The following is a 56,361-nucleotide window of genomic DNA, read 5'->3' on the forward strand; positions in this document are numbered from 1 at the left end:
ATTGAACGTCAGATTGCCGCTTAGGGGCGTTTGCAGCGTCGCGCCGTTACGCGGTTTGGTAAAACCGCGTAACCCTACAGTTCAGTCACGACAACGCTGTTGTAGATCTCGTCCCAGCGGTCCATGACCAGGTGGCCAGTCTTGGGATCCATGGCGTTGAGCTTGCCGCAGGTATTGGCGGTCTTGAGCACCGTGATGTCGTCGGCACCAGCAGCAATGGCATGCGCAAAGCCGGCGATGGTCGAGTCGCCGGAACCCGTCGCGTTCACTGCCGCAATCGCGGGCGTCTTGGCGCGGAACGCGCGACCCTCATGGAAGCCCACCGAGCCGGCAGTGCCCATCGAAACGACAACCCAAGGGATACCGGCAAAGCGGCCATCGGCGGCAAGCGCCTCACGCAAGGCATCGATATCATCGGTCGTAAAGGACGTACCTAGCAGGCCATTAATCTCGGTCAGGTTGGGCTTTACGAGCTCAGGCTTAGCGTCGGACTCCAGCGCGGCCTCCAGCGATGCACCCGAGGTGTCGAGCAGCACCTTAGCGCCCGCCTCCTCGGCGATCTTGACGAGCTCGGCATAGTAGCCGGCATCGACGCCACGCGGCAGCGAGCCCGAAAGCGTCACAACGTCCGCCTTCGCTGCAAGCTCGGCGAACTTGGCCGTAAAGGCCTCGAGCTCGGCCGGGGCGATCTGCGGGCCGCTCTCCAGCAGCTCGGTCTGATTACCCTCGTGCAGAATATTCAGGCAAATGCGCGTCTCACCGGCGATGGGCACAAAGTCATTCTTGACGCCATCGGCATCCATGAGCTCGGCCATATAGGCACCCATGTGGCCGCCAAGCAGGCCGGTCGCGAGCACGTCGTCACCCAGCTGCAACAGCACACGGCTCACGTTGAGGCCCTTGCCACCAGCGGTCTTTTCGGGCATCACGCGGTTAACATCGTCGATGATCAGCTTGTCGAGCTGATAGCGCGTATCAATCGACGGGTTCATGGTAACGGTCAGAATCATGTTGGACTCCTGTTTAGAAAACCGGCCCGCGCCCCTCACAGAAACGCGAGCCGTCAATTAAAAAGCTGCAGAATGCCGGGTACCGCCAAAACGACGCACACGAGCTCAGCAAGCAAAAGTTTTATCAGAGTAGCTCGCCCGCCAGATGGCTTCGCAGCGTCGACTGGTCTGGCGTTCGGTAGAACGCCGGAACCTCCTTAGTCGTGGTATTCGCCGCGGTCCCACTTCTCCAGGAACTCGTCAAAGAAGTGCGGGTCGGCCTGAGCCTCGGCGTCGGCCTTATTGCAGGCATCGATCTTGGCGATCAAGGCATCGTGCTCGGGAGTCTTGTCGTAGGGCTCCTCCAGGAAGGCAAGCATGATGTCGGCCATCAGGAACTCGCCGGTGATCTTGCCGCCAAAGCCCACGATGTTGGCGTTGAGCTCGCGACGGGCATACAGGGCAGAGGTCATGTCGCGAACCAGGGCGCAGCGGGCGCCGGGAACCTTGTTGACGGCGTTGGTGATGCCGATGCCGGTGCCGCACAGGGCCACGCCAAAGTCAGCCTTGCCGCTGGCAACAGCCTCGCCCACGGCCTTGCCGTAGATGGGGTAGTGCGTACGGGTGTGGCTGTAGGTGCCGCAGTCGAGCACCTTGTAGCCAGCCTGCTCCAGGCGGTCGGCCAGATAGATCTTCTCGTCCGTAACGATATGGTCGCAACCGATTGCGATGGTCTTCTTCATCAGAACGTCCTTTCGTCTGAATTCACAAGTTGAGGTAGAAGTTCGAGTTCTCGGTGGCTCTCGTTAGGCCATCTTGTTGAGCATGTCGACACGGATCTGGTGACGGCCGCCAGCATACTGGGCGCGCAGGAACTCGCGGGCGATCTTCTTTGCGACCTCGGTGCCCACAACGCCCGGGCCCATGGTGACCATGCGCGAGCCGTTGTGCTCGCGGGTCATGTAAGCGGAACGCTCGTCGGAAATGTTGGCGACGACCATGCCCTTGATCTTGACGGCGGCCATATAGGAGCCGACACCGTACTTATCGAATGCGAAGCCCTGGGAATCCTTGTGCTCCAGCAGGTCCTTGGCAACGGCGGTCGCGGAATCGACAAAGTCCGCGGCAGGGGTCTCGGAATAGTCGACGACCTCGTGACCGTCGGCGATGAGCATCTCCTTGATGGACTCCTTCATCGACATACCGTCGGCATCGGAAGCGATTACAACCCTCATGACATCCTCCTTGAGAGATACGCAGGTGCGTAGTTTCTGTTTGGAAGTGTTGAATCGCGTTCAGGTCCGGGCATCTGAATGTGCGGTTCTTCACTGTTCATGTTTATTTGAACACATTCGAACATCAACTGCAAGAATTATTTGTTTATCTTTGTTCTTTTTTGAACAAATACCGTTCACAGATGATTGCTGACCGTTTGGGCCGGGCGCGGACGTAGCGACCGTGTGTTCAACAAACAAAAGGGCGGCCGAGAACGTGTCTCGGCCGCCCTTCGGCGATATTCCCCGGTATATACAGCTGTTTAAGCTACTCGGACTGCCCACCCTTTTTGGCGTGCTTGGACGGAGCACCCAGAAAGCGGCCCGTCAAATAGTTCGCCGGGCCGGAAATATCGATCCCCAGCAGCACGTGTCCTAGCCATAGGAACGCCACGAGCACCAGCAGCGGGATAACGCACGAAGTCACGATCATCACGATGACGCCTTCAATCAGATCGGTCACCTGCCGCACAATCTCATCGGTCATCTGCTTGGCGCCGCTGGTCACCGACGTAACAAGGCTCGATGCTCCATCAGTCAACTGCTCGAGCACGTTTTTGGACTCCGTGGCCTCGGATTTTTTCTTGTTCGATTTTGAGCTGGTCTCGGCTGACTTGTCCGTGGTGTCGGCCGCGTCCGCAGCGTCCGCAGCCTTTTGCTCAGCTTGCTCAATACTTACGCGATACGTTTCATCGACCTTCTGCGACACCCATACGCTCGCGGGCACGAGCGCCATGCCGATCACGGCAACCACCAGCACGCGCGTCGCCACACGGCGCAGGACAGTGCTCGTGCTCCAGCGCCCGTGAATGCCGAGCGACACCGCAAAGAGCACCAACGCAAACGGGATTAAGATGCCCAGGCCGACCGACCACAAAATGGTTAGCAGGTATTTCTCTAGGTAGAGCACGGCAAGCACGATACCAAGGTTGCCTGAAAGCTGCGCGAGCTGCTCGGCAACCGGCGTTCCCGTATCACCCGGCAGCGCGGTAATGCCCGCAGACAGCGCCACGCACGAGGTCGTGAGCGCCAGTACGTTACCCTTCTTTTGGTCGATGACCTCGATGGTGGAGTCCCAAGTTTTGGTATCGGCGAAATGCGGACGAGCCACAAAGCCCGACAGCAGCGCCAGGACCACAAGCGCAACGATAAAGCCAATCTGCAGCTTTTTGTTTGCGCACACGACATCGGACAGGCTGGGCTGCAGCTCGGTTACCGTCGTGTGCTCGGTTATCTGGACAGGACGCCCATGAGCCATCTCGTGCGCGTCTCTTTTTTGTATTGACCCGTTATCCGGCATTTGGATACCTCCTCAGTCCGGCGTTTAATGCGAAAGGAAGTATACCCACCGAGCAAAAATCGAACGGGAGGACGAACGGAGCGCACCAAGACTGTCCCCAATGACTAGTCGTTTAAGAACGTCCCCAATGACTATCTCGGGATGAGCTGCGGGGAGGAGGACAGAAAAAGCCCTGCTGCGGGTAGCGGCAGGGCTTTTGGAAAGGGGCTTGGTTGTGAGGGCTCGTTAGGCGAGCTTGGCCTCGAGCTCGGCAATGCGTTTGTAGGCATCGATGGTAAAGCGGGCCTGCTTCTCCAGAATCATGGTAGTCATGAGGGTATCCTGAGCATGGGCCATGATGAAGGTCATCTCCATCTCGCCGCCGCCGGCCTCCTGCGAAAGCAGCTTGGTCTGCGTGTCGTGGGCACCGATGAGTGCATCGCTGGCATCCTTGTGCAGCTGCTCGGCCTTCTCAAAGTCACCCTCGCGAGCAGCATCGAGCGCTGCGAGCAGATCGGTCTGGGCGTCACCTGCGTATGCGACAATCTCGAATCCAACCATCGAGATTTCTTCTTTGGTTGCCATGTTGCGTTCCTTTCACATATGAACCAATGGAGAGCATCGCGTCCGGGCATACGCGCTGCGTTGTGTATGTCAGAAACAATAACATTCAAACAAAAAAGAACAGCGCAAAACGTAATTTCGAGCTATGAACGGTCATTTTTCGCCCGTGAACGGTTTTTAAACCAATCTGAACAATATCGAACACAATTAGCGGAAACCCAAACAGACCCGCGCTCTAGCGCCAATCGCGTACCGTATCGCCCTCGACGAGCACGCCCGGAAACAGCATGTGCTCCACACCGGGTTCAACGCCCTCGGCGCCGGCAATCTTGTCAACCGCCCACATGCCGACGCGCTTGTTGTCAAAGCGCACCGTGGTCAAGCGACAATCGGGCACGATATCGCCCAGGCTGTCATCAACACCCACCACGCTCACGTCCTGGGGCACGCACTTCCCGCGCGACTCGAGCCCACGGATGCAGCCATATGCCATGGCATCGTTGGAGGCATAAATGGCCGTGCAGGTCGGATCATCCGCAAGCGCCTGGCCGGCAGCATATCCACTCTGCGCCGTCCAGTCGCCACGCACGAGCTGCGGGGGCTCAATGCCATGCGCACGCAATGTCTCACGCCAGCCTTCCTCGCGCCGCATGCCCGAAAGCGAGCGCTCGGGACACGAGATAAAGTGCACAGTCTTGTGTCCCTGCCCCAGCAAATACTCGACCACCTGGCGCGAACAATCGAACTGGTCGTTATCGACCGTTGAACAGAGCGGGTGCTCCAACATCGTAACGAGCACCGTCTGCATGCCGGGCAGCGGCTCGAAGGTTCCAAAGTCCGCCGGCATGCGGTTCATAATCACAACCATGCCATCCACCGGCAGTGCGCTCATGCGCGACGATGCGCTCTCGAGGGTATACGGATGCCCGTCTACTTTAGTGAGGGTGATGGCATAGCCATGTTTGTCGGCCGCTGCGGCAAAGCCCTCCATACGGTCGAGATTGCCGGTGCCGGTAATGTTGAACATGGCGACGCCGACGGTCTTAAACTTGCCACGGCGCAACGATCGACCGGCAAAATTGGGGCGATACCCCAGCTCGCGCATGGCGGCACGCACGCGTTCCTTGGTCTCGGGGCGCACGCTGGGCGAATCGTGCACCGTACGCGAGACTGTCTGCTCCGAGACGCCCGCGAGGCGCGCTACGTCTTTGACGGATACCGATTTTTTAACAGCGGCCATAGGTCGATCTTTCTATGTCAACGATGCCATTGGTGGCACCTTGCGCAGTCAAATGAAACGTCTTCAAGTATATCCAACGCCTCCCCCACCATACGCTCACCACCCAAAACCTACCGTTCACCGACATTTTTGCTTCCCCGAACGGCTTTTGTCTACCAAATGTTAACGTTGCCATTGTGCAAACACAGAGCCACCGGGCGGCTCAAACGTTTACGCGTAAGGAATCGACGGTTCGCAGGCACAGGAACCACCGGTTCGCGTCTTTTTTTGTGTCGCAAAATGGCAACGTCAACATTTTGGCAACCGGACGCCAAAAGCTACCATCGTTGCTAACCCACCGACTCTTAGGAGCATTGCATGGAGCAACTCATCGCCATCATCGAAAAGGGCCAGCCCTTTTTCAACGCGATCGCCCGCAACAAGTACCTCAAGGCGATCCGCGACGGCTTTATCTCCGTCATCCCCATCATCATCTTCTCGTCCATCTTCTGCCTGGTAGCCTCGGTCCCCAACATCTGGGGTTTCTACTGGCCCGATGACATCAACAACGCCCTGTGGAAGTGCTACAACTACTCCATGGGCATCCTGGCCATCGCCTGCGCCGCCACCACGGCCAAGCACTTCGCCGACGCTCAGAACCGCGATCTGCCCAAGAACAACCAGATCAACTTCATCTCGTGCATGTGCGCGGCCATCATCGGCTTCTTGCTCCTTTCGAGCGACACCATCGCCACGGACGCTGCCAGCGGTTTCAACACCACCTACCTTGGTTCCAAGGGCCTGCTGACCGCTTTCATCGCTGCGTTTGTGACCGGCATCATCTACAAGTTCTTCATTAAGCGCAACATCACCGTCAAGATGCCCGAGCAGGTTCCGCCCAACATCTCGCAGACCTTTAAGGACATCATCCCCTTCTCCGTCTGCATCACCGTCTTTTGGGTTTTTGACATCGTCTTCCGCGCTGCTTTTGGCTTCTGCTTTGCCCAGGGTGTCATCCAGGTGTTCCAGCCCCTGTTCACCGCTGCCGATGGCTACATCGGCCTCGCTGTGATCTACGGCGCCATGAGCCTCTTCTGGTTCGTGGGCGTCCACGGCCCCTCGATCGTCGAGCCCGCCATCGCCGCCGCTCTCGTTGCCAACATGACCGACAACCTGGCTGCGTTCCAGGCCGGCCAGCACGCTTCCGCTGTCCTGACCCAGGGTGCCCAGTACTTCGTCGTCTGCATGGGCGGCACCGGCGCCACGCTCGTCCTGGTCTTTATGTTCTGCTTCCTGGCCAAGTCTCAGGAGATGCGCGCCGTCGGTAAGGCCGCCATCGTCCCCGTCTGCTTTGCCGTCAACGAGCCGCTGCTGTTCGCCGCACCCATCGTGCTCAACCCCGTCTTCTTTGTCCCGTTTGTCTTTGCCCCGATCGCCAACATCTGGATCCTCAAGATCTTTATCGACTTCTTGGGCATGAACGGCTTTATGTACACCCTGCCTTGGACCGTCCCCGGCCCCATCGGCACCATCATGGGCCTGGGCTTCCAGCCGCTCGCCTTTGTGATGCTCGCCATCATCCTGGTCGTCGACTTTGCCCTGTACTATCCGTTCTTCCGTGCCTATGACGCCCAGAAGTGCGCCGAGGAGGCCGAGATCTCCCAGGAGGAGCTCGCCGCCAAGAACGCCGAGAAAGCCGCCAAGCTCAACGATGCCTTCCAGGGCAAGGCTGACGCCAAGAGCGTTGCCGCCGGCGCTGCTGCCGAGGCCGTGAAGGCCGACTCCCCCGCCGCTTCCGCAGCACCCGCTGCCGAGACAACGACCGCCAGCGACCTCAACGGCAAGCGCGTGCTCGTGCTCTGCCAGGGCGGCGGAACCTCGGGCCTGCTCGCCAACGCGCTGGCCAAGGCCGCCAAGGAGCGCGGCATTAACCTCGAGACCGCTGCCGAGGCCTATGGCAACCACGTGGACATGCTCCCCGACTTTGACCTGGTCGTCCTGGCCCCGCAGGCCGCAAGCTACCTGGCCGACCTGCAGAAGGACTGTGAGCGCGTGGGCAACAAGTGCGTCGCCTGCCGTGGCAAGCAGTACATCGAGCTCTCCCAGAACGGCGACAAGTCTCTCGCCTTCGTGAGTGAGCAACTTTCGAAGTAAGTAACGCCCAGGGCCAGCCGACCATCCAAGACCGGCTGGCCCTTCGATTTAGACGATTGGATCATCATGTCCGTTAACCCCGCTAGCGTCACCAACCCGCCTGCGCAGTTTCCCGAGGGCTTTGTCTTTGGCGGCGCCACTGCTGCTTACCAGGTAGAGGGCGAGACCCGCACCCACGGTAAGGGCAAAGTCGCCTGGGACGACTTCTTGGAGGCCCAGGGGCGCTTCTCCCCCGATCCCGCTTCCGACTTCTACAACCAGTACCCCGTCGATCTGGAACTGTGCGAGGAGTTCGGTATCAACGGCATCCGCCTCTCCATCGCCTGGAGCCGCATCTTCCCCAACGGTACCGGCGAAATCAACCCCGAGGGTGTCCAGTTCTACCACGACCTCTTCGCCGAGTGCCACAAGCACCACGTTGAGCCGTTTGTCACGCTGCATCACTTCGATACACCGCTGCCCCTCTTTGAGAAGGGCGACTTCCTCAACCGCGAGACCATCGATGCCTTTGTGGACTTTGCCACCTTCTGCTTTAAGGAGTACGCCGACCAGGTGACCTACTGGTTCACCTTTAACGAGATCTGGGCCGACGCCTCCAACACCTACATCGAGGGCACCTTCCCCGGTGGTGTTAAGGCGCATCTGGCCGAGGCCTTCCAGTGCGAGCACAACATGATGCTCGCCCACGCCAAGGCCGTGCTGGCCTTCCACAACGGCGGTTTTAAGGGCAAGATCGGCGTCATTCAGTCGCTGGAGTTTAAGTACCCGCTCAACGAGAACGACCCCGCCGACATCAAAGCTGCCAACAACGAGCACGTGCTGCAGAACCAGTTCTTGCTCGACGCCACCTTCCGCGGCGACTATGCCCCCGACACCCTCGAGTGCGCCAACCGCCTGGCTGCCGTCTCGGGCGGCACCATCGAGATCCTAGACGAGGATCTGGAAATCATGCGCGAGGCCGCGCTCTACAACGACTACCTGGGCGTTAACAACTACCAGTGCCGCTTCTTGAAGGCTTACGACGGCGAGAACGACCTGCACCACAACGGTACGGGCGAGAAGGGCACTGGCCGCTGGCGCGTTAAGGGTATTGGCGAGCATGTGAACAAGCCTGGCATCCCCACCACCGACTGGGACTGGACCATCTATCCCGAGGGCCTGTTCGATCTGCTCGTCTACATTAAGCAGCGCTACCCCAACTACAAGCAGATTTTCATCACCGAGAACGGCATGGGCTACAAGGATCCCTACAAGGACGGTTTTGTGGACGACCAGCCGCGCATCGACTATATCGAGCAGCACCTGCGCTGGTTGCTCAAGGCCATGGAGGTGGGCGTCAACGTGGGCGGCTACTTCCTGTGGAGCCTGCAGGATCAGTTCTCCTGGACCAATGGCTACAACAAGCGTTACGGCTTCTTCTACGTTGACTTTGAAACCCAGAAGCGCACGCCCAAGGCAAGCGCATACTGGTATAAGCACGTGGCGCAGACCCGTCGTCTGGACTAGCGGCTTTCAACTAGCGGTTGGCGGAATTGCCCCGCTCACATAACCTGTCCCCATTTCTCAGCCGGGGGCGGCACGTCACACGGCGCGCCGCCCCCGGTCTTTTGTTTTTGTTCGGCCTGGGGGCCGTTTGTCTCGATCTGTAACATCTAGCCGAGATTTTGGGTCCTAACTGTTACAGATTGAGACGAACAGGATTGCTCTTTCCGAAGAATCTAAATCTGTAACACGTAGCCCGCTTTTGACCGTCTACCTGTTACAAATCGAGACAAACGGAGTAGGACCTAACCCCGTATGTCCCTAACAGTCGAGCGTTCGACCAGCGTACTCGGCACATGAATCGCCTCGATAGACGAGCTCTCTCCAATCGCCGCCTCAAACGCAAGCTTACCGACACCGCGCAAATCAAATCGCAGCGTCGTCAGCCGATTGTGAGGAACAAGTCCCTCGAGTGCGTCGTCGATACCAACCACGCTCACGTCGTCGGGCACGGACAGGCCCGCGTTCTCGAGCGCGGCGATAACGCCCAGCGCCATCTGGTCATTTGCCGCAAGCACGGCAGTCGGCGCCTGCGACCCGCCGGCAAGCACCTCGGCCGCAATCCGCTCGCCCATGGCGTACCCACTGTCCGCACTCCAATCGCCACGCAGCATCGGAGCGGCATCGACATGAGCACGACCCAGCGTATCGCGCCAACCGGCCTCACGAAAACGCGAGGAAATCGAGTTTTCCGGACCCGCCACAAACCGCATATTCGAGTGACCATGTTCCAGCAGATAATTGGTCAACAGCTCGCACGAACCATACTGGTCGGAGTCGATCGTCGTGCAGCGCGGATGCGCATACATGGACAGGATGACCGTTCGCACTCCCGGCTGGGGAACAAACTCCTCAAAATCGGGAGCCATGCGGTTCATGTTGAGAATCATGCCGTCGACGGGTCGCTCGACCATGCGGCGCGAGGCATCGGCAAGTGCATAGGGCTTGTCGCCGCCCATCTCGATCATAGTGACGGCAAAATCGTGCTCGCGCGCCGCTTGCATGATACCCTCGAGCGTCGCCAGGTTACCGACACGTGTGATGTTGTACATGCACAGGCCAATAGAACGATACGACCCGCCGCGCAACGCCGCTCCAGCAAAATTGGGGCGAAAGCCCAGCTCTTCCATGGCGGCCAGCACACGCTTGCGCGTCTTTTCCGTCACGTTGGGCATACCGTTGACCACGCGAGACACAGTCTGGCGGCTCACGCCAGCGAGCGCCGCAACCTCTGCCGCGCTCGCCGAACGACCATTCCTTGTCTGCTGATCCATGCCTTCCACGCTAACCTGCTTCCCAACTATTCCCCGCGCCCATGGCGCATCGTACATACATTGATAACGTGCTCATGATACCCGAGCCATATACCACAACATGAAAACTTCTGTCAATCAAAACCGCTTACCGAACAAATACAACCGTTCGCGGCTGTTTGAAGTTGTTTTGTTTCTATACATCCCAGCCGGATGTTAACGTGCTCATTGTCAAATGTTCACATGCTCATTTTGGTTCTAATCATTTTAAGATAGTGTTTATCGGGCTTTTTCACCGCTGAACGCTAACCAGGGAGCCTCCTGAGCGCAAACGCACAATATCGAACAGCGAGACGAGAGGGTGTATGCATATGTCTTTGCTAAACCGCGTACAGCAGCTGCCGAAGGGCTTTGTTTGGGGCGCCGCAACCGCCGCGTACCAAACGGAAGGTTCCACGAAGGTGGCAGGCAAGGGTAAGACCATGTGGGACGATTACCTTGTCGCCCAGGGTCGCTTTTTGCCCGACCCGGCCAGTGATTTCTACAACCGCTACGAGGAGGATATCCGCCTTTCTGCCGAGCATGGACTCAACGCCATTCGTGTGTCCATCGCCTGGACCCGCATCTTCCCCAACGGCGACGATGCCGAACCCCTCGCCGAGGGCGTTAAGCACTACCACGAGCTGTTCGCCTGCTGCAAAAAGTATGGCGTCGAGCCCTATGTGTCCCTGCATCACTTTGACTCCCCCGCCGCCCTGTTCAACCAGGGCGACTGGCTCAACCGCAAGACCGTCGACGCCTATGTGCGCTATGCCGAGTTCTGCTTCCGCGAGTTCCGCGAGGTCAAGAATTGGTTCACCATCAACGAGCTCATCAGCCTCTCGCACTCCCAATACATCCAAGGCAACTTCCCGCCCAACCATCACTTTGATGTGACGAGCGGCATCCAGAGCCAGCACAACGAGCTCGTTGCCCACGCCCGCGCCGTCAACCTGTATAAGGATCTTGACGAGACCGAGCACCTGGGCGGACGCATTGGCATGGTCAACGTCCTGACGCCGGCATATCCTGCCACCGACTCGCCCGCCGACCAGCACGCCGCCGACCTGTACAACGCCTTCTACACCGACTTCATCATGGACGGCGCCTTCCTGGGTCACTACTCCGCGCGCACCCTCTCACTCATCAACGAGATTCTGCGTGCCAACAACGCCACACTTACGGTTGAGGACAGCGACATGGAGGAGCTCGCCAAGGCGGCGCCCCGCAACGATATGTTCGGCCTCAACTACTATCAGTCGGCGTTTATCGCCGCCTACGATGGCGAGTCAACCAACAGCTTTAACGGCACCGGAGACAAGGGCACCTCGTGCTTTAAGTTTAAGGGCGTCGGGCAGCAGGTCGATATGCCGGGTATCCCCACCACCGACTGGGATTGGCTCATCTACCCGCAAGGCCTCTACGACACGCTCAAGCACATCAGCGCCACCTATCCCAACCTCCCCGTCATCTATATCACCGAAAACGGCCTGGGCCACAAGGACCCCGAGCCCGACGCAAACGGCATCGTCGCCGATCCCGAGCGCATCGACTTTGTCGACCAGCACATGGAGAAGGTGCTCCAGGCGCGCGCCGAGGGCGTCGACGTCCAGGGCTACTTTATCTGGAGCCTGCAGGACCAGTTCTCGTGGGCCAATGGCTATAACAAGCGCTACGGCCTGTTCTACATCGACTTCGACACGCAAAAACGCTACATCAAGCAGTCGGCACTCTGGTACAAGGAGCTCGCCGACACTATGGCGGACGCGCAGTAGCGCATCGCCTCGCTTTCCCCCGAGAAGGGAGCGGCCCTATGCGATACAAACCCAGCCGCTCCCCTCTCTCCCCCTGGGACCGGCCCCGCCTGCACCCGGGCTTTTAGCAAGCGGGAGACCATATAGGTTTTCAACGTCCATGCCATTAAGATTTCATGCAAAGAGGAGCGTGAACTATGGAATCGATCGTTAAGTTCTTGGAGAAAGGTCAGCCGTACTTCGACAAGGTCTCTAAGAACATCTACCTTCAGGCCATTAAAGACGGCTTTTTGGCAGCAATGCCCATTATCCTGTCTTCTTCTGTCTTCCTGCTTATTTCGACCCTGCCGGGCGTTGTCGCCACGGTCGGCGGCTTTACGCTGCCCGACTGGTGGAACGTCGACGTCGTGAACTTCTGCAACAAGGTTTACAACTTCACGATGGGCGTCGTGGGCATCATGGTCGCCGGCACCACCGCAAGCGCGCTGACCGGCTCCAAGAACCGCCGCATGCCTGCCGGCAAGGCCATCAACGCCACGAGCACCATGGTCGCCGCCATGTGCGCTATGCTCATCTTGGCCGTTACCCAGACGAGTGCCAAGATCGACGGCGCCGATGTCTCGGTGTTCTTTACCGACAACATGGGCACCAAGGGCCTGCTGAGCTCCTTTGTCGCCGCATTTGCCACGGTCAACATCTATGCCTTCTGCATTAAGCGAGACATCACCATCAAGCTGCCCAAAGAAGTCCCCGGCGCCATCGCCCAGAACTTCCGCGACATCTTCGCCTTCAGCTTCTCCATCCTGTTTGTCGCCGTCATCGACGTTATCTGCCGCACCTGCTTGGCCGTCCCGTTTGCCAACGTCATCTCCACGCTGGTGAGCCCGCTGTTCGCCGCTGCCGATTCCTACGCCGGCCTCGCCCTCATCTGGTTCATGATCCCGCTGTTCTGGTTCATGGGCATCCACGGCCCCTCGGTCGTTAAGCCTGCCCTCAACGCCGCGCTGTTTGGCAACATCACCACCAACCTCGCCACGCTGCAGGCCGGCGGTCACCCCGCCCTCGCCCTGACCGAAAACTTCGGTAACTACATCGGCGAACTCGGCGGCACCGGCGCCACGTTCATTGTCCCGATCATCTTCCTGCTCTTTATGCGCTCCAAGCAGCTCAAGGCCGTCGGCAAAGCCTCTGTCGTGCCCGTGATGTTCGCCGTCAACGAGCCGCTGCTGTTCGCCGCGCCCATCATCCTCAACCCGTACTTCCTGATCCCGTTCCTGTTTGCCCCCGTGGCCAACGTCCTCATTGGTAAGTTCTTCATCGACTTTTTGGGCATGAACGGCTTTATCTATGCCATGCCGTGGGCACTCCCCGGACCGATCGGCACCTTCATCGACACCAACTTCCAGCCGATCTCTCTGGTCCTGGTTGTCGTCCTGCTGGTCGTTGACTTCTTAATCTACTACCCGTTCTGCAAGGCCTACGACAACGTCCTGTGCAAGCAGGAGGCCGAGACCCTGGCCGAAGAAGAGGCCGAGGAGACCAAGGCCGTCAAGACCGCTGCCGCCCCCGCCGTTGAGGCTCCTGTTGTCGAGACCGCTTCTGCCACTGAGGCCTCCGCAGCTCCGTCCGCCCTTAAGGGCAAGGATCTGAGGGTTCTGGTTCTGTGCGCTGGCGCCGGCACCTCTGCACTGCTCGCCAACGCGCTTAAGGAAGGCGCCGACGAGCTGGGCATCGACATTACCGCCAACGCCGGTGCCTACGGCAGCCACTACGCCATCATGGACCAGTACAACGTCATCGTCCTGGCTCCGCAGGTTCGCACCTATTACAACGAGATGAAGGCCGACACCGACCGCCTGGGCATCACGCTGCTGTCGCCCAAGGGCAAACAGTACATCGACCTCACTAAGGATCCCAAGGGTGCCGTCGCCTGGATCGAGGAAAACCTCGAGGCATAAAACGCTGACGCCACCTGCCGCTCGCAGAAAAAAATGGCCCGTGCATCGATGCGTGATGCGCGGGCCATTTTGTTTAGACCGCACCCGTCCTCCTGTTCATCTTAATCTGTAACATCTAGCCGAGTTTTTGGGTCCCAGCTGTTACAGATCGAGGTGAACGCACAGGCCAAGCCGAAAATCTCAATCTGTAACATGTAGACCGCTTTTGACCGCTTAGATGTTACAGATCGAGACAAAGATGATGGCTGGGTAGACAAAATCTCAATCTATAACACCTAGTCGAGTTTTCGGGTCCCACCTGTTACAGATTGAGACAAACAGGCCGAGCACGTCTACGCCCGCAAGTCCTTTACGCTGGAACGCTCGACCAACACGCCCGAGACGAGCGTACGGCTTCTGGAGCTCGGAGTTTCTATGCCCGCAACGACCTCGTTAAGCGCACGGACGCCCAGCTCGCGGTGGCGGAACTTCACCGACGTCAGAATCGAGTTGGGAATCGTCTTGTAGAGCTCATCGTCGAAGCCGATCACGGACACGTCGTCGGGCACACTGAGCCCTTTGTCACGTAAAGCCATCATCACGCCGTTTGCCATGCAGTCGTTAGCCGCGAGGACCGCCGTGCAATCGGGTTTATCGGCAAGCACAAGGCCCGCAGCATAGCCACTATCCGCATTCCAATCGCCTTGCAGAGGCTCGGGCGGCTCAATGCCACGCGTCTCGAGTGCCGCACGCCAACCTTTCATACGGCACTGGCTCGACAGCGACTCTTTCTTACCAGAGACGAAGTACACATTCTTGTGTCCGCGATTCAAGAAGTACTCGCATGCCATGCGCGCGCCGCCCTCTTGGTCGTCACTGACGGTAGAGCAGGTAGGATGTTCCATCGACGTGATAATCACCGTCTTGAGGTCTTTCGGCGCCTCAAAGGTATCAAAGTCATCGACCATCTGGCGCAGGTTGAAAATCATGCCGTCGACGGGAAGCTGCGACATCCTACGTGCCGCTTCGGCAAGGGTCATCTTCTCCCCCGCCCGCTTTTTAATCATCGTGAGCGCAAAGCCTCGCTCTGCGGCGGCATCGGCGATACCGTCAATCATGTCCACGTTGCCGCCCGACAAGTGGAACAGCACCACGCCGATGCACCCGTAACGGCCCAACTTGAGTGAACGCGCGGCAAAGTTCGCCCGGAACTCAAGCGCTTCCATGGCAGCATGGACCCTATCGCGCGTCGACTCACGCACGCTATCGGGCTCGTTGATCACGCGCGACACCGTCTTGAGAGAAACGCCCGCGGCAACTGCCACATCGTTCATTGAGACATTTTTCTTGTCCATCGTTGCCACTACTTCTCCAGTCGGTTTTGCATCGCTTGTTTTTTGCGTTCTAGCATACACTACCTGCCCGACTGACAAATCAACCGTTTACCGGACAATATCGACCGCTCACCCGTAAATCCTTGTTGCTCTTCCAAAAATGTCTTACGTTGTCATTAACGAAATGACAACGTTGTCATTTCGCAATGCCTTCCTTAAGCAGGAAGGTTTCCGGGCAGTCCTGACCATCCATCGACGACCAGTTCCATCCACATGCATCGCGCATCAAGTAGCAAAGGAGCTCTATGGACGCCATCGTAAAGATGCTCGAAAAGCATCAACCGTTCTTCGAGAAGATCTCGAGAAACATCTACCTCCAGGCCATCAAAGACGGATTCCTTGGGTGCATGCCCATCGTCCTTACCTCTTCGATCTTTCTGCTGATCGCCACCCTTCCCGGCGTAGTTGGAATCACGTTGCCCCAGCCGCTCATCGACTGGTGCAACAAGCTGTACAACTTCACCATGGGCGTCATGGGCATCATGGTTGCCGGCACCACCGCCAAGAACTTCACGGCTTCCATGAACCGTCGCATGCCCGCCGGCAAGGTGCTCAACGACGGCTCCACCATGGTTGCCGCCCAGTGCAGCATGCTGCTGCTCGCTGTTACGCAGTTCACCACCAAGTTCAACGGCTCCGAGCTTTCGGTCTTCGATTGCACCAGCATGGGTACACGCGGTCTGTTCTCGGCCTATATCGCAGCGTTCATTACCGTTTGGGTTTATAAGTTCTGCGTCTCGCGCGATCTGACCATTAAGCTGCCCAAGGAGGTTCCGGGCGCCATCGCTCAGAACTTCCGCGACATCATCCCCTTCGGTGGCGCTGTCATCATCTGCGGCATCATCGATGTCGTCGTGCGCAACCTCATGGGCGTTCCGTTCTCCGAGCTGCTTATCAAACTGCTCTCCCCGCTCTTCACTGCGGCAGAGACCTACCCCGGACTCATCCTTATTCAGGCGGCCACCGCGTTCTTCTGGTTCATCGGCGTCCACGGCCCTTCGATTGTCCAGCCGGGCATCGACCCCATCCGTCTTGCCAACCAGGCCGAGAACCTGCAGGTTCTGCTGGCCGGTGGCCACCCCGCCCACTCCCTCACCTTTAACATGTCGCTCGTGGGTGAGTTCGGCGGCACCGGCGCCACGTTCATCGTGCCGCTTCTGCTGATTCTCTTTATGAAGTCCAAACAGCTCAAAGCCGTCGGCAAGGCCTCGATTGTTCCTGTTGCCTTCGCCGTCAACGAACCGCTGCTCTTTGGCGCGCCGATGATCCTTAACCCCTACATGCTCATCCCCTTTGTTGCCGCCGGCTGCGTCAACGTGAGTGTTGCCAAGTTCTTTATCGACAACGTGGGCATGAACGGCTTCTCCTTCGTGGTGCCTTGGGCTACCCCTGCCCCCATCGGCATCTTCATCACTACAAACTTCCAGCTTATCGCCCTGGTATTTGTCGCGATCATCATCTTGCTGGACGCCATCATCTACCTGCCGTTCTTGAAGGCATACGATAAGCTGCTCTGCGACCAGGAAGCCGAGCGCGCCGCCGAGCTGGGTCTCGAGTCCGATGGTACTGCCACCATCGCCGCCAGCACCTCTGCGCCCGCTGTCGAGCAGGCCACCGCTGCCGTCGAGCCGACCGCCGCTGCCGCTGACAGCAAGCCTGTCGCCGATCAGCCCGAGCCCGCTGCCGATGCATCCGCTAAGAAGGATGTCGACGGTCTGAAGGTCCTCGTCCTGTGCGCCGGCGCCGGCACCTCTGCCATGCTTGCCAACGCCATCAAGGAAGGTGCCGCGCAGACCGGAGAGAACATCGCTTCCTCCGCAGGCGCCTATGGCCAGCACACTGCCATCATGGATCAGTACGACGTTATCGTGCTTGCCCCGCAGGTCCGTAGCTACTACAACGACATGAAGGCCGACACCGATCGCCTGGGCATTAAGCTGCTCGCCCCGCGCGGTAAGGAATATATCGACCTTACTCGCGACCCCGCTGGCGCCATCAAGTGGCTCCGCGAGAACCTCGACTAGGTTCCTCCCTCTGTTGGTGCCCGGATCCCCAGTTCGGGCACCTCTCCCTATTCGAATCCCACAGAAAGGATGACTCATGACCAACCCCATGCAGTTCCCCGACGGCTTTGTGTTTGGCGGCGCCACCGCCGCTTACCAGGTTGAAGGCGAGACCCGCACGCACGGCAAGGGCAAAGTGCCCTGGGACGATTTCCTGGCAGCTCAGGGTCGCTTCTCCCCCGATCCCGCAAGCGATTTCTACAACAAGTACCCGGTCGATATCGACCTGTGCCAGCGCTTCGGCATCAACGGTATCCGCGTCTCCATCGCTTGGAGCCGCATCTTCCCCAACGGCACTGGCGAGATCAACCACGAGGGTGTCGCCTTCTATCATGAGCTTTTCGCCACCTGCAACAAAGCCGGCGTTATCCCCTATGTCACGCTCGATCACTTTGATACGCCCGAGGCCTTTTACCAGGACGGCGGCGAGGGCTTCCTGACGCGCACGACGATCGACGCCTTTGTCGAGTACGCCAAGTTCTGCTTTGCCGAGTTCACCGAGGTCAAGCACTGGTTCACGTTTAACGAGATTCCCGCAACCGCCGAGGGCAGCTTTATCGTCGGCAACTGGCCGCACGGCGAGAAGTATCGCCTGGACAAGGCCTTCCAGCTCATGCACAACATGATGGTGGCCCACGCCAAGGCCGTCGTCGCCTTCCATGAGAGCGGCTTTGAGGGTGAGATCGGCATTGTCCAGAACCTGGAGCCCAAGTATCCCCTCGATCCCAACAACGCCGCCGACTGCGAGGCAGCTCGCATGGCCGACGTCATCAACAACCGCTGGGTACTCGACGCCACCTTCCGCGGCCACTATGCAGCCGACACCATGGAGGCTGCGACCAAGCTGGCCCATATCGCCGGCGGCGAGCTCGACGTCCGCGACGAGGACATCGCCGCGCTGACCGCCGCGCTCCCCTACAACGATTGCCTGGGCGTCAACACCTACAAGTGCCAGTTCCTGCGTGCCGCCGAGGGCGAAAACGACATCAACCACAATGGCACCGGCGACAAGGGCTCCTCGCGCTGGTTCCTCAAGGGCGTGGGCGAGTCATGCGTGCGCGAAGGCGTACCCACCACCGATTGGGACTGGATTATCTATCCCGAGGGTCTCTACGACCTGCTGCTCCGCATTAAGAACGATTACCCCAACTACAAGAAGATCTACATCACCGAGAACGGCATGGGCTATAAGGACGACTTCGAGGACGGCTTTATCGACGACGCCCCTCGCATCGACTACATGCGCCAGCATCTCGCATGGATCCTCAAGGCAATCGACGGCGGCGTAAACGTCGACGGTTACTTTGTGTGGTCGCTGCAGGACCAGTTCTCCTGGACCAACGGCTACAACAAGCGCTACGGCCTGTTCTACATCGACTTCGAGACCCAGAAGCGCTATCCCAAGGCGAGCGCGTACTGGTACAAGAACGTCGCGGAGACCGGCCTGCTCATGGCCTAATTCAAGCCGCATACCCCCTGTCGGCCGCATGCGAATCCCTCCACGGGTTCGCATGCGGCTTTTTTGTTTTGGCTCGACCCGAGCAGGCCGTTTGTCTCGATTTGTAACATCTAGCAGGGATTTTCGGCCCCAATTGTTACAGATTGAGATGAACGGGGGCACCCGGTTCGAAATATCTAGATCTGTAATACCTAAGCTAGCAGATGACCTGCGTGTGTTCCTCGATGGCGGCGCGATTCTCGGCGGCGATGCCCGGCTCGCACACCACGGCGTCCAAGCTGTCCAGGCGGCAGAAGGTGTAGAAGTCGCGCTTGCCGATCTTGCTTGAATCGGCGATCAAGTAGCGCGAGTCTGCCTTGCTAAAGGCGAGCTGCTGGATACGGCCCTCGTCCATATTGGACGTAGACACATCGCCATCCAGAATGCCGTTGGCGCCGATAAACGCCGCGTCGATGCCCAACGCACGCAGGGTATCCTCGGCCGTTGGTCCCACAAAAGCGGCGGTGCGGCGACGGTACATGCCGCCCACGAGGCACAGGTCGCAGTCTTCGCGCGCCTCAAGCAAGTTAAACACCGAAAGCGAATTGGTCACGATGCGCAGGCGAAACGCCGGCAGCATCGAGGCCATCTGCTCAACCGTGGTGCCCGTACCCAAAAAGATGGTCGAGCCCTCCTCGATGAGCTCAACGGCGCGGCGCGCGATCTGCAGCTTTTCCTCGGCATGCTTGGTACGCTTTTCGCTGTGCGAATACTCGTGGCGCAACATAGCATGTGGACGGCCCTGCGCGCTACGGGCTCCACCGTGCACGCGCTCAATCTCACCTAGGCTCGCAAGCTCCTCAAGATCGCGGCGGATCGTCATATCCGAGACGCCCAGTGCGTCCGAGATCTCCTTGACCGAGACCGTGCCCTGTTCCTCGAGCAGCTGACGAACCTTATCCTGTCGCTCCGCCTTAATCACGATGAATCCTCGCCGTTCTTTGCGCACATATCATTCAAACAGTAACGAACAAATTGTATCAGACTCGTGCGCGTCAAAAATCAACGCCAGCACAGCTCCAATCATCACTTTTTTGAGAAAAATACCCCCTGCTTTAGTGGGGTGTAGTGATAATCTCACCTGTTCGCGCTACAGTTTGTCGGAAATACCTCGATGTTAGGAACCAAATGATCACTTCCGAGCTTTTCGGCACCGCGCCGTGCGGTACCCCCGTTCATCGTTACACCCTCAACGGGCCCGAGATCTGCGTTCGCATTATGGACTATGGCGCCACCGTGCTGGGTATCGATGTGCCCGACATTCCCGGCAACGTGCGCGATGTGGTGCTGGGCTTCGATAAGCTCGAGGATTACTTTGACAACCCCGCCTGCTTTGGCGCGACCATCGGCCCCGTGGCAAACCGCACCGCGGGCGCCACGATCACCATCGACGGCACGGACTGGCATATGCCGGCCAACGAAGGCGTCAACAACCTGCACAGCGATCTTGAGCATGGTCTGCACAAGCGCGTATGGGACGTTGAGCTCGACGAGACTCACAACGCCGTGCGCATGACCACCTCGCTTAAGGATGGCGAGCTGGGCCTGCCCGGCAACCGAATCTTTACGGCTGTGTTTACCGTTACGCGCACCGGAGTCTTCCGCATCGAGTATGGTTGCGAGAGCGACCGCGCCACCTACGTGTCCATGACCAACCACACGTACTTTAACCTTGCCGGCCATAACGCCGGCATGGACTGTGAGCACTTCTTTATCGCCAACGCTGCCCACTACTTGCCCATTAACGAGCAGAACATCCCCACCGGCGAAATCGCTCCGGTCGAGGGAACACCGTTTGACTTTCGCGAGCTGCGCCCCGTCGCACCCGGCATGGAGGCCGACGACCCGCAGATTAAGCAGGCCCGTGGCTACGATCACTGCCTGTGCATCGATGGCTATCAGTACGGCCGCAACCTGCGTCGCGCCCTACATGTCGAGGAGATGTGGACCGGTCGTGAGCTGGACTACTACACCACCGCCCCGGGCGTGCAACTCTACACCGGCAACTGGCTGGGCGACGAGCACGCCAAGGACGATGCCAACTATGGCTGGGGCGCCGGCTTTGCCCTCGAGGCCGAGATGTACCCCGACACGCCGCACCAGCCGCTGTTCCCGCAGGGCATTGTGGGTCCGGGTCACCCCTACAGCAATATGATCGAATACCACTTTATGAGGCACTAGGCCCACAACGCGACATCTCGCACAGCAACGCCCGCCGGCACCACCGCCGACGGGCGCTGCTTCATGCCTAAATCCTTCTTTTCGATGCCACCGAATTGGTGACATAACAAAACTATGCCGAATTACTACGATGAACCCACTATGTCCGACCACGCGCTGGTTTATAAAAAATTAGCAACTCGTCTACCTGCGGTTTTATTCTCTGCAAATTTGGCATGCTCGGCGATAAGCAATTCATCGTAGTAAACCGGCATAGTTTTGGCGGACAGCGCCACACAGATCCCCTACGAAGGCAAAATGATCCGTTTTCCTCCGTCCCCAAGGGATCAGTTGAACAGATTGCCAATGGGGTCGGGGGCGGAACTGGGGAGATAACGGATTTCTAGCTCTATGCCGAGCTTTTGCAACTCTTTGAAGGCGGCGATGTCCATATCGTCTACGGCAATGGCAGGCGTTGCAGAGCGCTTGCCCTCCCTCGCCCGCATATGGCCGATGCTGATCTTGGTTATTGGCACACCGCCCTTAACCAGCGCGAGTGCATCCGTGGGCGACGCCACCATGATGAGAATCCATTGGCGCGGCGTTGCGGTATAAATGATGTCGATGGTCCTTTGCACCGAGAAAAACCGCGTCCAAACGCCTTCTGGCGCCGCCACCCTCATGGGTGCCCATTGGCACGAATCCGCCGCGATCTCATCGTTGACGATTAAGACAAGGTTGGAACCCACGGCCTCGTTCCACAGCTCAACGTCTTGCCCGTAAATGAAACGGTCGTCGATGCGTGCGAGAAGAATCTTGGGTTGAGTCATCGCTGCCCCATTCTGTTTGAGACCCGTAAGAGCAAGACATCGCGTCTCCAATATTAGTGCATTTAAAGTGAGAAAAGCCGTCAGAACACTTGCGCGGATTTGCGATGTCCCGTATCATAGACAGCCGTTGACGCCTCAGTTGCGCCATCACATGGCCGCCAGCGTAGCTCAGTTGGTAGAGCACCGCTCTCGTAAAGCGGGGGTCACCGGTTCGAGCCCGGTCGCTGGCTCCATTGCACAAGACAGCCGCCTTAGGGCGGCTTTTTTGTTGCCGATTTCGGGCGCACATCCGCCAATCCAAGCACAACGCCGTCGACAACTCCCCTACTCAACAAAAAGCCCCGCCAACCGCGGCCTCCCAAACGGGGAACCGCGATTAACGGAGCTCAAGCGCGCTCCTCAAGGGAGATCACGCCATCAGACGAACAGCTCAGCCGAGCAGCCCGTTACTCCTGCCAGTAGGCGTCGGCAAGCAGCTTAAAGCAAATCTTCTTGACCGGCTGTGCGCCATCGCCCGGGAACTCGAGCGTGGGCATGTGGGGCTCGCCGGCAACGAACAGCGCGAATTTGTCGTCGGCAAGATCGCCGGCGATCGAGGCGTCGGAATCGACCAGATCATAGTCGTCCTTCTCGTCAAACTCCTGGACCAGTGTCAGGCTGCCCGTAGCGACCTTGAAGGCCTCGCGACCCTCGACGTCGATCTGCAGGTCGTGATAGCGCTGATGCGTCTCATAGTGAGCCTCAGCCTCGGGACGCGTCGTGGGAGACATGACGTTCGCAAAGACCTTCTCACCCAAAATCGGATGGCTGCCGACCTCGAGCTGTGCCGGGTCGTTCTCCTCGAGCCAGTCGATCAGCACGTCGAGGCCCTTGAGCATTCCGCGGTATTCCTCGATATCGCCCAATGCACCGTAAATCATCTAAATCCCCTCTCGGATCGTTTATTTGGCAGCTACTCGGTAAATGCATTACCGACGCTGTTGCCACCCACATACGTCTCGACCAGGGTAAGGTCGGGATTGAACACGACAAACTCGGCGTCGCGCCCCAGCATAATGCTACCGCACTTGTCGTCGACATGAGCTAGCAAGCAATGCCGGGGCCGACGCCCAGGCTTTTACAGCTCGGTCACGACAACGCCGTTGTAGACCTCGTCCCAACGGTCCATGACCAGATGGCCGGTCATGGGATCCATGGCATTGAGCTTGCCGCAGGTGTTGGCGGTACGCAGCACCGTCTCGTCATCCGCGCCAGCAGCAATCGCATGCGCGAAGCCGGCAATGGTCGAATCGCCAGAGCCCGTAGCGTTAACGGCGGGGATATCGGGGGTCTTGGCGCGGAATGCACGGCCATTATGGAAGCCCACGGAGCCGGCAGCGCCCATGGACACGACGACCCAGGGGATATCGGAGAAGCGGGCATCAGAGGCGAGCGCGGCGCGGAGCTCGTCCACATCGTCGGTGGTAAAGCTCGTGCCCAGAAGGCCGTTAATCTCGGTCAGGTTAGGCTTGACCAGCTCGGGCTTAATTTCGGACTTAAGGGCGGCCTCGAGCGAAGCACCCGAGGTATCGAGCAGCACCTTGGCGCCGGCGTTCTCGGCAATACCCGTGATCTTGGCGTAGTAGCCCGCCTCGACACCACGGGGCAGCGAACCCGAGATGGTAACGACAGCGGCCTTGCTCGCAAGCTCGGCGAACTTGGCGGTAAAGGCATCGAGCTCCTCGGGGGCAATCGTCGGGCCGCTCTCGAGTAGCTCGGTCTGGTTGCCGGCGTGGAGGATGTTAAGGCAAATGCGAGTCTCGCCCTTGATGGGTACAAAATCATTCTTAATGCCGTTGGCATCCATGAGCTCGGCCATGTAGGCGCCCATGTGGCCGCCGAGTAGACCGGTTGCCACAACGTCGTCGCCCAGCTGACCCAGTACACGGGCCACGTTGAGACCCTTGCCGCCGGCGGTCTTTTCGGGCGTCACACGGTTAACGTCGTCGATAATGAGCTCATCGAGCTGATAGCGTGTATCGACGGACGGGTTCATCGTAACGGTGAGGATCATTTTTAGCTCCTTATCTCGCAGGCTCCTTGTGCCTCGCGATACGAGTCGACAAAACGGAATTACAGAATCTCAATCGTGAACGAGCGAACGACGGTCTCCTTGGGCTTGGCGACAAGGCAGCCACGCTTATGCTCAAGCACGTCGTCCTCATCGGAGCAGGTCGAAAGGCCGCCCCAAGGCTCAACTGCCACAAAATCACCCTCGGGCTTGCTCCACACAATGAGATATGGGAAGCCCTCAAAGCTCAGGCGAACGCCCTTGTCCTCGCCCTTTTTGGAAAGCGTGACCTGGCGGCTCTCGAGCACGTCAAAGATGGTCTCCGCAAAATCGAAGAGCTCGTGCGACAGGGGCAGCGTCTTTCCCACCATGGGGTTCTTGGAGCGCTTGTCCACGTCAATCAAGCCAGTCGAAGGGACAGCGGTACAAAGCTCCGCAGCCTCGTCTTTCTCAAAACGCAACTCGTAGTCCGTATAGGCCTCACCCTCGTCGAGCGGACACCTAAAGCCGGGATGACCGCCGATAAAGAACGGCATGTCCTCGGTACCCTCGTTGGTGACCTCATAGGCGACACGCACGGTGGCGTCCTCAAGCGTATAACGAGCAACAAGCTTAAACGGGTAGGGATAATCGCTCAGCAGCGCGGCGTTATCCTCGGATGCCAGGCACATAGCCAGCTCGTTTGCGCTTTGGCTCAACAGCTTCCACTCCTGCTTGCGCGCAAACCCGTGGCGGGCAAGCTTCACATGATGCCCGGCGAACGTCATGGCACTGCCATCGCGCAGACCTCCACAAATCGGGAAGCAGACCGGCGCCTGACCGGACCACACCGCGGGATCACCCTGCCACAGATACTCGCGACCGTCAGCCTCAATCGAGGTAAACGAGCCACCGGCCGTGGAAACCTTAATAGATATCGAATCGTTGGAAAGAGCGTATTCCATTACCCATCCTTTCGGACGACTGCTTTTTCACGTAAGCGCCCGCCTCAACCCTAGCCAGAGATCAAACACGTGCGCTCGTCGATGCGTCCGGTATCCCGACCATACAACGGGGTACCATAGAAACATTGACGTCATTACAGCTGAAAGGCCTTCTTATGCGAACCATCATCCTGTACGCCTCACGCCACCACGGCAATACCAAAAAGCTCGTGGACGCCATCGTCGAGGCGCACCCCGAAATCGATACCCTCGACGTGAAGTCACTCGGTAAAAACGAGTACCCCGACCTGCACGAATACCATCTGATCGGCGTCGCCACGGGCATTTATTACTCCGAGATCGACAAAGATATGGCGCGCGTGCTCACTAACGTGCTGCAGCCGCAGGACAAGGTATTTGGCCTTATGACCTACGGTGGCAAAAACAAGTGGTACGGCAAGGATATCGATGGCATCTGCCGCATGAGGCAGGCCATCTTTATGGGTGTCTACGGCTGCCCCGGCTTTGATACGTGGGGCCCGTTCAAACTCGCCGGCGGTGTCCAAAAGGGACACCCGACCGCTGAAGAAATTAAGGGCGCCGTCGACTTCTTCGACAAGATCGAAGACGAGTATGGCGACATCATCGTCGAAGAGTACGCCAAGCGCGAGAAGCGCCTAGCATACGAAAAGGAGCATCCTGCAGGAGGCCTTGTGACCGGCATTAAGCGCACGGCAAAGAAGATCGCTAACAAGCTGTAACTGTTAAGGTGCTTTTGAGCGTTTAACCCATACGGCGGGTCCGAGCAGATTCGGGCCCGCCGTCTTTTTCTATCGTTACTCGGTAAAGGCGTTGCCGACGCTCTGGCCGCCAACATACGTCTCGACGAGGGTGAGCTCGTGGTCGAACACGACAAAGTCGGCGTCGCGACCCGGCATGATGCTGCCGCACTTATCCTCGATGTGCGCGGAGCGTGCCGGCACCTCGGTTGCCATGCGAATGGCGATATCGGCGCTGGCGATGCCCCAGTCGACGATGTTCTTGACGCCCTGGGCAAGCGTGAGCACCGAGCCGGCAATGCTCTTGCCGTCGGCGAGCCAGCACAGGTTGTCCTTCATGATGACGTCCATGCCACCACTGGTATAGCTGCCCTCGGGCATGCCGCCGCAACCCAGGCAGTCGGTGATGAGTACCGTATGCTGCCAGCCCTTTGCCTGCAGCAGCGCCTTGATGGCGGCAGGGTTCACGTGCTTGCCGTCACAGATGATCTCGGCGTAGGTCTCGGGCGTGGACATGGCAGCGCCCACGACACCGGGCTCACGGTGATGCAGTCCGCGCTGGCCGTTATAGGTATGCGTAAAGCAGCTGGCACCGGCGTTGATGGCGGCGATGCACTCATCGTAGGTGGCGTCGGAGTGACCGATACTGGTCACCACACCCTTGGCGTTCAAAGCAGCCGCATAAGCAGCGGCGCCATCGCGCTCGGCCGCCATGGCGCTCTTAACGATGCGACCGCCCGCAGCCTCCTGCCACTGATCGAAGACCTCCTCGGAGGGATCGATAAGATAAGCGGGGTTCTGCGCGCCCACGTGCTTCATGGTAAAGAAGGGGCCCTCCAGGTAGATGCCCTGGATACGGGCACCGCAGAAGTCAGGGCCGCGGCCCTCGTCCGCCTGAGCGATGGCGGTGCAGGCATCCTTGATCTGCTCGACGCCATCAGTGAACGTCGTGGGCAACCAGCTGGTGGTACCGCGACGAGCGAGCTCGGTCGAGCTGATATCGATACCCTCGGGATCGTTATCGGTAGTCGAGTGGTTATAGAAGCCGTGGATGTGGGTGTCGACCATACCCGGTGCGATCCACGACCCCGTGTAGTCCTTGATCTCGCAAGAGGGCTCGTCGGCCTGCCAGGCGCCAAAGACGCCATCCTCGACCATGAGATAACCGCCCAGCTGCGGGCCCGCCGGCAAGAAGAACTTGTCAGCCTTAATTGCGTACGTGCTCATATGCACTCCTTGCTTCTAAAGCAGTTGACTGTGGTGATGCTTATACCCGATCCAATCGAAAACAAAAAGCGCCCGCCCGCCGTTATGAGCGGACGGGCGCCCTTACAGGGGGACGCGATTAAGCGGTGAAGGGGTGAATCGTCACGCCCTTGACCACGCGGTTGACCGTGCCGGTGGGGCTCGGCGTATCGGGCGTGTTGCCCACGCGCACGGAGTTGAGCAGGCTGATTGCCTGGGCAAACATCACGAACGGCAGAGCAAGGTAACCCTCGGGGAGTGCCTCATAGCCCTTAAAGGTGAAGGACTCACCCTCGTAGACAGTAGCGCCATCCTGCTGAACGGCAACGGTGCGCTGAGCAATATCGTCGCCACCGATCTCGTTGAGGATGTCGATGTCGTACTGACGGGTGTAGGCGTCGTTGTTGACGAATACGAAGACGAGCGTCTTATCGTCGACGAAGGACTTAGGTCCGTGACGATAGCCCATGGAGGTGTCGTAGGAAGTGGCAACCAGGCCATGAGCAAGCTCGAGGATCTTGAGCTGGCTCTCCTGAGCAAGGCCGCCAAAGGAGCCGGAGCCAAGGTAGGTCACGCGGTTGAAGTCGCCAGCGAGGTAGTCGGCAACCTCAGACTCGCGAGCGATGACCTCCTCGCCCATCTTGGCGATGGTCTCGACCCACTCGGCCTTCTGCTCGTCGGAAGCCTCGTCAAAGATGAGAGTAGAGAGCAGGGTCATGCAGGTGTAGGAGCCGGTCATGGCGAAGCCCTTGTCGTTGGCGCGCGGGATGAGCAGCGTCAGCGCATTGGGATCATCGGCGGACTCGACGGCGAGCTTGCCCTCGGGCGCGCAGGTGATGTTGAGGAACTTGACGTTGTGGACGAGCTCCTTGGCAACGGCAACGGCGGCAAGGCTCTCGGGGCTGTTGCCAGAGCGGGCAAAGGAAACCACGAGCGTGGGATCCTCAGCGCGCAGGAAGTCGCGCGGGGCGCTCACGATGTCGGTCGTGGCGATGGGCTTAAAGTCGTAGAGATCAGTGTTGCCGGCGTGACGCAGATACGGGGCGCAGGTATCGCCAACATAGTCGGACGTACCGGCACCGGTGAAGACAACGGACAGACGGCCCTCGCCCATAGCGCGAGCCTCGGCCAGAAAGGCCTCGATGGCCTCCTTGTTCTCGCGATAGATGTTGAGCGTATCACGCCAAAGCTCGGGCTGCTGAGCAATCTCGGCCGTGGTGATCTGGGCGCCGAGCTCGGTGAGCTCCTCGACACTCTTCTCGAACATTTCTAATACCTCTCTCTAGAAGTAATCCTCTGACGTGCAATTATACACTTCGGTTGGTTATCTGGTAGTAACCAGTTAAATGCAAAGAATCACCATATGGAAACGATGCGGACACTAGTTGCTACGCTGGTGGTAAACCTTGTATTTAAACTGATCGGCACGAGCAACCGAGAGTGTATACTCCACAACCTCGTTTGACTCGTTATACGTAGTCCTGACCAAATCGAGCACAGGCGAGCCCTCGACAATTCCCAAAAGGTGGGCGTCGGTGGGACGGGCTATGCTCGCATAGAACTCCTCTTCGGCCACGCGTATCTTTTGCTGAAAGTCTTGCTCAATCACATCGTAAAGCGGCTTGCGCTCCAGCAGCGGTCGCTTTAGGGACAGAAATTGACGAACCGGTAGATAGCTGCGTTCGACCATCATGGGCATGTTGTCGGCAGAACGAAGGCGCTTGAGCTTAAAAATGCGATCACCGATACGTAATCCCATATGCTCGGCCAGATTCTTATCGGCCTCCATCTCGCAAAAATCGAGAATCGTGGTCTCGGGGTCGCGACCCATCGCGCGCATCTGCTCGGTAAAGCTGTAGGACTGCATAAGATTGGTTGCCTTTGCCGAACGGTCGGTCACAAAGGTACCGCGACCGTGCTGCCGAACCACCAGTCCTAAACGCTCCAGTTCCTGCAGAGCCAGGCGTACCGTAGTGCGCGAGAGACCATAGCGCTCCGAAAGTTCGCGCTCGGAAGGAATCATGTCACCGGCGCGATATTCATGGTCAATCTTTTCGGTCAGAATATCGACCAGCTGATCGTACAGCGGTTGCTTACGCGCTCCGATCGCCATCCTATCCTCCCTTTTGCTCGAATTCGGCTAACTACCTAGGGTGTTAAGCATTATCAGTCCGCAACACCCGAATCATCAAGAAAACAAAAGCCGCGCGCTCTTTCGAGCACGCGGCTTTTAACATACACATGGCTTAAGGGGTCGGGGTGTGAGCCGCGTAGGGACACACCCCTCAAGCTAGAGCCTTACCAGATGCTCGGCCAGAGACCAAGCGGGCCAGCGCCCAGGATGCCCAGGACGAAGAGCAGCAGAATGCCCTTGGTCGGGGTCCAGCTGTGCTTAGCGAACATGTAGTAAAGCAGCAGCGTAAGCATAAGCGGGACGAGCTTCGGGACGATGGTGTTGAGGGTGTCGGCAACGGAGAAGTTGACCGGATCCTCGGTGACGGTGCCGTAGGTAACGGACTCCATGCCGTTGCCCAGATCGGTGACGCCGCACTCGACAGCGTTGCCGTCGGCATCGGAAGCGGTGAGGGCGTTGCCGTCCTCATCGGTCATGGCGATGGTACCGGCCTCAGCGGTCTCGGTATCGATGCCCTCCATACCGGTGAAGTTCTCGGCCTCCTTCTCGGAGACGATCACGGTAGTAGCGGAGAGGCCACGGGTGGTGCCGTTGGGGATCTGGAGGTTGATCTGGGTGCCACCCATGGTGACGACCAGGCAACCGACGACGAAGACGCCCATGATGGAAGCGGCACGCGTGAAGGCCTGCATGTTGGCAGTCAGAGCGTCAATAGCGCTGGTGCCAAGCTTGTAGGACCAGTTCATGAGCCAGAAGCGCAGAGCGAACTGGACGACGTTGAAGATCACCAGGAAGATGATCGGCGCAGCGGCGTTGCCGTTGATGGCCATGTTGGAGGTGATGCCGGCCGTGATAGGCACGAGCGTCAGCCAGAACAGGGCGTCACCGATACCACCGAGCGGGCCCATTGCGGCGACGCGGACGGCGCGGATCGTGGGGATGTCAACCTTGTTCTGCTCGAGCGAAAGCACGATACCCATAACAAAGGTGACGAGGAACGGGTGGGTGTTGAAGAACTCCAGGTTGTGGCTCATGGAAGCCGCGAGGTCGTTCTTGTTGGTGTGGATCTTCTCCAGACCGGGGATGATGGAGTAGAGCCAGCCAGCGGCCTGCATACGCTCGTAGTTGAACGAGGCCTGCAGGAAGCAGGAGCGCCAAGCCATCTTGTTGAGGGTCTTCTGGTCGAGCTGCGGAGCAGGAGTGAGATCCTCGTAGTGCTCCGGGATCACATACTCATTAGATGCCATCTTCGAAGTCACCTCCGTCAGAAACAGCTGCACCCTTCAGCTCGGTCTGCTGCTGGAAGTCCCAGAAGGCGATGCCGAAGCCGATGAGAGCGAGGATGAGCAGAGCAGGGGTTGCCAGAGAATCGTTGGCAACGGTGATGAGCGCGAGGCCAAAGCCCATGAGGAAGAAGCCCCACATATCGCGGTTCATCATAACCTTGAGCAGGACGGCGAAGCCGACGAAGCGCATCATGCCGCCTGCAGCGGAGAGACCGGTCTGCAGCCAAGTCGGGATGGCGGAAGCGATGGTCTGACCGATGGTAGCGCCAGCGATGAAGAACAGGGTGACGACGACAGCGAAGATCAGGCCGAGCAGAGCCATGGCGAAGTAGTTCAGACGCTCGATACCCTTGGTGTCGGCGTTGTGAGCCATGTTGTCCGCGGAGGACATGAGCGGCGACATAAGCGTGAAGACCAGGGTAACGCCGAGCTGACCAAGCAGAGCGAACGGAATGGCAAGGCCGACTGCCGCGTTGGGCTCGAGGCCCGTAGCGATAGCGAGAATGGCTGCCATGATGCCGCCGATGACGGCGTTAGGCGGCTGAGCACCTCCGATCGGCATGTTGCCGATCGTCATGAGCTGATAAGTACCACCCACGAGAAGACCGGTGTTGAGGTCGCCAAGGATAAGACCAATGACGGCGCCGGTGACGATGGGCTGATAGAGAGACTCGAGGAAGTTAAACTGGTCGATTGCCGCGACGAACGTGACGATGAAGACCAGAGCGACCTGGAAGATCGTGTATTCCATCTTGCTCCTCCTTTCAAAATGTATGTACGCACTTTGGATTTCACGTACAGAATGTCAGGGTTTCACTCCTGACAACGTGGATCACGAAGACTACGAGAAGAGCTTGCTCGTGTCCTCAACAGGCGTGCTCGGAACGCGCCTGATCTCCAACTCCACCCCCAATTCCTGCAGCTCTTTAAACGCAGCGACATCCTCGTCGTTAACTGCGACGGAGGTGGCGACTTGGCGCTTTCCTTCCGACATGTGCATGTTGCCGATGTTTACCTTCTTTATAGGCACACCGCCCTTGACGAGCGTAAGCACGTCTTCCGGTGTTTCGGCCACGATGAAGATCTTCTGGCGCGGGCTCGCCTTGCCAATGACGTCGATGGTCTTCTGCAGAGAGAAGAAACGCGTAGCGACGCCGGCGGGAGCGGCCATCTTCATGAGGTTCTGGCGCATGGTGTTGGTCGCCACGTCGTCGTTGGCGACGAGGATGAGGTTGGAGCCCAGGGTGGAGTTCCACTGGGTGGCAACCTGACCATGAACCAGTCGGTTATCGATGCGGGTAAGAAGAATGTTGGGTTCTGCCATGTTGATCAGCTTCCTTTCGTTATTTGCTGACGACAGTTACTTGATCTCCTGAATCGCGTAACGCGAAACATCTACGACGGCACCGGATCGGACTTTGATCTGGACCTTTTCGCCTTCGATGCCCTTGACGGTTCCGTAGATACCGCCGGCGAAAAGAACCTCCTGACCCGGCTTGAGCTCGGTGTGCAGCTCCTTGAAGTACTTCTGCTTCTTCTTCATGTTGATTTGCGACCAGATGGTGTAAATCAAGCCCATGACGACAAGCAGGCCTAAAAGAGCGACCGAGGAGCTCAGGACGCTGGCTCCGAAATCGGCCATTAGATGCCGTCCTCGTCACCGAAGATATCCTCTTCCTCGGCACCAGCGACGGAGGCAACCGTCTGGGCGGTGATGCCCGTCTGGCCAACGGTCACGGCCTGCTCGCCAAGCTCGGCGAGCGTAGCGTTGCCGCGGAGGAACAGAAGCTCAATAACCATGGGAAGGTTCGTGCCAGTCAGAATCTCGACGTTGTCGACATCCTGGGCAATCATCATTGCCTGGTTGAACGGGGTACCACCAAGCAGGTCGGTAAAGACGAGCACGCCATCGCACTCCTCGCGCATGGCGGTGATAGCGGCGCGGAGATCCTCACCGTAGGAAGCAGCCTGGTCGCCCTCGAAAGGAACGACGGTAAAAGCGGGCTGATCACCGGCGACCATAGCGATAGCGCTTGCGAGGCCGGGTGCGAACTGTCCATGACCGGTAAGAATAAAGCCAACCATTCAAATTTCCCTTCCGAAGGTGTGTACGATCTGAGTCCGATGTTTTCGGAAGCCAGCGGGCGGACGCCCTTAAAGCTTCTTGGAAAGCGTTCTTTGAAGACCAGTGGTCTCTCAACTGGTAGTAACCACGTGACGTGTTGTTGTCACTATATCATCACAGAAGAGGTCGCTTTCGCTGATTCACGCAATAAAACGTTTTTGCACCGCTCACGGCGATAAATCGACCGTTTACCGCTCGTTAACACTTCTACCTGCGGTTTTGAAACCGTTTCGAAATACTTTGACGAAAGATCGGAACCTTTTCTGTGTCTAAACAACGCAGGGTGGCCAAAAAAGGCATGTAGAAAAAATGCAGGTCATTGTGAAGATTTGTGAATTGGTCTTTTTGACTTAATACCAGTTAGAACCAGTTTAGAAATTATCGGTGAACGGTAGTTTTCGACCGCTCAGCGGTTATTTCCAATCGTTTGCAGCTCCTTTTCCATATGAATTAGGGAGACCCGATGAAGCACTTGCGTGGTTGCGGGAAATTTCGATACTCGTCCATCCCCCACGTGCCAAACTCTCACTCCCTAAATATGCCATAAGCTCTCGCTATTCGTCTTACAAACATAACTTACTCTAATCTGTAATTGTTTATCGTTTATCATTAAGTATGTTATAAGATTTAAATATCATCCTAGACATTGGTTGGAGGAGCTATGATCCGCTGGAACGTATCCAAATCGAATGAACCCATCAACCGCGAACAGGCAATAGCCGATCTGAGGAAGCTCGCTCACATCTGCAAATGGGCCACAATCTGCACCGCCGTAGCGCTCGCTCTGGGACTCCTCGCAGTCATTGCAATCGAGCTTCTACTCATATTGCCTAGCCTCTCCCAAGGGTTCTGCCTCCAATCCGTAGAGCTTAATGCCGGCGAAGGGCCATCTCTCGCTCTCGTCGGCGCCAATGAACAGACCCCTCTTATGCTTGTCGCGCACGACGGTCATACTGCCATAGGGAGCGCCATGATGACATGCCTTGCGCTTGCCATTGTGCTAAGCGCATACAGGTTTTTCTCCACCATTGAAAAGGCAGGCAGGCCCTTTGACCTCGAATGCATCCGCATACTACGTCAAGTAGGACATTTGTTCCTTATTGGCGGCGTTGCTGTGAAGCTTCTTGGTGCCATAGTCACGGGGCTGATACTCTCAGGATTTGGCGGCAACTTTACGGATGCGCTTGGCGGCCAGCATCTCGACCTCTCTATGCTCTTTGCAGGCCTGATTATTAGCCTGATTGCCAGCGTCTTCCAGTACGGGTGTATCCTGCAAATACAAGATGACGAGTTGCTCTAGGGGGAATCCATGATTATTCTGCGGCTCGACCGCATGCTTGCCGAACGCAAGATCTCATCCAAAGAGCTTGCGGAACGCGTGGGTATCTCCCAGGTCAATATGTCGCGTATCAAGACGGGCAAGGTTTCTGCCGTGCGCTTTTCAACTCTTGACGCGATATGCCGGGCACTCGACTGCCAACCGGGCGATGTGCTGGAATATATGCCTGACGATGAAGCCGATAACCTCTTTGGACTTAAAGATTAATAGGCATAATGTAGCCACCAGCGCCCAAACGCAAATAGCCCGCTAGAACGGATATCGTTCTAGCGGGCTTATTCAGATAGTTCGGCTACGCGATCGATAAGCTCAGGCAAACCTTACGCGAACAGGCCGTAGATGCTGATGTTGGCCTTGGCGTACAGGCCGTTAGCGTACTCGGTCCACTTGGAGCTGGCGCTCGAAGCCTGCGAGGAGTACTGCTGGTAGGCGGTGTAATAGGCGGTCATGGCCTGCTTGTAGGTGGCACTATCGGCGGTAAAGGCATCGTCGGCGAAGGCCTTAGCGTAGGTGCTGTTCTCGTCCTTCCAGGTTCCCTTCGAGCTATCCCACTCGTCACCGGCAAGGTTGATGATGTAGTCGGCGTAATCCTTGCTCGCGGTCTCCTCGTTGCCGTCAGCAGGCTCAGTCGGAGCAGTCGGCATGCTTGCGGAGCCATCGCCCACCTTCTCCTTGTAGAGCTTCTGCAGCGTTGCGGACTGACGGACGATCTGCTTGGCCTGATCCTTGGACACGCCGTACTGTTTTGCCATGGTCTTGTAGTCGGAGGTGCCGATGGAATCCTCGGCGTACTTCTTCATCTCCTTAGAAGAGACGGTAATGCCCTCGTCCTCGGCAGCATCGAGCAGAATCTTGTTGCGCACGTAGGACAGGATGACATCGGCAGAAGGAGCGGTGTAGTTGCCATCGCTATCCTTGACGGTATCGAGGCTGTACTGGCTCTCGATGGCCTCGCGCGCGGTGATGTCGCTCTTCTTGCCGTTATAACTATAGCTTGCCACGGTCGAATCGAGCTGGTCCTCGGTGAGGATCGCCGAGCCGACGCCCTTGCCGCCAAAGCCGCCGTTGCCGATAAAAAAGCCGACCACAGCAGCGATCACGACAGCGACCACAAAGGCGGCAATCATCGTCTTCTTGTGCTTGGATGCATGGTCGTCCGCGTCGGCGTCAGTTTCGTCCTCATCCTGCTCCTCGGGCATGAGGTTCTCGTCGGCGGCGTCCGCGGCGATCTTTGCCTCCAGGCGAGCGTCCTCCTCCTCGGCGGTCGTGCCGGCGGCAATATGTTCGGCAGACGTACCGGCGACCAGGTCGATCTTCTCGTCCTCATCACCGTCGGGGCCTTCGCCGCGCTCGATGATCTGGATGCCGTCGATCTCGTCCTTCTCGTCCTTCTTTTGAATCAGACCCATATCAGTTACTCCTTGTTAGGAAACATAGTCCTCAATAGAATACGCCCGACGGAGCGCCGGGCGTATTGATTCTTAGGTTATACGCAAACACTTAAGTACTATTTAGGCGTTTGCAGCGTGCATGTCTTAGGCCAGGTGCGCGATAACGGCATCGGCAAAGGTCTGCGTGCCCACAGCGCCCTCAACGGAGCCGGTCTGGGCACGACGCACGTCACCGGTAACCTGCTCGCCCTCGTCGAGCGTGGCAGATACGGCGGCACGGATACGATTGGCCGCATCGTTCTCGCCCAGGTGATCAAGCATCATCGCAGCAGAGAGGATCTCGGCCGTGGGGTTGGCGATATCCTGGCCAGCGATATCGGGCGCAGAGCCGTGCGTTGCCTCAAAGATGGCGCAGTCGGCACCGATGTTGGAGCCGGGGGCCATCCCTAAGCCGCCCACCAGGCCGGCGCACAGGTCGCTCACGATGTCGCCGTACAGGTTGGGCAGCACCAGGACATCGAAGTCATTGGGGTTCTGGACCAGGCCCATGCAGGTGGCGTCGACGATCTTGTCGTTGAACTCGATATCGGGATAGTTAGCGGCCACCTCGCGCGCAACGCGCAGGAACAGGCCGTCAGTCGCCTTCATGATGTTGGCCTTGTGCACGGCCGTCACCTTTTTGCGGCCGCAGCGGCGGGCATACTCAAAGGCATACTCCACAATGCGGCGGCTCTTGGCGATGGAGATCGGCTTGATCGAGATCGCGGAATCGGCGGCGAAGGTCTTTTGGCCCGAACGCTCGACGAGCTGCGAGAGCTCCTCGACCTCGGCAGCGCCCTCATCGAACTCGATGCCGGCGTAGAGGTCCTCGGTGTTCTCGCGCACGATGACCAGGTCGACATCGCGGAAACGCGAGCCGTCACCCGGCTGCGACAGACAGGGGCGCACGCAGGCGTACAGGTCGAAATGCTTGCGCAGGGCCACGTTGACGCTGCGGAAACCCGTGCCAACCGGCGTGGTAATGGGGCCCTTGATGGCAACCTTGGTCTCGGCGACCGCATCGAGGACGTGCTGGGGCAGCGGCGTGCCAAACTCGTCCATGACGCCGGCACCGGCCTCCTGGACGTTCCAGTTGATCTGGACACCGGTGGCCTCGACCACGCGGCGCATGGCCTGCGTAATCTCGGGACCGATACCGTCACCGGGAATCAGGACTACATCGTGCGCCATAATCTGTTACTCCTCGTCTTCGGCGTCGTCAGATTTTTTAACGCTAGCACGCTTCTTCTTTTTGGAGAGATCCAGGCCAAAACGTTTAACAAGCATTTCGCAAATCTCGCTCGAACGGGCCTTGAGATAGCTGCCCTTACCGTTCTCGGCATCGAACTTAAGGCGCAGCGCAAGCTTCTCGGCAACCTCGGCGTCAATCTCGCCCTGGCAAAACTCGTACAGGCAACCGAGCATGTCGCGATACTCAAGGTCGCCGTGGTAGCACTGGATGGCCTCGTCCAGGATGGGCCAAGCCTCGCGCGAACGCTCGACGCCCGTGGCACCCCACACGCACAGCAGGCGGAAGGCGGCATAGCGCAGCGTGGAGGAGATCTCGTCGAACAGTGCAGTCTCGGCGCCCTCAAAGGCATCGCCCAGCTGCTCGGGGCAGGTGGTAGCGAGCGCCGTCAGGGCATCAAGGGCCTCCCAGCGGGTCTGCGCCTCGGGGCGGTTGAGTGCCTCGATCAACGCGGGCACGCAGGGCTCGACGCGCTGCGGATCGCGCTCGGCAAGCAGGTGCAGCACGCGGGCGGCAAACTGGCGGATGCGGCGCGTGGGGCAGCCGAGCTCCTGGACCAGGCGATCGACGGCGTTCTCGTTCTCCTCTGCCAGCTGGAGCTGTGCCAGCTCCTCGTCGGTGAGCTGTTCGTCTTTATTTTCTGCCATAGTTACCTCTTCTTACTATTTCTTAGCGTGCTTGCCAGCACCCTTGCTGTCATCGGTGACCGAGATGAGCTGTCGGTCGGCCGCGCCATTGCGACGTGCGCGGCGGCGTTCCTCGGCATCGCCCGCGTCGGCGGCGGCGCGGTGAGCCTTGTTGACGTTAAAGACCTCGTCGTGCTTGCGCCACGGGCCGACGGACTCGCCAAAGCTCATCTTAAGGCCGGCGATAAAGCCGCCGAGCCAACCGATCGGCGCAAACTGCACCAGCGGGAACAGCGAAAACACCCAGGTCAGTAGGACGACTGCCGCCGCTCCCGCAAAGTTGGCAATCCAGTAGTCGCGCTTGGTGATGACGCGCTTTTCGCACGCCCACTGGCCGCACAGAAAGCCGATGTAGATCGCAAAGAGAAAGAGCGCCAGCGCAAGCACCACGAACGTCCAGCTCATGGGCGCTACTCCCCGTGATGGTGGCCACAGCAGCACTCGTGGCCGTCGTCATGGCCGTGGCCGCCGCAGCACTCGTGGTCCTCGCCGTGGTGATGGCCACAACCGCACTCATGGTCCTCGCCGTGCTCGCCGCAACCGCAACCTTCCTCGTGAGCGCCATGCTCCTCGGGACGATACTGCGACCAGTCCAGACCGGCGGCGATGGCATCGGCCTCCTCCTTATAGAGGACCGTGATGGCCTGGGTGCCCAGCTTGGCGCCACCGATAGCGTCGAGCATGTCGTAGAGCGTAAAGGCCACGTCGGCGCCGGGCAGCGCGAGCTCGCGGTCATCGGCGTAGGCGAGCGCCAGACGCAGGTCCTTAATGAAGTGCTCGACCATAAAGCCGGGCTTGTAGTCGCCGTCGAGCGCCTTGGGCGCCAGGCTCTCCATGGCGCCGGACTTGCCGGTGCCGCCCAGGATCATCTGACGGGTCTTCTCCAGGTCAAGGCCGCTCAGCTCGGCAAATGCCATGGCGTCTGCCATGCCGACCATGCAGGCGCCCAGCGACACCTGATTGGCGAGCTTGGCGGCCTGGCCCTTGCCGGCACCGTCGAAGCAGCAGATGTTTGCCGCAAAGGTGGAAAGGATATCGCGGACCGGAGCAATGTCGTTCTCGGTGGCGCCCACGATAGCCGTGAGCGTGCCTGCGATAGCTCCCGACTCGCCGCCGGTGACGGGGCAGTCAAACGCCATGCGGCCGGAGACTTGAGCGGCCTCGGCAATGTCACGAGCGAGCTCGGGCGAGCTCGTGGTGAGGTCGATCAGCACCGCGCCGGGCTTGGTGCACGCGAGCAGGCCGTCGCCCGCCAGGTAGAGCTCCTCGACCTCGGAGGGATAGCCCACCATGGTAAAGACGACATCGGCGTTCGCCGCGGCATCGGCCGGCGTATCGGCCCAGACGGCGCCGCGCTCAACGAGCGCTGCGGCCTTGGACTTGGTGCGGTTGTTGACCGTGACGGGATAGCCGGCGTCCAGGATGTGGCCGGCGATGGGGGCACCCATGATTCCGGTGCCGATAAATGCGACGGAGAGCTTGTTTGCCATGAAACCTTTCCTTTTGGGTTGGATGTTGTTACCAGGTTAAATACTCGGTGCCAGCGTTTCGGCCGTGACTTGAGGGCGCTTGCAGCCGCAGCGCCTGTCTACTCGCCACGCACGCGGCGCGCGATGCGGTCGGAAAGCGAGGCTTTCTCGGCACGGTTCTTGCCCCAAAACGCGCAGGCCACCATGCCGGGGCCCACGTGCGAGCCAATGGTGGGACCCACGGAGCTGCGAACGATCGTGACGTCGGCGCAGCCCTCCTCCTTGCGGATGGCGGCTTCGAGCCAGTCGCCGTCCTTTTCGGCATCGGCCGTCATGATGGCGATGGGCATGGTGCGATCGGGCACGTAGTTCTCGCGGAACGACTTGAGGATGGACTTGAGCGCCTTCTTGCGGCCGCGGTTGACGCCGATCAGCGACAGCGAGCCGGCAAGGTCGTAGGAGAGCTCGGGCTTGACATCGAGCTTTGCCGTGAGCTGCGCCGCCGCGGGCGGAATGCGGCCGCCGGCAGCCAGTGCATCGAAGCTCTCGAGCGTAAAGTAGCCATGGACGTAGGTCTTTGCCTCGTTTGCCCAATCGACCAGTTGCTTGGCGGTCAGCCCCGCCGAACGCTGACGCACGGCCTCGAGCGCCAGGAGCGCGCCGGTCGCACAGGGTAGAGCGTTGTCGACCACGTAGAGCTCAAAGTTGGGATACTCGGCGCGCACGGCGTCCGCCGCCTGGCACGCGGAGTTGTAGCTCGACGACAGCGCCGAGGTAAAGCACAGGTAGACCGTTGGTGTGCCCTCTTTGGCGCACTCGGTAAAGAACTCGATATAGCGACCGAGCGACACAGCCGAGGTGGACACGCGGGCGCCGGCGCGCATGCGGTCGTAGAACTCCTTGGGGCTCATGCTCGACCAGATGTCGTCCGTGCGCTCCTCGCCATCGATAATGAAGGGGAAACCCAAGATATCGACATCGAGGTTCGCAGCGACCTCGGGGCTAAAGTCGCAGCAGGTATCGACGACGATGCGGCAACGGTCAGAATGGCCGGTAGATGCAGCCTTGTCCATCAAAGCGACTCCTTACGTAAAAAGGCGGCCACCCGCATGGGATGGCCGCCAGCCGTTAACTCATGCAAGTTAACGTATTTTACTCGTCAAGCGTTTCGATACGGGGCTTGATGATGCCATATCCACCATTCTTACGGTGATACACCACATTGATGAGGCCAGTCGTCGCGTTCTCGAACACGTAGAAGTCGTGACCGAGCAGATCGGTCTGCACCAGCGCCTGCTCCTCAGTCATCGGGGTGACATCGATGACCTTCTCGCGGACGAGCAGGTCGTCGTCCTCCTCGGGCAGCAGCAGGTCGGCCAGATCCTCGACACGCTCGACCGGTGCAACATCCGCTGCGCTGGCACCGCCCTGGCGGTTGTCCACAACCTTGGTCTTGAACTTGCGCAGCTGGCGGGTGACCTTATCGGCGGAGAGGTCGATGGCGGCGTACATATCTGCACCGTGCTCGGCAACGCGAATCACCGAACCGCGGGCGCGAACCGTAACCTCGACGATTGCCGGGTTGGGGTTCGAGGGGTTCTTCTCATAGCGAAGTACAACGTCGACCGTCATGGGCTCGATATCGAAAACCTTGAGCGCCTCGCCGATCTTCTCATCCACATGCGCACGCAGAGCATCGGTTACCGTCGTCTTGCGTCCAGAAACCTTGATATCCATACGTGGCTCCAATCTGCCTCGGGGACTTACTGTACTGGCTATGTACCCATTGCCGTGCATTTAATCACGCGGATTCCCAAAGACCCGAATAACGATTGCTTGATACCGCATACCGAAGTCTCGCACTTTTCTGTGGCAAAGTGCGCTATAGGAGGGAGCCGGCGACTTTGTATTTGGTCCCGAAAATTGGCTTTGACCTGCTGGTTTTATAGAGATGAAAAAGCCGGGCTCCCCTATTGGGGAAGCCCGGCAGTGCGTGTTGAAACCGTGAAGGGGCATCTCTCCTAGCGCATAGGAGACACCACCCCTAGCAATAACTAGCTATTAAGCTTGTTAATGTCGTCGTCGGTGATGGTGTCTTCCTGGCTGGACGATTTGTCTTCGGAGGATGCGGTCTCATTGTTGGAATCGGAGGACTCGCTGCCGGAGGATGTGGTCTCGCTGGACTCAGAGTCGCCCGGCTGCACGTTAGCGCCCGAAACCGTCTTAGTGGTGAGGTCGTAGGGCATCGTGCCGTACCAGACGCAGTGGACCGCCTCGAGCGTGCCGTCGGCCGTAATACCGTCGAGGGCATCGCTCACGGCACGACACAGTTCGTCATTGGACGAAAGGCCTGCAACACCAAGCGTCGAGGGCGCCTCGAGCGCACCGACATAGGAGATCTCGCTCATCAGTCGCGCAAGGTAACCGCCAGCCGTGGAGTCGCAGATCACATAGTCGACCTCGCCGGACTCGAGCGCCTCAAAGCACTCGTTGATGTTGGAGTAAGTCTTTTGGTTGGAGGTGATGCTCTGCTTAGCAAGCGCCTCCTGCGAGGCCGAGGACATCTGGATACCCAGAGTAGACGTGTTAAGGGTATCGGTGGAAACGCTCAGCGACCCACCATCGCTGGTTTTACCGAACACGGAAGCGGCATCGTACAGGCACGTGCCGAGCGAGCTAACGTCCCCATCCGTGGAGTTGATCTCGCCGATAAAGATATCAGCCTTTTTGTCACCGAGCGCGGAACCCGCCGAGGACGCATCGACAAAGGCGACCTTAAGGCCCATGCGGCTTGCGAGGGCGCGGGCAGCGTCGACTGCATACCCCGTGAGCTCGCCGTCAGCGCCCTGCATGGCCTGCGGCGCATCGGAGGTATCGAGGGCAACCGTCAGGGTACCGGGGGTGACCAGGGCATCATCCGACACCGCGGGCGTGACGGTCTCGTACTCGATCTGGTCGATCGTGGGAGTCGTGAACGTAGACAGCGGGTTGAACGCGCATCCGCTCAGGCCCAAAACGGCGATGACCGCTGCGGTCCCAGCACCTAACCGAGCCGCGTGCATCAAGCTGCCCCTCACCATGTCCACTACCCTGCCTTCTGTGTCGTATACGATCCGTGCGTTGCGCGGAATATCAGATTGTTCCCACCAGCTGACCTGGTATTTGACCCCACACTTGCGCACCGGGGTGTTTGCTCGGGAGGCCGCAGCCACCTTCACGACTGGCCCGCTCGCCCGCGAGGCGGTATTGCCCCAAAGAAAGTAGAACGGACGGTGCGGCTTACATCTAGGACGCGCCATGATCGCGCCGCGCGCACGCGGTCGCTTACGTGGATCCCTTTGACCGCGTCTGTCTTGGACTAGGACGGGCATTTCGTCCGTCCGCAACCACAGCCTGGTAGGAACGTAGCGCATTATAGCTAAGTTCAAGCTAAAGTTTAAGGTTAGGGGCGTCATTCGCATCGCGAGTACAGATTTCGCAGGTCAGGACGGGCCGCACGCGCCATCTTCACTGCCACAAAACCACCCCTACCAAACACGTGCGATAGCAAGGCCATCGACTGCCGCAGCGCCGGCACGCTTGAGCTCCGCCGAGGCTGCTGCCATGGTCGCGCCCGTGGTGATAACGTCATCGATAAGCAGTAAGCGGCGGCCGTGCACGTCCTCAACCGTCTCGTACATGCCTTGGGCACGCTCGCGACGCTCCTCACGACCGAGTTCGCGCTGGTCGCCATGCCCGTACTTGACGAGGGCATCGAGCAGGGGAACACCCGACAGCTCGCAAAATGGGCGCGCAATGGCCTCCATATGATCAAAGCCACGCCGCCGAAACGCTGCCGCCGTCGCAGGCACAAACACCACCGCATCCGCACCGGACAGCACACCTCCGTAGCGATCGGGCGCTACGACCTGGGCATGCAGGGCGGTGTCGTAGAGCAGCTCCGCCAGATACGGCGCCAGGCGTCGCTCGCCCGCGTCCTTGTACGCTTTAATGATGCGCGGCAGCGGATGCGCATAGACGGAGCACGCCAGGCAGCGGTCGAGCGCCTCCGCCATTGCCGAGGACGTGCCCTCGACCGAACACTCAGTGCACAGCAAATCCCCAAACGGGGCGCCGCATCGGGTACAGCTATGACGTGGGTCGATGAGCGTGAGCGCAGCCAGGCAGTCTTGGCAAATAAGCGTACCGGCGCGCTCGCAGCCGGCACATCGTGTTGGCGACAACGCCTCAAGCGCCTCGTGCGCCGCCTGCTCGGCAAACGATAGCGATTCGTCCGCAAACGGTAGGATGCCGGCACCTTGCAGACGGCTCAATATGTTCAGATGGCTCTTCAAGACACAACCCTCCCTACGTTCGGTCGCAGGGAGGGTTGTTGATTCAGCGCTATGATACCCCGATGCGCTCGGGGCAAGGCGAGCAAAATCCGCTCGCGGGCGTTATTCGCCGGCGGGCGGTTGTGGTGCAGACGAAGACGGGGTCGAGCCCTCGCCACCATCCTGGCGCGGCTTGCGGGAACGGCGACGGCGACGGCGCTTTTGGCCCTGGTCGGCCGAGCCCTCGCCACCGCGATCCTCGCGCGGCTCGCGCTCGTCGCGAGCGGCGCCACGCGAAGCCTTAGCAGCCGCTCCCCCGCCATCTCCGGGACGACGGCGCGTGACCTTGACCTCGCCATCCGAGACCTGATCGGCCACGGAGGGCACTGAAGGCTTCTGCTGCGCGCCCGAGGAATGGCGACGGCGCGGACGCGGCGCGCGCTCATCCTCGCCACGTGACTTGCCGCCCTTGTCGGCAGACGCATCGGAGGCCGAGGCGCCCTTGGAAGCGGCACCAGCCTCGCGAGCAGCTGCGGCGCGGAAGGCGTCCTCGCGCTCCTCGCTCGACAGATGACGGCGGCGGCGACGTGTGGGGTTCATGCCACCGCCGCGATTCTGCTGCTGGGGTTGCTGAACCTCGCGCTCGCGAGAGGCGTTCTTGCCCGCGGCTGCAGCCTCGGCAGCATCGCCCGAGCCTGCGCGCTTGCGACGACGACGGCCACCGGCGGCCTCCTCGGCCTCAGGCGTTGCGGCATTGCCACGGCCCTTTCCGCGGCCACGACCCTCGCCCTGCCCCTGACCGGCGCGAGCATCGGATTCAGCATCGCGACGACGGCGCTTGGGCATCGACGTACCGGCCAGACGGTCGGCGCTCGACAGGCCATCGCCCACGTCGACGCCGTTCTCGCGGTCGAGCTCCATAAGCGCCAGACGCATCTCGGGCGACTCGATGCGCTCGAGCACGTCGCGCGTCACGCAGTCGGGGCGGCAGTTGCAGCCCTGCTCGGCGGCCTTCTTTTTGCAGCCCTCCGAGCAGGTCATATCGGCCAGGTTGACCTTAAAGACCTTGCCGTTCTCCAGGCGCAGCACCAGCTGCTCACGCGGCGTGTCATATTCCTGAATACGCGCCTTGCCGAGCGGCGTATCGATGAGCGTCTTCTTTTTGGGCGCACGGCTCTTAAAGTCCTTGTACGCTTCGAACTCATAGCGCAGGCAGCACATCAGGCGGCCGCAAACGCCGCTGATCTTGGAGGAATTGAGCGGCAGGTCCTGCTCTTTTGCCATGCGGATCGAGACGGGCTCAAACTGTCCGCCAAAGCGCGTGCAACAGAGCTCCTGGCCGCACTGGGCATAGCCGCCCACCAGGCGAGTCTCGTCGCGCACGCCGATCTGGCGCATGTCGACGCGAATGTGCAGCGTCGAGGACAGATCCTTGACGAGCTGGCGAAAATCGACGCGCTCCTCGGCCGCAAAGTAGAACACGGCCTTCTCGCCGCCAAACAGGTACTCGACGCCCACCGGCTTCATCTCGAGGTCGAGTTCTTTGACCAGACGGCGGAAATCGACCATGGCCTCGTCGCCCTGGATGGCAAGATCGTCGGCAAGCTGCAGGTCGATGTCGCTCGCCACGCGCAGCACGGGCTTGAGCGGCTGACCGATCTCGTCTTGCGGCACCTCGAAGGGATCGGCCGTAACCAAGCCGATCTCGGTTCCGCGCTCGGTGGAGCAAATGGCATAATCGGCCTCGAGGATATCCAGGTCCTGCGGGTCAAACCACAGGTCGCGCGAGGCGTAGGTAAACTTAACGGGTACGACTAACGGCATTTCAGTGCCTTCCTGATATCGAACAGCATGACCTCGATGGCCAGCTGGGGAGTAACGTTTCTGGCGATGTTGCGCTCGGCGGTCGCGACTGCCTCGAGCGCCCGTGTGGCACCCGCAACATTGGTCGCGGCGGCAAGCCGCCCGATCGTGTCGCACGCGTCTTCGTTCACCACGTCGGCTGCCTCGTCCTGAAGCGTCAGCAGCACGTCGCGCATGAGCGTCCGCGCGCTCGCCAGCGCTTCCATGATACCCGAACGCTCGCGCGCGTTGAGTTCGCGCTTGTTGCGGTCCTCAAGCTGCTTCAATGCTCCACGCGACAGGTAATCGGCGTTTTGCTCGAGCACCTTTTCCTGCGTGGACTTGACCTCGGCGAGCGGCGCCTTAACGGCGACGATGAGTGACTTGGCGCGGCTGAGCACGTCGGCCTCGTCGGCGGCGATAAGCGAATCGATGGCGCGAACCATCTGACGGCGGGCGTCCTGGCGCTCGGCGCTCTTGAGGAACTCGATGCCACGCGTGGGGCTTCCCGCTACGGCGACGGCCATGCGGCAACGCGCAGGGTCCTGACCGGTGGCGCGGCTCACGGCCTGCGCGGCGACGGCGGGCGACACCAGCCGAAACGGCACGCACTGGCAGCGGCTCACGATGGTGGGCAACATCACGTCTGCCGAGGTGCCCAGCAAGATAAACATAACGCCCTCGGGCGGCTCCTCGAGTGTTTTGAGCAGTGCGTTGGCGGTGTTGGCGCGCAGCTGCTCGGCACGGTCAATGATGTAGACCTTGGCCTTGGCACGGATGGGCGCCAGAGGCACGTCATCGAGCAGCTCGCGGGTCTGGGCGATGAGGTAGCCCGTGGCGCTCTCGGGCGTGTAATAGTGCACGTCGGGGTGCGTATGGCGGGCGACGCGCACGCAGCTATCGCATGAGCCGCAGCCATCCTGCTCGCACAGGAAGGCTTGGGCGAGCGCCCACGCGGCGTCGAGCTTGCCCGCGCCGGGCGCGCCCAAAAACAGGTAGGCGTGCGATGCGCGACCGCTGGCGACGGCATTGGTCAAAAAGTCGCGCACGCGCTCTTGGGTGTCGAGCTTGGCCAGCAGGCTTGCCTGAGCGGGGGCCATGTTACTCGGCCTCCTGGGCAAGCGCGGCGGTGACGGCGTCTTGCGGAATGTCGAGACCGTATGCGCGAATCTGCTCGACCGTCTTCTCGAAGACTTCCTCGACGGTCGCAGTGGCGTCGATGAGTTTTACGCGGTTTGGTTCCTCGGCGGCAATGGCGCAAAATCCCTGGTAGACACGCTCTTGGAAGGCCATGCCTTTTGCCTCCATGCGATCTGCCGCGCCACGGGCTGCCATGCGTAGCGCCGCCTGCTCGGGCGTGATGTGGTAGACGAGCGTGAGCGCCGGATGCGTACCGGCGACAGCCAGGTTGTTGGCATCGCGTACCATCTGACGGTCGAGGCCATCGGCAAACGCCTGGTAGCAGGTCGTGGAATCGTAGAAGCGATCGCACAGGACCACCTTGCCGGCAGCGAGGGCGGGCGCGATGACCTCGTGCACCAGCTGGGCACGGGCGGCCTCATACAGCAGCAGCTCGCAAGTGTCGCCCATCGCCGTATTGGCGGGGTCGAGCAGCAGAGCACGGATCTTTTCGCTGATGGCGGTACCGCCCGGCTCGCGCAGGCTCACAACCTGGTAGCCAGCGAGTTCGAGCGCGCGGGCAAGCAGGCGCGCCTGCGTGGACTTGCCGGCGCCATCGACGCCCTCGAGCGTGATAAAGCTATGTTGAGCGGGCTCAAAAGCCATGGGCGCAGCCCCTTCCTACAAGGCGCGTAAATGCAGATATATATCAACCAAGCCATGATACCCCAGTGCTCGGTGCGTCCCCAATGGCTAAAGGCGCCTTTCCAAAGTTGCGGTGAAATAGGGACTGATTGAAGCTCTGAGACCGCCAAACAGTCCCTATTTCACCGCAACTTATGATGGGGAATTTTGGATGCTGGGTATAATCGTCGTATTGCATTGAAATGTGGCGAAAGGAGTGGCAATGTCTCGGTATTGTGCCTCGTGCGGCAAGCTTCTTGCAGATGATGCCAAGTTCTGCACCTCGTGCGGTGCACCCGTTGAGCAAACAGCCGCGAGCGATAGCCAGCCCGCTTTTGAGCAGACCGGCTCCCTTGATACGCCGCAAGCCAAGGCGGACGACTCCCTCGCCTATAGCCCCGACCCCGCCGCAAGGACCGAGGCCGTCGAGACCACGCAGCGCATACCCGTCGCGAGCGGCTCGCCCCAACAGCAGCCGGCTCCCGCATACGCGCCCGCTTCGCCACAGACCCCCGCTTCCAAAAAGAGCGGCACCGGGCCGCTTATCGCCGTTATCGTTGTGCTGGTGGCGATCATCATCGCCCTGGTCATCTTCTTTGCAATCAGACCGTTCGACAACGCCGCCACGCAGACGACTGCCGAGGTAGCTAAGCTGCACCATGACGTCGACGACGATGACCTAAAGCCTCTCGGCGATCCCAACAGCCTGTACGACGATGATGACGATGACGACGAGGATGGCGGCGAAGCGACCCTCTCCGAGCAAAACCTCTACCGTCGCCTGAGCGAGTACTACGACCTGCTCGAAGACCTCGACAACTACGTCCGTGGCTGCGCGCAGAACTTCAACGGCAACTATCTGGAAGAGGATCGAACCACCCGTCAAAATCTCGCCGACGTCGCCGAGCGCACGGAGGACACCATCGAGCAGTATTACGACATCGTCGAGGACCTGGACGTCCCGACGAGCTCCAAAAACTACAGCTCCTGGAAGGACATCATCGCCCTGTACGACGACCTGGATCACCGCATTGACGCAATCTGTGATGCCTGGGAGATCAGCCTGAAATACGCCAAGCCTGCGGACCACAAGAATGAGATCGTGGCGCCGCTGTCGCGCGACAACGTGGCGGGCACCAATGACAATAAGTACCGCCTAGACTTTGAGGAGCGCTATCCCGGCGCCAAACCCGTCGAAGTGAACTAACGCTTTGTCGTTCCCGAGCCGGCAGTTAGGGACGTTCCTAAACTGCCGGCAGAAAAAGAACGTCCCTAACTGCCGGTCAAAAAAACGAGCGAGGATCGCGGGGTCCTCGCTCGTTTTTTGGGCAATGTTTCGACTGCGCCGTTACTTGTCGGCGGTTGTTTTCTTGGCAGTCGACTTCTTCGCGGTCGTCTTCTTGGCGGCAGTGGCTTTCTTAGCCGTGGTCTTCTTGGCCGCCGTCGTCTTCTTTGCCGAGCTCGCCTTAGTCGCGGTCTTGCGGCCGCGGGCGGGCTTCTTCTCCTTGGTCGGGCAGTCCATGTTCACGCAGATGCGCCACGGGCCGCGCGCCGTGTTGACCACCACGATGGGAGCGCCGCACTCGGGGCAGGTCTCACCCGTCGCCTCGAGCTTACCGCGCGCCGGTAGAGGATAGCTCACGCCACAGTCATCGTAGTTGGTGCAGCGGATAAAGCGCTTGCCGCTCTTCTCGCTCTTGTGCGCGATCAGGTCGCCATGGCGTCCGGCCTCGGCGCACACCTTGCACTCGCCCACCTTAAGGTCAGGCTCGTAGTTGGTGGGGCACCTCGGGTTCACGCAGATCTCGAAAGCCTTCTGGCGGAACGGCTGACACTTGATGCGCGGCGCACCGCACTCGGGGCACACGGCGGCCTCGCCCTCGAGCGGGCTCACCTTGACGCCGCTCGGCACCGGATAGGTCACGTCGCAGTCGGGCCAGCCCATGCAGCCAATGAAGCTGCCGCGGGTCTTGGCGCTCGTCTTCATAACCAGGTCCTTGCCGCACTTGGGGCAGGCGCCCACGCGCGCATCGGCCGTGACGGCGTCGCTGATGGCGTCGCCGAGCTCCTGCGTATGCTTGAGCAGCTCGTCGAGCACGCCGGCCAGCAGCGCACGCGAGTGCGTCACGACATGCTCTTCGGTGTCCTCGCCGCGCTCGACGCGAGTCATGTCGCCGTCGAGCTCGCTGGTCATATCGGGGCTCGTGATGCGCGGGGCAAATTGCGTCAGCGCATCGATGATGGCGATGCCCAGCTGGCTCGGCTCAACGGGATCATTTTTGAGATAGCGCACGGCATACAGGCGCTCGATGATGCTCGCACGCGTGGACTTGGTACCCAGGCCGCGCTTTTCCATCTCCTGCACGAGCTTGCCCTGGCTGTAGCGCGCGGGCGGCTCGGTCTGCTTGGCCTCGAGTTTAATGTCGAAAACGTCGACCGTATCGCCCTGCATCAGCGGCGGCATCTGCTCGTCGCGCTTAAGTCCATACGGATACGCCTCGCGGAAGCCCGGAGTCACGAGCACATCGCCCGAAGCCACGAACGGCTCACCGTTCACGTCGAGCTCGAGCTTGGTGTTCTCGATGGTCGCGGGACCCATAAGCGTCGCCAGGAAGCGACGGGCGATGAGGTCGTAGAGCTTGCGCTGGCCGCCGTCGAGCGTGGACGGATCGCCCTCGCCCGTGGGGTAGATAGGCGGGTGGTCGGTGGTCTCGACTTTACCGCGCGTGGGCTTCATGGGACCAGCGAGTACCTTTTTGCACACGGGCGCCAGCGCCGGGTTGATCTTTGCCAGGTCACTCACCACGGCGCCCAAATCGAGCGTCGCGGGATACACGGTGTTGTCGACACGCGGGTAGCTGATGAGGCCCGCCATGTAGAGGGACTCGGCGATGCGCATGGTACGTGCAGGTGAGATGCCCTCGGCCGCGGCGGCAGCCTGCAGCGAGGTCGTCGCAAACGGCGTGGGCGGCTGCTGCTTGCGGGAGCGCTTGGTCACCGCGGCGACGGTTGCCGTCGTAGCGCCGTCGACGTGGCCGTACGCCGTCTCGGCAGCATCTTTGTCGGTAAAACGTGTCGTCTTGTGCGCAATCTTAAAGCGGTCATCCTCGGCAGCACCCTGAGCGGCACCCATGCCGCGAATCTGCCAATAGTCCTCGGGCACAAACGCCATGCGTTCGCGTTCGCGCTCGACCACCAGGGCGAGCGTCGGAGTCTGCACGCGGCCGGCGGAGCGCACGTTGCCAAAGCCGCCAAACTTGGCGAGCGTCAGGTAGCGCGTGAGCACCGCGCCCCAAATGAGGTCGATGTGCTGGCGGCTCTCGCCGGCGTCGGCCAGATTCTGGTCGAGCGAGACAAGATTATCGAAGGCCTGCGTAATCTCGGCCTTGGTAAACGAAGAATACTGGGCGCGGGCGACCGGCAAGTCGGGCGCAACCTCGCGCACCTTGTTGAGGGCGTCCGAACCGATCAGTTCGCCCTCGCGGTCGAAGTCCGTGGCGATAATGACGCTGTCGGACTTCTTGGCAAGGTTCTTGAGCGAGCGGATGAGCTCCTTTTCGGCCGGCAGCTTAATGACGGGCGCCCAGGTGAGGTAAGGCAGGCTCTCGAGCTTCCAGCCCTTGATGGAGATACCATCGGCAAGGAACGGCTTGCGCTTGGTATCGTACGGCGGGCGAGCCAGGCCATCGGGCATATCGGCCGGCAGCATCTCGCCGTCCTCGGTAACCGAATACCAGCCCAGCTTTTTATCGAACAGCACGCTGTCGCAAAAATCGGGCGCAAGGATGTGACCGGCAAGGCCGATGGTCACGCACTCCTCGCCCTTCCACTCAAAACGGTAGATGGCGGTGTTGTACACCTTGTCCTTTTTGGGTTTGCCCGTGGACAGACGCTCGGCAATCTGACGCGCGGCGTCGTTTTTCTCTGCGATGATGAGCTTCAAAAGAGGCTCCTATCTCGTGTCTCTGCGGCTACGCCCGCCCGTATGGCGGCCGACTTACGCCCTTGCTTGCTCAATCTGCCCGATGAGCCAATCGCACCAGGCATCCATGCCCTCGCCCTTGCGCGCGCTCACGGCAAACCGCGGCGCCTGCGGATTGAGGTCATCGAGTGTCTTAGTATACCTATCCATGTCAAAATCGAAAGCCGGAGCCACGTCGACCTTGTTGAGCAGCTGCGCGCCGGCGTGTTGGAAGATGCCCGGGTACTTGATGGGCTTGTCGTCGCCCTCGGGCACCGAGAGAATCATGATGGACAGGTTCTCGCCCAGGTCAAAGTCGACCGGGCAGACCAGGTTGCCCACGTTTTCGATAAAGATGACGTCGATGTTCTCCAGACCGACGGCCTGGTCGAAGGCATCGACGGCCTCCATGATCATGTTGCCCTCGAGGTGGCACAGGCCGCCCGTGTTGATCTGAATGGCGGACATGCCGGCTTCCTTCATGGTGATGGCGTCGACGTCCGAGGCGATATCGCCCTCGATGACAGCACAGCGCAGGCCGGCTTTGTCACGCAGGCGCTCGTTGGTGCCCAGAATCGTGGTGGTCTTGCCCGAGCCGGGGCTCGACAGCACATTGATCACGTAGGTGTTTGTCTCATTAAATCGCTGACGCAGCTGATCTGCCAGGCGCTCGTTGCGCGACAGAATCGGCGATGCAATATCAATCGTTTTCTCGGCCATACTTAGCGCTCCTTACTTTGGCCCCTTTATACCCCATCACCAGATGGCTAGCGGGCTAATCGTCGGGGGTTTCGATTTCGATACTTGCGATATCGAGCTCGCGGCCGTGCAGTAGGCGCACGTTGGCACCACCACACTGAGGACAGCGACAGTGGAAGCGATCGTGGTCGAAAACCTCGCCGCAGTCCAGACACTCGCTTTGTGGATGGACCTCCTCCACGGCAAGCTCGCAGCCGCGCGTGAGCGGGTCCTCGTCGCGAAACGTCTCCCACGCAAAGTCGAGCGCCTCGCGCACGACCTCGGTCATATCCCCGATACGCAGCGTTACCAAAACGGCGCGCGAGGCCCCCGCCCCACGCGCCGCGCGAATCACTGTATCGAGTATGCCGTTGACAATGCCAACCTCGTGCATACCGATTTACTCCTCGTCGTCCTCGTCGTCCGAGAACAGGTCCAGACGGCTCACGAACAGGCCCTCCTTACCCTCGCGCGCGGTAATGACCACGCGAGCGATGGCGAGCGAAATCTCGTAGAGCGAGAGCAGGGCGCCATACATGAGACCCAGCGTAACGGGCGAGCCGTCGGGCGTGATCACAGCCGAACCCACGAGCAGGCCTACGTACACGTAGCGCCAGGCGCTGCGGAAGGCCGCATAGGACACGATGTGGAAAACGGACAGGTAGAAGATGATGAGCGGCAGCTCAAACGCCACACCAAAGCCGATCATAAAGAGCAGCTCCATGTTGACGTAGTTCTCCAGATCGGGCAACGCCGTAGCGACAGCCGAGGTCTCGCCGATGAGCCACTCAAAGCCCGCCGGGATAATGATGAAGTAGCAGAAGATGGCGCCCAGGAAGAACAGCACCGTCGAGGCGAGCACCGTGGGTACGACCCATTTGCGCTCGTTGGGGCGCAGTGCCGGCAGGAAAAATGCCAGAATCTGCCAGATGATCATGGGCGTGCACATGACCACGGCCATCTTGATGGCCAGCGAGAAGCGCAGGCCAAAACCGCCGAGCGTGGTGGTGATGTAGAACTTACCGTCCGGCACAAACGAGCGGATGGGATCCTCGAGGATATCGAGCACCACGGGCGTGGCAAAGTACAGCACGATGGCGGCGGCAAACACCGACACGACCACGATGGTCAGGCGGCGACGGAGCTCTCCCAGGTGATCGAAGAGCGGCATACGCGCAGGTCCGATTGGCATTACTCATCGCCTCCCTTCGGAGCATCGGCGGCAGCAGTCTCGGCAGCGTCCTCGGCCTCGAGCTCGCGAGCGAGCTGGTCGACGACAGCCTTGCGCTTGCGGGGACGGCGGGCGTAGAGGTCAGCCGTCGTGGGCTCTGCCGGCTCGGGCTCGGGCTCTGCAGCAGGCTCGGGCTCGACGGCAGTAGCAGGCTCTGTACCCTCGGCCTCATCAACAGCGCCTTCGCCCTCAGCAGCACCCTCGCTTGCGGCCTTCTCGGCAGCAAGACGGGCGCGACGCTCGGCAAAGGTCTCCTTCTTGGCGGGCGCTGCCGTCTCGGCGGCATCCTCGTCCGCATCGGAATCGTCGTCGGTCGCAGCAGTCTTCTTGGGCTTGACCGGGGCCGACGCGGCCTCGCTCACCGGATCGATAATCTCGGACTGAACAACGGCCGTCATCTTTTCCTGCGTCTCGCGGAACTGACGGATGGCACGGCCGATCGTGCGGCCCATCTGCGGGAGCTTATCCGGGCCAAACAGCAAAAAGCCGAAGACCACGATGATCGCGAGCTCACCCTCTCCAATACCAAACACACATACCTCCAAGGCTCGATGTGAGTCGAGCCCGCACCGCGCCATTCGGCCGGAACTCGTCTATTCATTCGGTCAAGTATAGCGCCCGGACGCCAAAACGTCCGAGCGCATCACAAACATATGCCAAACGGCACGCCCTTTTGGGGGCAAAGATTATGCAGCGGTGATCGAAATCTCCTGGTCGACACCCAACAGCTGAACCACGCGCATCACCGGGGGCTGCATATTCGTGCAGCTAAAGCGCTTGCCGTGGTCAACCGCGTGGTGTGCGGCGCCCACAAGCACGCCAATGCCCGTCGAATCGATGTAGCTCACCTGGGCAAAATCGAGCTCAACGGCCTCAGTGGGCTGCTCGAGCGCCAGGTCGATGGCATTGCGCAGGCTATCGGCGTTAGAGATATCGATCTCACCGGTCACCTTAATGGTGTAGAGCTCTGGCGTGGGGTTGGTTGAAATACCCAAATCCATGTATACGCTCCTTTACGTATCGAAAGTGCGGATAGTACTAGGCGCGGACTTGCGGGGTCCTACGCGTTAGGCGCGCTCGGAACGCGCAAGCTCGGCAGCGACGAGCTTGACGGCCAGCACCAGCACATCGAGCGCGGCCTCCAGGTCCTCGACCGTGGGATAGCTCGGCGCGATGCGGATGTTGGTGTCGCGCGGATCCTTGCCATAAGGCCAGGTGGCACCAGCCGGCGTGAGCTTGACGCCCAGGTCGGCACAAAGCGCGGCGACCTTCTGGGCCGAGCCCTCGGGGCCATCGAAACTCACAAAGTAGCCGCCATGGGGATGAGTCCAAGTGGCGCAACCCGTGTTGCCCAAGCCCTCGGTGAGTTTACGCTCAACGGCCTCAAAGCGCGGGCGCAGGAACTCGGCATGCTTTTTCATGTGCTCCTTGACCGCCTCGATGGTGGGAAGGAAACGCACGTGACGCAGCTGGTTGAGCTTGTCGGCGCTAATAAGACCGGCCTTCAGGCGCTTGGAGAACTCGGCGATGACCGCGGGGCTCGCACCGATAAAGCCGATGCCGGCACCCGGGAAGGTGATCTTGGACGTCGAGGCAAAGGCCACCACGCGGTCCTCGGTGCCCGCCGCGCGGGCAAGATCGAAGATGTTGGCGAGCTCGTCGGTCTCGTCGTACAGGTCGTGCACGCAGTAGGCGTTGTCCCAGAAGATGCGGAAATCGGGCGCGGCCGTGGGCATCTCGACCAGGCGACGCACAGTGTCCTCGCTAAAGGTGATGCCCGTGGGGTTGGAATACTTGGGCACGCACCAGATGCCCTTGATGGAGTCGTCGGTGGCAACCAGGCGCTCAACCTCGTCCATGTCGGGGCCGTTGTCGGTCATCGCGACGGGGACGTTCTCGATGCCCAAGTCGGCGGTGATGCCAAAGTGGCGATCGTAGCCGGGAACGGGGCACAGGAACTTGACCTTCTTGCCGTCGTGCGCTGCCTCGTAAGCCTCCCAAGGGTCGCTGCCGCACGAGCCGCAACGCCAGAACATACCGGCGATATCGTGCTCGATCAGCAGGCTCGATGAGCCCAGTACGAGCGTCTGCTCGGCAGGACAACCCAGGAACTCCCCCGCCAGCTTGCGTGCCGAGGGAATGCCCTCGAAGCAACCGTAGTTGGAGCAGTCGACATTGCCGTCGTGCAGATCGGCATCGGCATTGAGGATATCGAGCATGGGGCGAGAAATGTTCACCTGGGAGGGCGACGGCTTGCCGCGCGCCATGTCGAGCGCCAGGCCCTTGGCCTTGACCTCGGCAACCTCGGCTTTAAGCGCCTCGATGGCGGCATCGAGTTCGGTGGTTTCCATCTTCTGGTAGATCGTCTGCATGGGGTGCGACCTTTCGCGAAGCGGTACGTTGCAGTTCGTCTAAGTATAGACCGCCATCGTCGCAACGTTATGAAGCCGTGATAGATTAAGTTCATCGCAATCAATTACGAATCGCCGCGCATGCCGGCGTGGGGCGCCCAAGGAGGCACTATGGAGTACGGATCGTTTCAGGCCGAGGAATTCGGCGACTTGCAGCGCCTGGTCGACGGACTGTTTTACGACCGCCACGCCATCGACCGCCTGGATCTGATCGTACAGGCCGAAATCTTGGACCTGGCGCCCGACCTCATGGAGATCGTGAATCTTTTGCCGCCCGGCTACTACGACCGCCAGTCACTTTGCGACCAGCTCAACTCCGCCTTGGCCGCCCACGGCTGGGGCGCCGTCTACGGCACCGTGGAATAAGCCTCGAGGCCGGCATTTGGCCCGTTTCCCGACCCTGGCGAGGCTTGTTTTAGGGCTTGTGGCCAAAAAAGGGCAAATATGAGTACTGTCACCTTTTTAGTAGCAGCGTTTCTTGGTCGAAATCGGCAAAACTCGACTTGAAACTCCCTAATCACCGTCAGCTAGCGCCAAATTGGAAGTCGATGGTCACTCATTAACGTACAGTTCTTATAACTTTGTTCATTATTTTCCGCACCTAAAATGATACGCCGTTTGTGACAGTACTCACAAACGGCGTTTTTTGACCACTGGCGTGTCTGGCAGGCGGCAAGCACCGCCCGAATCCGCATTTTGAACGCGCCCGAATCGGTTCTGGAGCCGGTTTTCGCGCTCTTACTCGTCTTTGGGCGAGGGATGCTTGCAGACCACGCTCATGTAGATCATGCCGAGCACGGCTGCGGTGACCGAACCGGCGAGAATAGCGGCCTTGGCTGCAAGAACCTCAAACTGGGCCGTCGGGAAGGCAAGGCCGCTGATGAGAATCGACATGGTAAAGCCGATACCGCCCAGAATGCCCACGCCGGCAATCATGTGCCAGTTGACATTGTGCGGCAGCTCGCAGGCCTTAAGCTTAACCAGGGCAAACGTCATGCCAAAGATTCCGATCGGCTTGCCCAGCAGCATGCCAAAGTACACGCCGAGCGTCACCGGGTCGGTGAGCAGCGTGCTCATGTCCACGCCCACTAGGCGAACCTGCGCGTTCACGAACGCAAAGATCGGCAGAATCACAAAGTTGACCGGCGTGGAGATCAGACGCTCCATGCGGATGAGCGGCGGGGTCACGCGGTGCATGACGCGCTCGACCTTGGTGGTCGAGACGGTAAAGTCATGCTGACCCAGGATGTGCGCCTCGTCATCGTAGCGGTCATCGAGCAGCGGCAGGCACTCCCCCAACCAATCGGTGAGGCTATCGAGCTTGACGCCGCACTTGGCCGGGATGGTGAAGGCCAGGATGACGCCGGCAAGCGTAGCGTGCACGCCGCTCTTGAACAT

The 56,361-nt window shown here is 59.8% G+C and carries 53 protein-coding genes and 1 tRNA gene (1 of these 54 only partly in view); 13 read left to right on the plus strand and 41 right to left on the minus strand.

The window, feature by feature from the left end; translation table 11 throughout:
- Positions 1-74: 74 nt before the first annotated feature.
- The 6 genes from DWY03_RS05400 to DWY03_RS05425 all read right to left on the minus strand — a co-directional run bounded on the left by DWY03_RS05400 (position 75) and on the right by DWY03_RS05425 (position 5,346).
- Positions 75-1,010 (minus strand): hexose kinase, encoded by a 936-nt coding sequence (locus DWY03_RS05400; protein ID WP_117840105.1) that lies wholly within the window; start codon positions 1,008-1,010, stop codon positions 75-77.
- Between the two features lie 197 nt (positions 1,011-1,207).
- The gene (gene lacB, locus DWY03_RS05405) at positions 1,208-1,732 is read right to left on the minus strand and encodes a galactose-6-phosphate isomerase subunit LacB (RefSeq protein WP_117583544.1); all 525 of its coding nucleotides are present in this window, start codon (positions 1,730-1,732) and stop codon (positions 1,208-1,210) included.
- A 63-nt stretch (positions 1,733-1,795) separates the two neighbouring features.
- Positions 1,796-2,224, minus strand: coding sequence for a galactose-6-phosphate isomerase subunit LacA (gene lacA / locus DWY03_RS05410; RefSeq protein ID WP_006234830.1), 429 nt, complete (start codon positions 2,222-2,224; stop codon positions 1,796-1,798).
- A gap of 307 nt (positions 2,225-2,531) precedes the next feature.
- Positions 2,532-3,521: a hypothetical protein gene (locus DWY03_RS05415; protein WP_117840106.1), complete on the minus strand. Its 990-nt coding sequence runs from the start codon at positions 3,519-3,521 to the stop codon at positions 2,532-2,534.
- 267 nt (positions 3,522-3,788) lie between these two features.
- A complete protein-coding gene (locus tag DWY03_RS05420) occupies positions 3,789-4,127 on the minus strand; it encodes a PTS lactose/cellobiose transporter subunit IIA (RefSeq protein ID WP_055252615.1) in 339 nt (112 codons plus the stop codon).
- A 214-nt stretch (positions 4,128-4,341) separates the two neighbouring features.
- Positions 4,342-5,346 carry a LacI family DNA-binding transcriptional regulator gene (locus DWY03_RS05425; RefSeq protein ID WP_117840107.1) on the minus strand — a complete coding sequence of 335 codons (1,005 nt, stop codon included), beginning with the start codon at positions 5,344-5,346 and terminating at the stop codon, positions 4,342-4,344.
- 357 nt (positions 5,347-5,703) lie between these two features.
- Between DWY03_RS05425 and DWY03_RS05430 the strand changes: the two genes are divergently transcribed.
- Positions 5,704-7,479 (plus strand): lactose/cellobiose PTS transporter subunit IIB, encoded by a 1,776-nt coding sequence (locus DWY03_RS05430; protein ID WP_117583547.1) that lies wholly within the window; start codon positions 5,704-5,706, stop codon positions 7,477-7,479.
- Between the two features lie 66 nt (positions 7,480-7,545).
- Complete coding sequence (lacG, locus tag DWY03_RS05435; RefSeq protein WP_117840108.1) at positions 7,546-8,985, plus strand: 6-phospho-beta-galactosidase; 1,440 nt, start codon at positions 7,546-7,548, stop codon at positions 8,983-8,985.
- Between the two features lie 281 nt (positions 8,986-9,266).
- Here lacG (DWY03_RS05435) and DWY03_RS05440 read toward each other — a convergent pair whose 3' ends face one another.
- On the minus strand, positions 9,267-10,295 hold the full coding sequence (locus DWY03_RS05440; RefSeq protein ID WP_040358938.1) for a LacI family DNA-binding transcriptional regulator: 1,029 nt from the start codon (positions 10,293-10,295) through the stop codon (positions 9,267-9,269).
- A 344-nt stretch (positions 10,296-10,639) separates the two neighbouring features.
- On the opposite strand from DWY03_RS05440, the gene lacG (DWY03_RS05445) reads away from it, so the two are divergent.
- Positions 10,640-12,088, plus strand: coding sequence for a 6-phospho-beta-galactosidase (gene lacG, locus DWY03_RS05445; RefSeq protein ID WP_006234822.1), 1,449 nt, complete (start codon positions 10,640-10,642; stop codon positions 12,086-12,088).
- Positions 12,089-12,264: 176 nt separating this feature from the next.
- Positions 12,265-14,025: a PTS lactose transporter subunit IIBC gene (locus DWY03_RS05450; protein ID WP_022094682.1), complete on the plus strand. Its 1,761-nt coding sequence runs from the start codon at positions 12,265-12,267 to the stop codon at positions 14,023-14,025.
- A gap of 332 nt (positions 14,026-14,357) precedes the next feature.
- Here DWY03_RS05450 and DWY03_RS05455 read toward each other — a convergent pair whose 3' ends face one another.
- Positions 14,358-15,359 carry a LacI family DNA-binding transcriptional regulator gene (locus tag DWY03_RS05455; RefSeq protein ID WP_117840109.1) on the minus strand — a complete coding sequence of 334 codons (1,002 nt, stop codon included), beginning with the start codon at positions 15,357-15,359 and terminating at the stop codon, positions 14,358-14,360.
- 284 nt (positions 15,360-15,643) lie between these two features.
- On the opposite strand from DWY03_RS05455, the gene DWY03_RS05460 reads away from it, so the two are divergent.
- Both DWY03_RS05460 and lacG (DWY03_RS05465) read left to right on the plus strand, forming a co-directional pair.
- Positions 15,644-17,422 carry a PTS lactose transporter subunit IIBC gene (locus DWY03_RS05460; protein WP_117840110.1) on the plus strand — a complete coding sequence of 593 codons (1,779 nt, stop codon included), beginning with the start codon at positions 15,644-15,646 and terminating at the stop codon, positions 17,420-17,422.
- A 76-nt stretch (positions 17,423-17,498) separates the two neighbouring features.
- A complete protein-coding gene (gene lacG, locus DWY03_RS05465; protein ID WP_197032782.1) occupies positions 17,499-18,920 on the plus strand; it encodes a 6-phospho-beta-galactosidase in 1,422 nt (473 codons plus the stop codon).
- Positions 18,921-19,116: 196 nt separating this feature from the next.
- Here the strand turns inward: lacG (DWY03_RS05465) and DWY03_RS05470 are convergent, their stop codons facing one another.
- Positions 19,117-19,881: a DeoR/GlpR family DNA-binding transcription regulator gene (locus DWY03_RS05470; RefSeq protein WP_055251192.1), complete on the minus strand. Its 765-nt coding sequence runs from the start codon at positions 19,879-19,881 to the stop codon at positions 19,117-19,119.
- Positions 19,882-20,087: 206 nt separating this feature from the next.
- Here DWY03_RS05470 and DWY03_RS05475 point away from each other — a divergent pair, with 206 nt between their 5' ends.
- Positions 20,088-21,140, plus strand: a complete 1,053-nt coding sequence (locus DWY03_RS05475) for an aldose epimerase family protein (protein ID WP_117772920.1) — start codon at positions 20,088-20,090, stop codon at positions 21,138-21,140.
- Between the two features lie 326 nt (positions 21,141-21,466).
- Here the strand turns inward: DWY03_RS05475 and DWY03_RS05480 are convergent, their stop codons facing one another.
- Positions 21,467-21,949 carry a PTS sugar transporter subunit IIB gene (locus DWY03_RS05480; protein WP_117840111.1) on the minus strand — a complete coding sequence of 161 codons (483 nt, stop codon included), beginning with the start codon at positions 21,947-21,949 and terminating at the stop codon, positions 21,467-21,469.
- 157 nt (positions 21,950-22,106) lie between these two features.
- On the opposite strand from DWY03_RS05480, the gene DWY03_RS05485 reads away from it, so the two are divergent.
- Positions 22,107-22,182: transfer RNA gene (locus tag DWY03_RS05485), tRNA-Thr, on the plus strand.
- Between the two features lie 213 nt (positions 22,183-22,395).
- Here DWY03_RS05485 and DWY03_RS05490 read toward each other — a convergent pair.
- The 3 genes from DWY03_RS05490 to DWY03_RS05505 all read right to left on the minus strand — a co-directional run bounded on the left by DWY03_RS05490 (position 22,396) and on the right by DWY03_RS05505 (position 24,943).
- Positions 22,396-22,869: a YhcH/YjgK/YiaL family protein gene (locus DWY03_RS05490; RefSeq protein ID WP_117840112.1), complete on the minus strand. Its 474-nt coding sequence runs from the start codon at positions 22,867-22,869 to the stop codon at positions 22,396-22,398.
- A gap of 197 nt (positions 22,870-23,066) precedes the next feature.
- Positions 23,067-24,002, minus strand: a complete 936-nt coding sequence (locus tag DWY03_RS05500) for a hexose kinase (RefSeq protein ID WP_117648435.1) — start codon at positions 24,000-24,002, stop codon at positions 23,067-23,069.
- 59 nt (positions 24,003-24,061) lie between these two features.
- The gene (locus DWY03_RS05505) at positions 24,062-24,943 is read right to left on the minus strand and encodes an aldose 1-epimerase family protein (RefSeq protein WP_117840113.1); all 882 of its coding nucleotides are present in this window, start codon (positions 24,941-24,943) and stop codon (positions 24,062-24,064) included.
- Between the two features lie 155 nt (positions 24,944-25,098).
- On the opposite strand from DWY03_RS05505, the gene DWY03_RS05510 reads away from it, so the two are divergent.
- The gene (locus DWY03_RS05510) at positions 25,099-25,683 is read left to right on the plus strand and encodes a flavodoxin domain-containing protein (protein WP_231500766.1); all 585 of its coding nucleotides are present in this window, start codon (positions 25,099-25,101) and stop codon (positions 25,681-25,683) included.
- 75 nt (positions 25,684-25,758) lie between these two features.
- Here the strand turns inward: DWY03_RS05510 and nagA are convergent, their stop codons facing one another.
- The 8 genes from nagA to DWY03_RS05550 form a co-directional block, all read right to left on the minus strand.
- The gene (gene nagA / locus DWY03_RS05515; RefSeq protein ID WP_117840115.1) at positions 25,759-26,928 is read right to left on the minus strand and encodes an N-acetylglucosamine-6-phosphate deacetylase; all 1,170 of its coding nucleotides are present in this window, start codon (positions 26,926-26,928) and stop codon (positions 25,759-25,761) included.
- Positions 26,929-27,046: 118 nt separating this feature from the next.
- A complete protein-coding gene (locus tag DWY03_RS05520) occupies positions 27,047-28,213 on the minus strand; it encodes an SIS domain-containing protein (RefSeq protein ID WP_117840116.1) in 1,167 nt (388 codons plus the stop codon).
- Between the two features lie 114 nt (positions 28,214-28,327).
- Positions 28,328-29,059, minus strand: a complete 732-nt coding sequence (locus tag DWY03_RS05525) for a GntR family transcriptional regulator (protein ID WP_089572401.1) — start codon at positions 29,057-29,059, stop codon at positions 28,328-28,330.
- A 185-nt stretch (positions 29,060-29,244) separates the two neighbouring features.
- A complete protein-coding gene (locus DWY03_RS05530; protein ID WP_022094609.1) occupies positions 29,245-30,327 on the minus strand; it encodes a PTS system mannose/fructose/sorbose family transporter subunit IID in 1,083 nt (360 codons plus the stop codon).
- A complete protein-coding gene (locus DWY03_RS05535) occupies positions 30,317-31,117 on the minus strand; it encodes a PTS sugar transporter subunit IIC (protein ID WP_035137676.1) in 801 nt (266 codons plus the stop codon). The genes DWY03_RS05530 and DWY03_RS05535 overlap by 11 nt, the downstream gene beginning before the upstream one ends.
- A 90-nt stretch (positions 31,118-31,207) precedes the next feature.
- Positions 31,208-31,690, minus strand: a complete 483-nt coding sequence (gene agaV / locus DWY03_RS05540) for a PTS N-acetylgalactosamine transporter subunit IIB (protein ID WP_117716286.1) — start codon at positions 31,688-31,690, stop codon at positions 31,208-31,210.
- 36 nt (positions 31,691-31,726) lie between these two features.
- Positions 31,727-32,008: a preprotein translocase subunit YajC gene (yajC, locus tag DWY03_RS05545; RefSeq protein ID WP_117564749.1), complete on the minus strand. Its 282-nt coding sequence runs from the start codon at positions 32,006-32,008 to the stop codon at positions 31,727-31,729.
- Positions 32,008-32,451 carry a PTS fructose transporter subunit IIA gene (locus tag DWY03_RS05550; protein ID WP_117564748.1) on the minus strand — a complete coding sequence of 148 codons (444 nt, stop codon included), beginning with the start codon at positions 32,449-32,451 and terminating at the stop codon, positions 32,008-32,010. The genes yajC and DWY03_RS05550 overlap by 1 nt, the downstream gene beginning before the upstream one ends.
- 701 nt (positions 32,452-33,152) lie before the next feature.
- On the opposite strand from DWY03_RS05550, the gene DWY03_RS05555 reads away from it, so the two are divergent.
- Together DWY03_RS05555 and DWY03_RS05560 are read left to right on the plus strand one after the other, a co-directional pair.
- Entirely contained in the window at positions 33,153-33,791 is a 639-nt protein-coding gene (locus tag DWY03_RS05555) for a DUF2975 domain-containing protein (RefSeq protein WP_117583568.1), read from the plus strand.
- A gap of 9 nt (positions 33,792-33,800) precedes the next feature.
- Positions 33,801-34,037, plus strand: a complete 237-nt coding sequence (locus DWY03_RS05560; protein ID WP_117564746.1) for a helix-turn-helix transcriptional regulator — start codon at positions 33,801-33,803, stop codon at positions 34,035-34,037.
- Between the two features lie 113 nt (positions 34,038-34,150).
- On the opposite strand, the gene DWY03_RS05565 is transcribed toward DWY03_RS05560, so the two are convergent.
- From DWY03_RS05565 to tmk, 12 genes are all read right to left on the minus strand, one after another.
- A complete protein-coding gene (locus DWY03_RS05565; protein ID WP_117840117.1) occupies positions 34,151-35,239 on the minus strand; it encodes a hypothetical protein in 1,089 nt (362 codons plus the stop codon).
- 126 nt (positions 35,240-35,365) lie between these two features.
- Positions 35,366-36,451, minus strand: coding sequence for an isocitrate/isopropylmalate dehydrogenase family protein (locus DWY03_RS05570; RefSeq protein ID WP_117840118.1), 1,086 nt, complete (start codon positions 36,449-36,451; stop codon positions 35,366-35,368).
- A 6-nt stretch (positions 36,452-36,457) separates the two neighbouring features.
- Positions 36,458-37,156, minus strand: coding sequence for a HEAT repeat domain-containing protein (locus DWY03_RS05575; RefSeq protein ID WP_117840119.1), 699 nt, complete (start codon positions 37,154-37,156; stop codon positions 36,458-36,460).
- Positions 37,157-37,171: 15 nt separating this feature from the next.
- A complete protein-coding gene (locus tag DWY03_RS05580; RefSeq protein ID WP_117716283.1) occupies positions 37,172-37,600 on the minus strand; it encodes a hypothetical protein in 429 nt (142 codons plus the stop codon).
- Positions 37,601-37,605: 5 nt separating this feature from the next.
- Positions 37,606-38,685: an NAD(P)-dependent oxidoreductase gene (locus tag DWY03_RS05585; protein ID WP_117840120.1), complete on the minus strand. Its 1,080-nt coding sequence runs from the start codon at positions 38,683-38,685 to the stop codon at positions 37,606-37,608.
- A 98-nt stretch (positions 38,686-38,783) separates the two neighbouring features.
- Positions 38,784-39,737 carry a DegV family protein gene (locus DWY03_RS05590; protein ID WP_117840121.1) on the minus strand — a complete coding sequence of 318 codons (954 nt, stop codon included), beginning with the start codon at positions 39,735-39,737 and terminating at the stop codon, positions 38,784-38,786.
- 79 nt (positions 39,738-39,816) lie between these two features.
- Positions 39,817-40,401, minus strand: coding sequence for a ribosome hibernation-promoting factor, HPF/YfiA family (hpf, locus tag DWY03_RS05595; RefSeq protein ID WP_055285508.1), 585 nt, complete (start codon positions 40,399-40,401; stop codon positions 39,817-39,819).
- A gap of 317 nt (positions 40,402-40,718) precedes the next feature.
- Positions 40,719-41,726 (minus strand): ABC transporter substrate-binding protein, encoded by a 1,008-nt coding sequence (locus tag DWY03_RS05600; protein WP_158558629.1) that lies wholly within the window; start codon positions 41,724-41,726, stop codon positions 40,719-40,721.
- A 465-nt stretch (positions 41,727-42,191) separates the two neighbouring features.
- Positions 42,192-42,998: a ComF family protein gene (locus DWY03_RS05605; protein WP_231500765.1), complete on the minus strand. Its 807-nt coding sequence runs from the start codon at positions 42,996-42,998 to the stop codon at positions 42,192-42,194.
- A 102-nt stretch (positions 42,999-43,100) separates the two neighbouring features.
- Positions 43,101-44,801, minus strand: coding sequence for a regulatory iron-sulfur-containing complex subunit RicT (locus DWY03_RS05610; RefSeq protein WP_117840123.1), 1,701 nt, complete (start codon positions 44,799-44,801; stop codon positions 43,101-43,103).
- Positions 44,792-45,919, minus strand: a complete 1,128-nt coding sequence (locus tag DWY03_RS05615; protein WP_117840124.1) for an ATP-binding protein — start codon at positions 45,917-45,919, stop codon at positions 44,792-44,794. Before DWY03_RS05615 ends, DWY03_RS05610 begins: the two co-directional genes overlap by 10 nt.
- A gap of 1 nt (position 45,920) precedes the next feature.
- Positions 45,921-46,604: a dTMP kinase gene (gene tmk / locus DWY03_RS05620; RefSeq protein WP_117840125.1), complete on the minus strand. Its 684-nt coding sequence runs from the start codon at positions 46,602-46,604 to the stop codon at positions 45,921-45,923.
- A 241-nt stretch (positions 46,605-46,845) separates the two neighbouring features.
- Between tmk and DWY03_RS05625 the strand changes: the two genes are divergently transcribed.
- Positions 46,846-47,829 (plus strand): zinc-ribbon domain-containing protein, encoded by a 984-nt coding sequence (locus DWY03_RS05625; RefSeq protein ID WP_117840126.1) that lies wholly within the window; start codon positions 46,846-46,848, stop codon positions 47,827-47,829.
- Between the two features lie 141 nt (positions 47,830-47,970).
- Here the strand turns inward: DWY03_RS05625 and DWY03_RS05630 are convergent, their stop codons facing one another.
- The 7 genes from DWY03_RS05630 to DWY03_RS05660 all read right to left on the minus strand — a co-directional run bounded on the left by DWY03_RS05630 (position 47,971) and on the right by DWY03_RS05660 (position 54,924).
- The gene (locus tag DWY03_RS05630; protein ID WP_117840127.1) at positions 47,971-50,565 is read right to left on the minus strand and encodes a DNA topoisomerase I; all 2,595 of its coding nucleotides are present in this window, start codon (positions 50,563-50,565) and stop codon (positions 47,971-47,973) included.
- 54 nt (positions 50,566-50,619) lie between these two features.
- Entirely contained in the window at positions 50,620-51,303 is a 684-nt protein-coding gene (gene hypB, locus DWY03_RS05635) for a hydrogenase nickel incorporation protein HypB (RefSeq protein ID WP_117840128.1), read from the minus strand.
- Positions 51,304-51,358: 55 nt separating this feature from the next.
- Positions 51,359-51,715 (minus strand): hydrogenase maturation nickel metallochaperone HypA, encoded by a 357-nt coding sequence (gene hypA / locus DWY03_RS05640; protein ID WP_022093859.1) that lies wholly within the window; start codon positions 51,713-51,715, stop codon positions 51,359-51,361.
- A gap of 6 nt (positions 51,716-51,721) precedes the next feature.
- Positions 51,722-52,513 (minus strand): twin-arginine translocase subunit TatC, encoded by a 792-nt coding sequence (gene tatC, locus DWY03_RS05645; RefSeq protein ID WP_055285525.1) that lies wholly within the window; start codon positions 52,511-52,513, stop codon positions 51,722-51,724.
- Positions 52,513-53,085: a twin-arginine translocase TatA/TatE family subunit gene (locus DWY03_RS05650; protein WP_158555265.1), complete on the minus strand. Its 573-nt coding sequence runs from the start codon at positions 53,083-53,085 to the stop codon at positions 52,513-52,515. The genes tatC and DWY03_RS05650 overlap by 1 nt, the downstream gene beginning before the upstream one ends.
- 153 nt (positions 53,086-53,238) lie before the next feature.
- On the minus strand, positions 53,239-53,553 hold the full coding sequence (locus DWY03_RS05655; RefSeq protein ID WP_117840129.1) for an STAS domain-containing protein: 315 nt from the start codon (positions 53,551-53,553) through the stop codon (positions 53,239-53,241).
- 66 nt (positions 53,554-53,619) lie between these two features.
- A complete protein-coding gene (locus DWY03_RS05660; protein ID WP_117806781.1) occupies positions 53,620-54,924 on the minus strand; it encodes an aminotransferase class I/II-fold pyridoxal phosphate-dependent enzyme in 1,305 nt (434 codons plus the stop codon).
- 150 nt (positions 54,925-55,074) lie between these two features.
- Between DWY03_RS05660 and DWY03_RS05665 the strand changes: the two genes are divergently transcribed.
- The gene (locus DWY03_RS05665) at positions 55,075-55,329 is read left to right on the plus strand and encodes a hypothetical protein (protein WP_022093864.1); all 255 of its coding nucleotides are present in this window, start codon (positions 55,075-55,077) and stop codon (positions 55,327-55,329) included.
- A gap of 372 nt (positions 55,330-55,701) precedes the next feature.
- Here the strand turns inward: DWY03_RS05665 and nhaA are convergent, their stop codons facing one another.
- Positions 55,702-56,361 carry the end of a Na+/H+ antiporter NhaA gene (nhaA, locus tag DWY03_RS05670; RefSeq protein ID WP_117840130.1) on the minus strand. Its footprint extends 699 nt past the window's final position, so only the last 660 of its 1,359 coding nucleotides appear in the window; the start codon falls outside the window, past its right edge; the stop codon is at positions 55,702-55,704.

It is taken from the genome of Collinsella sp. AF23-2, from assembly GCF_003459245.1.
Lineage (GTDB): Bacteria > Actinomycetota > Coriobacteriia > Coriobacteriales > Coriobacteriaceae > Collinsella.

What these genes read in the sequence shown, in the direction of transcription:
- DWY03_RS05400 (WP_117840105.1), bottom strand. Translation starts at nt 1,010, where the DNA reads ATGATTCTGACCGTTACCATGAACCCGTCGATTGATACGCGCTATCAG.
- lacB (WP_117583544.1), bottom strand. Translation starts at nt 1,732, where the DNA reads ATGAAGAAGACCATCGCAATCGGTTGCGACCATATCGTTACGGACGAG.
- lacA (WP_006234830.1), bottom strand. Translation starts at nt 2,224, where the DNA reads ATGAGGGTTGTAATCGCTTCCGATGCCGACGGTATGTCGATGAAGGAG.
- DWY03_RS05415 (WP_117840106.1), bottom strand. Translation starts at nt 3,521, where the DNA reads ATGGCTCATGGGCGTCCTGTCCAGATAACCGAGCACACGACGGTAACC.
- DWY03_RS05420 (WP_055252615.1), bottom strand. Translation starts at nt 4,127, where the DNA reads ATGGCAACCAAAGAAGAAATCTCGATGGTTGGATTCGAGATTGTCGCA.
- DWY03_RS05425 (WP_117840107.1), bottom strand. Translation starts at nt 5,346, where the DNA reads ATGGCCGCTGTTAAAAAATCGGTATCCGTCAAAGACGTAGCGCGCCTC.
- DWY03_RS05430 (WP_117583547.1), top strand. Translation starts at nt 5,704, where the DNA reads ATGGAGCAACTCATCGCCATCATCGAAAAGGGCCAGCCCTTTTTCAAC.
- lacG (WP_117840108.1), top strand. Translation starts at nt 7,546, where the DNA reads ATGTCCGTTAACCCCGCTAGCGTCACCAACCCGCCTGCGCAGTTTCCC.
- DWY03_RS05440 (WP_040358938.1), bottom strand. Translation starts at nt 10,295, where the DNA reads ATGGATCAGCAGACAAGGAATGGTCGTTCGGCGAGCGCGGCAGAGGTT.
- lacG (WP_006234822.1), top strand. Translation starts at nt 10,640, where the DNA reads ATGCATATGTCTTTGCTAAACCGCGTACAGCAGCTGCCGAAGGGCTTT.
- DWY03_RS05450 (WP_022094682.1), top strand. Translation starts at nt 12,265, where the DNA reads ATGGAATCGATCGTTAAGTTCTTGGAGAAAGGTCAGCCGTACTTCGAC.
- DWY03_RS05455 (WP_117840109.1), bottom strand. Translation starts at nt 15,359, where the DNA reads ATGGACAAGAAAAATGTCTCAATGAACGATGTGGCAGTTGCCGCGGGC.
- DWY03_RS05460 (WP_117840110.1), top strand. Translation starts at nt 15,644, where the DNA reads ATGGACGCCATCGTAAAGATGCTCGAAAAGCATCAACCGTTCTTCGAG.
- lacG (WP_197032782.1), top strand. Translation starts at nt 17,499, where the DNA reads ATGACCAACCCCATGCAGTTCCCCGACGGCTTTGTGTTTGGCGGCGCC.
- DWY03_RS05475 (WP_117772920.1), top strand. Translation starts at nt 20,088, where the DNA reads ATGATCACTTCCGAGCTTTTCGGCACCGCGCCGTGCGGTACCCCCGTT.
- DWY03_RS05480 (WP_117840111.1), bottom strand. Translation starts at nt 21,949, where the DNA reads ATGACTCAACCCAAGATTCTTCTCGCACGCATCGACGACCGTTTCATT.
- DWY03_RS05490 (WP_117840112.1), bottom strand. Translation starts at nt 22,869, where the DNA reads ATGATTTACGGTGCATTGGGCGATATCGAGGAATACCGCGGAATGCTC.
- DWY03_RS05500 (WP_117648435.1), bottom strand. Translation starts at nt 24,002, where the DNA reads ATGATCCTCACCGTTACGATGAACCCGTCCGTCGATACACGCTATCAG.
- DWY03_RS05505 (WP_117840113.1), bottom strand. Translation starts at nt 24,943, where the DNA reads ATGGAATACGCTCTTTCCAACGATTCGATATCTATTAAGGTTTCCACG.
- DWY03_RS05510 (WP_231500766.1), top strand. Translation starts at nt 25,099, where the DNA reads ATGCGAACCATCATCCTGTACGCCTCACGCCACCACGGCAATACCAAA.
- nagA (WP_117840115.1), bottom strand. Translation starts at nt 26,928, where the DNA reads ATGAGCACGTACGCAATTAAGGCTGACAAGTTCTTCTTGCCGGCGGGC.
- DWY03_RS05520 (WP_117840116.1), bottom strand. Translation starts at nt 28,213, where the DNA reads ATGTTCGAGAAGAGTGTCGAGGAGCTCACCGAGCTCGGCGCCCAGATC.
- DWY03_RS05525 (WP_089572401.1), bottom strand. Translation starts at nt 29,059, where the DNA reads ATGGCGATCGGAGCGCGTAAGCAACCGCTGTACGATCAGCTGGTCGAT.
- DWY03_RS05530 (WP_022094609.1), bottom strand. Translation starts at nt 30,327, where the DNA reads ATGGCATCTAATGAGTATGTGATCCCGGAGCACTACGAGGATCTCACT.
- DWY03_RS05535 (WP_035137676.1), bottom strand. Translation starts at nt 31,117, where the DNA reads ATGGAATACACGATCTTCCAGGTCGCTCTGGTCTTCATCGTCACGTTC.
- agaV (WP_117716286.1), bottom strand. Translation starts at nt 31,690, where the DNA reads ATGGCAGAACCCAACATTCTTCTTACCCGCATCGATAACCGACTGGTT.
- yajC (WP_117564749.1), bottom strand. Translation starts at nt 32,008, where the DNA reads ATGGCCGATTTCGGAGCCAGCGTCCTGAGCTCCTCGGTCGCTCTTTTA.
- DWY03_RS05550 (WP_117564748.1), bottom strand. Translation starts at nt 32,451, where the DNA reads ATGGTTGGCTTTATTCTTACCGGTCATGGACAGTTCGCACCCGGCCTC.
- DWY03_RS05555 (WP_117583568.1), top strand. Translation starts at nt 33,153, where the DNA reads ATGATCCGCTGGAACGTATCCAAATCGAATGAACCCATCAACCGCGAA.
- DWY03_RS05560 (WP_117564746.1), top strand. Translation starts at nt 33,801, where the DNA reads ATGATTATTCTGCGGCTCGACCGCATGCTTGCCGAACGCAAGATCTCA.
- DWY03_RS05565 (WP_117840117.1), bottom strand. Translation starts at nt 35,239, where the DNA reads ATGGGTCTGATTCAAAAGAAGGACGAGAAGGACGAGATCGACGGCATC.
- DWY03_RS05570 (WP_117840118.1), bottom strand. Translation starts at nt 36,451, where the DNA reads ATGGCGCACGATGTAGTCCTGATTCCCGGTGACGGTATCGGTCCCGAG.
- DWY03_RS05575 (WP_117840119.1), bottom strand. Translation starts at nt 37,156, where the DNA reads ATGGCAGAAAATAAAGACGAACAGCTCACCGACGAGGAGCTGGCACAG.
- DWY03_RS05580 (WP_117716283.1), bottom strand. Translation starts at nt 37,600, where the DNA reads ATGAGCTGGACGTTCGTGGTGCTTGCGCTGGCGCTCTTTCTCTTTGCG.
- DWY03_RS05585 (WP_117840120.1), bottom strand. Translation starts at nt 38,685, where the DNA reads ATGGCAAACAAGCTCTCCGTCGCATTTATCGGCACCGGAATCATGGGT.
- DWY03_RS05590 (WP_117840121.1), bottom strand. Translation starts at nt 39,737, where the DNA reads ATGGACAAGGCTGCATCTACCGGCCATTCTGACCGTTGCCGCATCGTC.
- hpf (WP_055285508.1), bottom strand. Translation starts at nt 40,401, where the DNA reads ATGGATATCAAGGTTTCTGGACGCAAGACGACGGTAACCGATGCTCTG.
- DWY03_RS05600 (WP_158558629.1), bottom strand. Translation starts at nt 41,726, where the DNA reads ATGCACGCGGCTCGGTTAGGTGCTGGGACCGCAGCGGTCATCGCCGTT.
- DWY03_RS05610 (WP_117840123.1), bottom strand. Translation starts at nt 44,801, where the DNA reads ATGCCGTTAGTCGTACCCGTTAAGTTTACCTACGCCTCGCGCGACCTG.
- DWY03_RS05615 (WP_117840124.1), bottom strand. Translation starts at nt 45,919, where the DNA reads ATGGCCCCCGCTCAGGCAAGCCTGCTGGCCAAGCTCGACACCCAAGAG.
- tmk (WP_117840125.1), bottom strand. Translation starts at nt 46,604, where the DNA reads ATGGCTTTTGAGCCCGCTCAACATAGCTTTATCACGCTCGAGGGCGTC.
- DWY03_RS05625 (WP_117840126.1), top strand. Translation starts at nt 46,846, where the DNA reads ATGTCTCGGTATTGTGCCTCGTGCGGCAAGCTTCTTGCAGATGATGCC.
- hypB (WP_117840128.1), bottom strand. Translation starts at nt 51,303, where the DNA reads ATGGCCGAGAAAACGATTGATATTGCATCGCCGATTCTGTCGCGCAAC.
- hypA (WP_022093859.1), bottom strand. Translation starts at nt 51,715, where the DNA reads ATGCACGAGGTTGGCATTGTCAACGGCATACTCGATACAGTGATTCGC.
- tatC (WP_055285525.1), bottom strand. Translation starts at nt 52,513, where the DNA reads ATGCCAATCGGACCTGCGCGTATGCCGCTCTTCGATCACCTGGGAGAG.
- DWY03_RS05655 (WP_117840129.1), bottom strand. Translation starts at nt 53,553, where the DNA reads ATGGATTTGGGTATTTCAACCAACCCCACGCCAGAGCTCTACACCATT.
- DWY03_RS05660 (WP_117806781.1), bottom strand. Translation starts at nt 54,924, where the DNA reads ATGCAGACGATCTACCAGAAGATGGAAACCACCGAACTCGATGCCGCC.
- DWY03_RS05665 (WP_022093864.1), top strand. Translation starts at nt 55,075, where the DNA reads ATGGAGTACGGATCGTTTCAGGCCGAGGAATTCGGCGACTTGCAGCGC.